Annotated in this window: 53 protein-coding genes and 2 other RNA genes (2 of these 55 cut by a window edge); 23 read left to right on the forward strand and 32 right to left on the reverse strand. The window is 63.0% G+C overall.

Annotation, left to right across the window (positions count from 1 at the left end; translation table 11 throughout):
• Window positions 1-551, reverse strand: the 5' portion of a protein-coding gene (locus NYR97_RS11885; protein ID WP_316693251.1) for an SDR family oxidoreductase. The gene continues 316 nt to the left of window position 1, outside the view; the window shows 551 of its 867 coding nt (coding positions 1-551); the start codon lies at window positions 549-551; the stop codon falls past the left edge of the window.
• A 220-nt stretch (window positions 552-771) separates the two neighbouring features.
• Here NYR97_RS11885 and NYR97_RS11890 point away from each other — a divergent pair, with 220 nt between their 5' ends.
• From NYR97_RS11890 to NYR97_RS11905, 4 genes are all read left to right on the forward strand, one after another.
• Entirely contained in the window at window positions 772-1,413 is a 642-nt protein-coding gene (locus tag NYR97_RS11890) for a DUF6766 family protein (RefSeq protein ID WP_316693253.1), read from the forward strand.
• Window positions 1,414-1,554: 141 nt separating this feature from the next.
• Complete coding sequence (locus NYR97_RS11895; protein ID WP_168957250.1) at window positions 1,555-1,740, forward strand: hypothetical protein; 186 nt, start codon at window positions 1,555-1,557, stop codon at window positions 1,738-1,740.
• Between the two features lie 565 nt (window positions 1,741-2,305).
• On the forward strand, window positions 2,306-3,586 hold the full coding sequence (locus tag NYR97_RS11900) for a sigma-54-dependent transcriptional regulator (RefSeq protein ID WP_046933196.1): 1,281 nt from the start codon (window positions 2,306-2,308) through the stop codon (window positions 3,584-3,586).
• The gene (locus NYR97_RS11905) at window positions 3,586-3,813 is read left to right on the forward strand and encodes a hypothetical protein (protein WP_316693263.1); all 228 of its coding nucleotides are present in this window, start codon (window positions 3,586-3,588) and stop codon (window positions 3,811-3,813) included. Before NYR97_RS11900 ends, NYR97_RS11905 begins: the two co-directional genes overlap by 1 nt.
• Before the next feature lie 32 nt (window positions 3,814-3,845).
• On the opposite strand, the gene NYR97_RS11910 is transcribed toward NYR97_RS11905, so the two are convergent.
• On the reverse strand, window positions 3,846-4,229 hold the full coding sequence (locus NYR97_RS11910; protein WP_168957247.1) for a response regulator: 384 nt from the start codon (window positions 4,227-4,229) through the stop codon (window positions 3,846-3,848).
• A 202-nt stretch (window positions 4,230-4,431) separates the two neighbouring features.
• Here NYR97_RS11910 and NYR97_RS11915 point away from each other — a divergent pair, with 202 nt between their 5' ends.
• Complete coding sequence (locus NYR97_RS11915) at window positions 4,432-7,974, forward strand: CheR family methyltransferase (protein ID WP_316698193.1); 3,543 nt, start codon at window positions 4,432-4,434, stop codon at window positions 7,972-7,974.
• Between the two features lie 275 nt (window positions 7,975-8,249).
• Window positions 8,250-8,822 carry a hypothetical protein gene (locus NYR97_RS11920; protein ID WP_316693267.1) on the forward strand — a complete coding sequence of 191 codons (573 nt, stop codon included), beginning with the start codon at window positions 8,250-8,252 and terminating at the stop codon, window positions 8,820-8,822.
• Between the two features lie 530 nt (window positions 8,823-9,352).
• Here the strand turns inward: NYR97_RS11920 and NYR97_RS11925 are convergent.
• From NYR97_RS11925 to NYR97_RS11940, 4 genes are all read right to left on the reverse strand, one after another.
• Window positions 9,353-10,252, reverse strand: a complete 900-nt coding sequence (locus NYR97_RS11925) for a manganese catalase family protein (RefSeq protein ID WP_316693268.1) — start codon at window positions 10,250-10,252, stop codon at window positions 9,353-9,355.
• A 137-nt stretch (window positions 10,253-10,389) separates the two neighbouring features.
• A complete protein-coding gene (locus tag NYR97_RS11930) occupies window positions 10,390-10,896 on the reverse strand; it encodes a YciE/YciF ferroxidase family protein (RefSeq protein WP_074058568.1) in 507 nt (168 codons plus the stop codon).
• A 357-nt stretch (window positions 10,897-11,253) separates the two neighbouring features.
• Window positions 11,254-11,329, reverse strand: a non-coding RNA gene (locus NYR97_RS11935) — sX9 sRNA.
• A 264-nt stretch (window positions 11,330-11,593) separates the two neighbouring features.
• The gene (locus NYR97_RS11940; protein WP_316693272.1) at window positions 11,594-12,808 is read right to left on the reverse strand and encodes an FAD-dependent oxidoreductase; all 1,215 of its coding nucleotides are present in this window, start codon (window positions 12,806-12,808) and stop codon (window positions 11,594-11,596) included.
• Between the two features lie 316 nt (window positions 12,809-13,124).
• Between NYR97_RS11940 and NYR97_RS11945 the strand changes: the two genes are divergently transcribed.
• The 4 genes from NYR97_RS11945 (at window position 13,125) to NYR97_RS11960 (ending at window position 17,302) form a co-directional block, all read left to right on the forward strand.
• On the forward strand, window positions 13,125-14,420 hold the full coding sequence (locus NYR97_RS11945) for a sensor histidine kinase (RefSeq protein ID WP_316693274.1): 1,296 nt from the start codon (window positions 13,125-13,127) through the stop codon (window positions 14,418-14,420).
• The gene (locus NYR97_RS11950) at window positions 14,417-15,193 is read left to right on the forward strand and encodes a LytR/AlgR family response regulator transcription factor (RefSeq protein ID WP_205392594.1); all 777 of its coding nucleotides are present in this window, start codon (window positions 14,417-14,419) and stop codon (window positions 15,191-15,193) included. The genes NYR97_RS11945 and NYR97_RS11950 overlap by 4 nt, the downstream gene beginning before the upstream one ends.
• A gap of 35 nt (window positions 15,194-15,228) precedes the next feature.
• On the forward strand, window positions 15,229-15,600 hold the full coding sequence (locus tag NYR97_RS11955; protein WP_205392593.1) for a hypothetical protein: 372 nt from the start codon (window positions 15,229-15,231) through the stop codon (window positions 15,598-15,600).
• Between the two features lie 106 nt (window positions 15,601-15,706).
• On the forward strand, window positions 15,707-17,302 hold the full coding sequence (locus tag NYR97_RS11960) for an APC family permease (RefSeq protein ID WP_205392592.1): 1,596 nt from the start codon (window positions 15,707-15,709) through the stop codon (window positions 17,300-17,302).
• 297 nt (window positions 17,303-17,599) lie between these two features.
• Here NYR97_RS11960 and NYR97_RS11965 read toward each other — a convergent pair whose 3' ends face one another.
• Window positions 17,600-18,292, reverse strand: coding sequence for a hypothetical protein (locus NYR97_RS11965; RefSeq protein ID WP_205392591.1), 693 nt, complete (start codon window positions 18,290-18,292; stop codon window positions 17,600-17,602).
• Between the two features lie 312 nt (window positions 18,293-18,604).
• Between NYR97_RS11965 and NYR97_RS11970 the strand changes: the two genes are divergently transcribed.
• Window positions 18,605-19,552 (forward strand): oxygenase MpaB family protein, encoded by a 948-nt coding sequence (locus tag NYR97_RS11970; protein ID WP_316693282.1) that lies wholly within the window; start codon window positions 18,605-18,607, stop codon window positions 19,550-19,552.
• A gap of 188 nt (window positions 19,553-19,740) precedes the next feature.
• Here the strand turns inward: NYR97_RS11970 and NYR97_RS11975 are convergent, their stop codons facing one another.
• The 14 genes from NYR97_RS11975 to NYR97_RS12040 all read right to left on the reverse strand — a co-directional run bounded on the left by NYR97_RS11975 (window position 19,741) and on the right by NYR97_RS12040 (window position 34,772).
• Window positions 19,741-20,658, reverse strand: a complete 918-nt coding sequence (locus tag NYR97_RS11975; RefSeq protein ID WP_205392589.1) for a glycoside hydrolase family protein — start codon at window positions 20,656-20,658, stop codon at window positions 19,741-19,743.
• A 99-nt stretch (window positions 20,659-20,757) separates the two neighbouring features.
• Window positions 20,758-21,894, reverse strand: coding sequence for a dTDP-4-amino-4,6-dideoxygalactose transaminase (gene rffA, locus NYR97_RS11980; protein ID WP_210762293.1), 1,137 nt, complete (start codon window positions 21,892-21,894; stop codon window positions 20,758-20,760).
• A 58-nt stretch (window positions 21,895-21,952) separates the two neighbouring features.
• Window positions 21,953-23,467 (reverse strand): hypothetical protein, encoded by a 1,515-nt coding sequence (locus NYR97_RS11985; protein WP_316693288.1) that lies wholly within the window; start codon window positions 23,465-23,467, stop codon window positions 21,953-21,955.
• Between the two features lie 127 nt (window positions 23,468-23,594).
• On the reverse strand, window positions 23,595-23,969 hold the full coding sequence (locus NYR97_RS11990; protein ID WP_232372162.1) for an EamA family transporter: 375 nt from the start codon (window positions 23,967-23,969) through the stop codon (window positions 23,595-23,597).
• Between the two features lie 70 nt (window positions 23,970-24,039).
• Window positions 24,040-24,708 (reverse strand): acetyltransferase, encoded by a 669-nt coding sequence (locus tag NYR97_RS11995; protein ID WP_205392585.1) that lies wholly within the window; start codon window positions 24,706-24,708, stop codon window positions 24,040-24,042.
• On the reverse strand, window positions 24,705-25,337 hold the full coding sequence (locus tag NYR97_RS12000; RefSeq protein WP_316693293.1) for a class I SAM-dependent methyltransferase: 633 nt from the start codon (window positions 25,335-25,337) through the stop codon (window positions 24,705-24,707). The genes NYR97_RS11995 and NYR97_RS12000 overlap by 4 nt, the downstream gene beginning before the upstream one ends.
• The gene (locus NYR97_RS12005; RefSeq protein WP_316693295.1) at window positions 25,318-26,247 is read right to left on the reverse strand and encodes a glycosyltransferase family 2 protein; all 930 of its coding nucleotides are present in this window, start codon (window positions 26,245-26,247) and stop codon (window positions 25,318-25,320) included. The genes NYR97_RS12000 and NYR97_RS12005 overlap by 20 nt, the downstream gene beginning before the upstream one ends.
• Window positions 26,244-26,939, reverse strand: a complete 696-nt coding sequence (locus NYR97_RS12010; protein ID WP_316693297.1) for a WbqC family protein — start codon at window positions 26,937-26,939, stop codon at window positions 26,244-26,246. Before NYR97_RS12010 ends, NYR97_RS12005 begins: the two co-directional genes overlap by 4 nt.
• Window positions 26,936-28,801, reverse strand: coding sequence for a DUF6077 domain-containing protein (locus NYR97_RS12015; protein ID WP_316693298.1), 1,866 nt, complete (start codon window positions 28,799-28,801; stop codon window positions 26,936-26,938). The genes NYR97_RS12010 and NYR97_RS12015 overlap by 4 nt, the downstream gene beginning before the upstream one ends.
• Window positions 28,802-28,963: 162 nt before the next feature.
• Window positions 28,964-31,033, reverse strand: coding sequence for a M13 family metallopeptidase (locus NYR97_RS12020; RefSeq protein ID WP_316698196.1), 2,070 nt, complete (start codon window positions 31,031-31,033; stop codon window positions 28,964-28,966).
• 147 nt (window positions 31,034-31,180) lie between these two features.
• Window positions 31,181-31,876, reverse strand: coding sequence for a glycosyltransferase (locus NYR97_RS12025; protein WP_316693300.1), 696 nt, complete (start codon window positions 31,874-31,876; stop codon window positions 31,181-31,183).
• Window positions 31,877-31,991: 115 nt separating this feature from the next.
• On the reverse strand, window positions 31,992-32,987 hold the full coding sequence (locus NYR97_RS12030; protein WP_205392581.1) for an aldo/keto reductase: 996 nt from the start codon (window positions 32,985-32,987) through the stop codon (window positions 31,992-31,994).
• Window positions 32,988-33,212: 225 nt separating this feature from the next.
• Window positions 33,213-33,782, reverse strand: coding sequence for a flavodoxin family protein (locus NYR97_RS12035; protein ID WP_316693305.1), 570 nt, complete (start codon window positions 33,780-33,782; stop codon window positions 33,213-33,215).
• A 54-nt stretch (window positions 33,783-33,836) separates the two neighbouring features.
• On the reverse strand, window positions 33,837-34,772 hold the full coding sequence (locus NYR97_RS12040; protein ID WP_210762289.1) for a LysR family transcriptional regulator: 936 nt from the start codon (window positions 34,770-34,772) through the stop codon (window positions 33,837-33,839).
• A gap of 106 nt (window positions 34,773-34,878) precedes the next feature.
• On the opposite strand from NYR97_RS12040, the gene NYR97_RS12045 reads away from it, so the two are divergent.
• The 4 genes from NYR97_RS12045 (at window position 34,879) to NYR97_RS12060 (ending at window position 39,650) form a co-directional block, all read left to right on the forward strand.
• Window positions 34,879-35,289 (forward strand): DoxX family protein, encoded by a 411-nt coding sequence (locus NYR97_RS12045; RefSeq protein ID WP_316693308.1) that lies wholly within the window; start codon window positions 34,879-34,881, stop codon window positions 35,287-35,289.
• 32 nt (window positions 35,290-35,321) lie between these two features.
• Window positions 35,322-36,140: a DODA-type extradiol aromatic ring-opening family dioxygenase gene (locus tag NYR97_RS12050; RefSeq protein WP_316693310.1), complete on the forward strand. Its 819-nt coding sequence runs from the start codon at window positions 35,322-35,324 to the stop codon at window positions 36,138-36,140.
• Window positions 36,141-36,454: 314 nt separating this feature from the next.
• The gene (locus tag NYR97_RS12055; protein ID WP_316693312.1) at window positions 36,455-37,699 is read left to right on the forward strand and encodes a putative DNA modification/repair radical SAM protein; all 1,245 of its coding nucleotides are present in this window, start codon (window positions 36,455-36,457) and stop codon (window positions 37,697-37,699) included.
• 511 nt (window positions 37,700-38,210) lie between these two features.
• On the forward strand, window positions 38,211-39,650 hold the full coding sequence (locus NYR97_RS12060; protein WP_316693314.1) for a UdgX family uracil-DNA binding protein: 1,440 nt from the start codon (window positions 38,211-38,213) through the stop codon (window positions 39,648-39,650).
• Window positions 39,651-39,988: 338 nt separating this feature from the next.
• Here NYR97_RS12060 and NYR97_RS12065 read toward each other — a convergent pair whose 3' ends face one another.
• On the reverse strand, window positions 39,989-40,546 hold the full coding sequence (locus NYR97_RS12065; protein WP_023905297.1) for a fasciclin domain-containing protein: 558 nt from the start codon (window positions 40,544-40,546) through the stop codon (window positions 39,989-39,991).
• A gap of 399 nt (window positions 40,547-40,945) precedes the next feature.
• Here NYR97_RS12065 and NYR97_RS12070 point away from each other — a divergent pair, with 399 nt between their 5' ends.
• From NYR97_RS12070 to NYR97_RS12085, 4 genes are all read left to right on the forward strand, one after another.
• Complete coding sequence (locus NYR97_RS12070; protein WP_316693316.1) at window positions 40,946-41,602, forward strand: hypothetical protein; 657 nt, start codon at window positions 40,946-40,948, stop codon at window positions 41,600-41,602.
• A 314-nt stretch (window positions 41,603-41,916) separates the two neighbouring features.
• On the forward strand, window positions 41,917-43,554 hold the full coding sequence (locus tag NYR97_RS12075; protein ID WP_316698198.1) for a Na+/H+ antiporter: 1,638 nt from the start codon (window positions 41,917-41,919) through the stop codon (window positions 43,552-43,554).
• Window positions 43,555-43,845: 291 nt separating this feature from the next.
• Window positions 43,846-44,790 carry an ABC transporter ATP-binding protein gene (locus tag NYR97_RS12080; RefSeq protein WP_316693318.1) on the forward strand — a complete coding sequence of 315 codons (945 nt, stop codon included), beginning with the start codon at window positions 43,846-43,848 and terminating at the stop codon, window positions 44,788-44,790.
• Window positions 44,787-45,548 carry an ABC transporter permease gene (locus tag NYR97_RS12085; protein WP_316693320.1) on the forward strand — a complete coding sequence of 254 codons (762 nt, stop codon included), beginning with the start codon at window positions 44,787-44,789 and terminating at the stop codon, window positions 45,546-45,548. Before NYR97_RS12080 ends, NYR97_RS12085 begins: the two co-directional genes overlap by 4 nt.
• An 824-nt stretch (window positions 45,549-46,372) precedes the next feature.
• On the opposite strand, the gene NYR97_RS12090 is transcribed toward NYR97_RS12085, so the two are convergent.
• Window positions 46,373-46,639, reverse strand: a complete 267-nt coding sequence (locus NYR97_RS12090; protein ID WP_316693322.1) for a DUF3297 family protein — start codon at window positions 46,637-46,639, stop codon at window positions 46,373-46,375.
• A 164-nt stretch (window positions 46,640-46,803) separates the two neighbouring features.
• Here NYR97_RS12090 and NYR97_RS12095 point away from each other — a divergent pair, with 164 nt between their 5' ends.
• Entirely contained in the window at window positions 46,804-47,355 is a 552-nt protein-coding gene (locus NYR97_RS12095; RefSeq protein ID WP_316693324.1) for a DUF6630 family protein, read from the forward strand.
• A gap of 407 nt (window positions 47,356-47,762) precedes the next feature.
• Here the strand turns inward: NYR97_RS12095 and NYR97_RS12100 are convergent, their stop codons facing one another.
• The 7 genes from NYR97_RS12100 to msrB all read right to left on the reverse strand — a co-directional run bounded on the left by NYR97_RS12100 (window position 47,763) and on the right by msrB (window position 52,198).
• The gene (locus NYR97_RS12100; RefSeq protein WP_205392570.1) at window positions 47,763-48,047 is read right to left on the reverse strand and encodes a DUF4031 domain-containing protein; all 285 of its coding nucleotides are present in this window, start codon (window positions 48,045-48,047) and stop codon (window positions 47,763-47,765) included.
• A gap of 8 nt (window positions 48,048-48,055) precedes the next feature.
• Window positions 48,056-48,640, reverse strand: coding sequence for a hypothetical protein (locus NYR97_RS12105; protein WP_316693327.1), 585 nt, complete (start codon window positions 48,638-48,640; stop codon window positions 48,056-48,058).
• Between the two features lie 408 nt (window positions 48,641-49,048).
• Window positions 49,049-50,266, reverse strand: a complete 1,218-nt coding sequence (motB, locus tag NYR97_RS12110) for a flagellar motor protein MotB (RefSeq protein WP_316693329.1) — start codon at window positions 50,264-50,266, stop codon at window positions 49,049-49,051.
• Between the two features lie 10 nt (window positions 50,267-50,276).
• Window positions 50,277-51,131, reverse strand: a complete 855-nt coding sequence (gene motA / locus NYR97_RS12115; RefSeq protein WP_006452580.1) for a flagellar motor stator protein MotA — start codon at window positions 51,129-51,131, stop codon at window positions 50,277-50,279.
• Window positions 51,132-51,275: 144 nt separating this feature from the next.
• On the reverse strand, window positions 51,276-51,509 hold the full coding sequence (locus NYR97_RS12120) for a hypothetical protein (protein WP_316693335.1): 234 nt from the start codon (window positions 51,507-51,509) through the stop codon (window positions 51,276-51,278).
• A 52-nt stretch (window positions 51,510-51,561) separates the two neighbouring features.
• A non-coding RNA gene (locus NYR97_RS12125) (sX9 sRNA) lies at window positions 51,562-51,633 on the reverse strand.
• Between the two features lie 100 nt (window positions 51,634-51,733).
• On the reverse strand, window positions 51,734-52,198 hold the full coding sequence (gene msrB / locus NYR97_RS12130; RefSeq protein WP_006452579.1) for a peptide-methionine (R)-S-oxide reductase MsrB: 465 nt from the start codon (window positions 52,196-52,198) through the stop codon (window positions 51,734-51,736).
• A 420-nt stretch (window positions 52,199-52,618) separates the two neighbouring features.
• Here msrB and NYR97_RS12135 point away from each other — a divergent pair, with 420 nt between their 5' ends.
• The gene (locus NYR97_RS12135; protein WP_316693337.1) at window positions 52,619-53,050 is read left to right on the forward strand and encodes a hypothetical protein; all 432 of its coding nucleotides are present in this window, start codon (window positions 52,619-52,621) and stop codon (window positions 53,048-53,050) included.
• A gap of 54 nt (window positions 53,051-53,104) precedes the next feature.
• On the opposite strand, the gene NYR97_RS12140 is transcribed toward NYR97_RS12135, so the two are convergent.
• Window positions 53,105-53,584 carry an Lrp/AsnC ligand binding domain-containing protein gene (locus tag NYR97_RS12140; protein WP_115039666.1) on the reverse strand — a complete coding sequence of 160 codons (480 nt, stop codon included), beginning with the start codon at window positions 53,582-53,584 and terminating at the stop codon, window positions 53,105-53,107.
• 149 nt (window positions 53,585-53,733) lie between these two features.
• Here NYR97_RS12140 and NYR97_RS12145 point away from each other — a divergent pair, with 149 nt between their 5' ends.
• Window positions 53,734-55,023 (forward strand): D-amino acid dehydrogenase, encoded by a 1,290-nt coding sequence (locus tag NYR97_RS12145; RefSeq protein WP_316693341.1) that lies wholly within the window; start codon window positions 53,734-53,736, stop codon window positions 55,021-55,023.
• Window positions 55,023-56,123, forward strand: coding sequence for an alanine racemase (alr, locus tag NYR97_RS12150; protein ID WP_316693342.1), 1,101 nt, complete (start codon window positions 55,023-55,025; stop codon window positions 56,121-56,123). Before NYR97_RS12145 ends, alr begins: the two co-directional genes overlap by 1 nt.
• 307 nt (window positions 56,124-56,430) lie before the next feature.
• Here alr and NYR97_RS12155 read toward each other — a convergent pair whose 3' ends face one another.
• Window positions 56,431-56,848 carry the 3' portion of a DUF3016 domain-containing protein gene (locus NYR97_RS12155; RefSeq protein WP_176340310.1) on the reverse strand. Its footprint extends 158 nt past the window's final position, so the window shows 418 of its 576 coding nt (coding positions 159-576); its start codon lies beyond the right edge, outside the window; the stop codon is at window positions 56,431-56,433.

The following is a 56,848-nucleotide window of genomic DNA, read 5'->3' on the forward strand; positions in this document are numbered from 1 at the left end:
GACTGCACCGAGGCGGTATTGATGATGGAGCCACCGTCCTTCATCAACGGCACCGACAGCTGCACCAGATGAAACACCGCATGCACATTGGTGTCGAAGGTCTTGCGCCATTCTTCCAGCGTAATGTCTTCGAAATTCTCGAAATACTTCTGGTAGCCGGCGTTGTTGACCAAAATGTCCAATCCGCCGAAGGCGCTGTTGACCTGTTCGATCAATGCTGCGGCCTGGTGCGGGTCGCTGATATCGCAGCCGACCAGTAGCGCCTTGACGCCGGCCTTTTCGATCAGCGCCCCGATTCTGGCCGCGTCCTCCTGCTCGTCGGGCAGATACGCGATGGCCACGTCGGCGCCTTCGCGTGCATAGGCAATCGCCACGGCAGCGCCAATGCCACTGTCGCCACCGGTGATCAGCGCGCGCTTGCCTGTCAGCTGCCCATGACCGACATAGCTGTCTTCGCCATGGTCCGGGCGTGGATCCATCTTCTCGGTCCGGCCGGGGAAGCCCTGCTGCTGCGGCTTGAACGGCGGGCGTGGGTAATTGGGAACGGGCATGTGGGTCTCCTGACGGTGTGGATCACTACGAAGTGAGTGTCAGTGTGGTCATGCAGACGTAAACGTCCGGGCTAGACGATGTCGCCGGCATGTGTGTTGCGCTTGGCGCGTTCACGTTGTCAGCAAGCACGCCAGCCGACCTCACGGTGGGCAGTGCGCGCAGGCTTCATGCGCTTTTGCCGATCACGCTCGATACTGCGCGCATCGTCTGGAGTTACGCATGTTCTTTCGTCGCAATGGGTTGTCGTTGTGTCTGCTTGCGCTGACGCTGCTCTTCATCGGCTGCCAGATCTATGCCGGCCTGCATGCCTATAACGCGGAGTTGACAGAGCAGGGCCAGCCAACGCTACTGCTGGCCGCGTATCTGCACAGCGCGCATTTCGTCTCGGCCTTGTTCGAGAACTGGGAAAGCGAGTTCCTGCAGATGGGCATGTATGTGCTGCTGACCGTCAAGCTGCGCCAGGTGGGCTCGGCAGAGTCGCGTCCGCTCGATCCTGCTGAAGAAAACGCCGAGATCAAGCCGGGCCAGACGCCGTGGCCGGTGCGTGCCGGTGGGCTGTGGCTGCGCGTGTATGAGCACTCGTTGGCGCTGGCATTTGGCGCGCTGTTCCTGATGAGTTTTGTCCTGCATCTGCTTGGCAGCTGGCGGCTTGCGTTGCTGGAGCGCACACAAAAAGGGTTGCCGCCGATCAGCATCCTCGACCATTTCACCGACGCCGGGTTCTGGTTCGAATCGATGCAGAACTGGCAGAGCGAATTCCTGGCGGTATTTGCGCTGGTGGTGTTGACCATCTGGCTACGGCAGAAGGACTCGCCGCAGTCCAAACCGGTGGCGGCACCGTATTCGCAGACCGGTGGCTGAGCATGTTCGGATCAGGCGTACTTGGCGCGCTCGGCGGGGCCATCTGCGCAATCACTTCACACGGCGACGCAGGTTTGTTCACCAGCTTGCAATGCCCGCCAGCCTAGCGTGCTGGCACGACAATCAGGCAGGAGAACCGCGATGGCTAGCGAACCGAAGAAGCCGTGGGGTCCGGACGATGATCAGAGCAAGCCGTTCACGCCGCAAGAGCAGCGCAACGAGAATGCCGAACGAAAGGTGCACGACATGCCCGACGAAGACCGCGACGTCAACAAGGCGGATCCGGAGCACGACTACGAACGCCCGGATGGGTCGGAAAAACGCTGAGCCCATCCGCGATGCGATACCGATGAAGGCGCCCGCAGTTGCGGGCGCTTCTACTTTCAACAGCCACACAGGACGCGGGGTTGAGCAATCTGTACACACGCTCTCCACGATGAGTGCGTAGGCTGTGGATAGCACATCGAACCCGACCGGCCCCGCTGGAACGGTTCGCCCAACGCCTCGCATGGCGCTGGCCCAGGTCAGCACCAGCTGACGCCTAGATTGCGATGTAACAGCGCAAGCGAGCTGATCCAGTGGCTCATCGATGATGGCATCCGCCTCTGACTGGCGTGGCAGCCGTCGCAAAACCTTGCACTTCGTGGCGTTTTGGCACTTCCGCTGCGGCGACCGAGCCCAACCGTGACGCTTGGCACTGGCGTAACCAGGATTTGCCGTGCGTACTTCGGTCAGAATCGGCACGGCGGGCTCGACATTGGGGAAATAGCTACGCTCATCCCTGATGGTGATGACACCGGTGTGCCACTCGACGTGGTGAGAGACGCTTTTTCGCGTCGTCGTCACAATTCTCAACTGAACATGTATCAGCACTTTGCGGACAGAAGCGCCCATGGACCGTCTTTCCTGCGCCATCATCGACGACGACGTGGAGTTCTGCGATCAGGTGGTGGAGTTAGCCACCGATAGCGGCTTCCGGGCCAAGGGCATGCACACCCTTGGCGAAGCCAGCCGTTGGCTGGACAGCAATTTCCCCGATCTACTGGTCGTGGACGTTGGCCTGCCCGACGGCAGCGGTTTCGATCTCATCGAACGGCTCGATCCGGATCACTCGCCACAGATCGTGGTGGTGTCGGGCGATTACGCCCATGAAACCCAGGGCCGCGCACAGCAGTTCGGGGTCAGCGAGTTCCTGACCAAGCCATTCGCGCCGGAACGCCTGGAGCGTGTGCTCGGCGGTCTGCGTGAAGCGCAGCAGGGCAACCTGGGCATCGTCGGCAACAGCGACAGCATCGTGCTGTTGCGCAAGGACATCGTGCGCGTGGCGCCAACCGACTTGAACGTGCTGGTGACCGGCGAGACCGGTACCGGCAAGGATCTGGTCGCGCGCGCCATCCATCGTGTCTCCGGTCGTCGCGGTCGCTTTGTGCCGGTCAACTGCGGCGCAATCCCGGAAGAGCTGCTGGCAAGCCAGCTGTTCGGTCACGAGCGCGGCAGCTTCACCGGCGCCGATCGTCGGCATGCCGGATTTCTGGAGCAGGCTGCCGACGGCACGCTGTTTCTGGATGAAATCGGCGAAATGCCCAAGCGCCTGCAGGTGTATCTGCTGCGGGCGATCGAATCGCGCAGCTTCATGCGCGTGGGCGGCAACGAAGAGATTCCGCTCGATGCGCGCGTGGTCGCTGCCACCCACCAGCATGTGCAGCGCGAGCAAGCGGTGCTGCGCGAGGATCTGTTCTACCGGCTCAACGAATATCCGATCCCGGTGCCGCCACTGCGCGAACGGCGGGGCGATGCGCGGCTGTTGGGCTTGCGTGTGATCGACGAACTCAATGTCAAATACGGCACGCGCAAGTTGCCGACCAAGTCATTGCTGCGCTATCTGGCATATCACACCTGGCCGGGCAACGTGCGCGAGCTGCGCTCGTTCATCCGTTATCTGTATCTACGCTCCGATGGCGACCTGTTGAGTGCGCCGGATGTGGAGCAGACCGTGCCGCAGGCCGACGAGAACGGATTGTTGATTCCCGCAGGCTGGACCATGCGCCAGGCCGAAGACGCGATGATCGAGGCAGCATTGGCACGCACCCGCTTCAACAAGAAGGCCGCCGCACGCGAGTTGGGCATCAGTGTGCGCACCTTGCACAACCGGCTCAGCGACAAGGACGCGTAGTGGCCGATGCATCCGATGGACAGCGGCGTGAGCTGCTGCACCAATTGCGCAACCGCCTCAACGTAATGGGATTTGCGCTGTATGCGTTGCGCAACGAGGCCTCCAAGCCACTGGAGACCTTGCGCAGCGCACATCAGTCAGCGGTGGAGCTGCTCAATCAGCTCGGCGAAGAAGAGCGCGCCCGGCAGCAGATAAAAGACACCCATGCCGACACTTCCGATCGGTGACGGGTTGTCGGTGAGATCCGATCAGAGGATGATCAATAATGCTCGGCCGGTTGAGCCTGGTCGCTCAGCAACGTGGTGATCGCGCGCGGGTTGTACGGCTTCATGCAGTACGACAGATGCGCAAAGCGCGCCGGCAGCGTGTAGCGGTCATAACCGGAACAGAATGAGAACGGGACCCCGCGCTCCAGCAATGCATCGGCCACCGGAAACACCGGCTGGCCGCGCACATTGACGTCGAGCAACGCACCGTCTATCTCTTCGCCCGAGGTCACCAGCGAAAGCGCGTCGGATACATTGCCCACCGGTCCGACCACGCGGACACCGGCTTCGATCAGCAAGTCGTTGAGCGATTGGGCGAGCAGATAATCGTCCTCGACCACAAGAATGCGGCGGCCGTGCAGCGCTGTGTTGGACATAAGAACTCCGGAACTAAAATGCGGTCTGACGACGCACGCATCGTGCGCGCACCCCGCGTTAATAACGCGCGTAAGCAAGCGCTTCAAAGAGCGATCTCTTCAACGTTCAGGGACATATGGCCGCGCGCGTAGATGTCTACCTTGCTTTACCTCATGATCAACGAGGATGGTTCCGTCCCGCACCGACGATGTGATGTCTGTTATGACCAACAACCCTGCTGCCCAGGAAGACGCGGTGCCCGATGCTCCAGCGCAGGCGCCCTTGTTCGTTCTCGGGATAGGCGCAGCGGGGCTCGATGCTGCCCGCCTGGCCGAATTGCTGGAGACAGTGGCGGGGGCATCCAATCTGGCCATCATGCTGTTGCTGCGCGATCGCCAGCTGCTGGACGAGGACCTGCTGCGCGAACTGCTTGGCGATCAGGCCAGTCTACTGCTGGTGCCCAATGACGGCGACCAACTGCAGCCGGGGCACTTCTATCTGCCGCACAGCGACACGCTGGTGACGTTGGAAGAAAACCGCGTGCGTCTGCGCGCGCTGCTGGAAGGCGAAAGCGATCATGGTGTGATCGACACCTTCTTCGTATCGATGGCGCACGACCAGGACGGCAACGTGATCGGTCTGATCATGGGCCGCTTCGATGGTGACGGCACGCTGGGCACTGCAGCGATCAAGGAATGCGGTGGGCTTGCGCTGGTGGTGGACGATCCTGCGTTGCAGGCGCTGGATCTGCGCAGCGCAAGCAACGCGGCCGCAATCAGCGACGACATTCTGCCGCTGCCAGCTGTGGCCGCGCGTATCGCCGCACACATGCAGCGCCATCACGGACTCGGTCATGCCGCCCCAACTGGCGTGCGCACTGGCAGCGAGAACGATCAACTGAGCCAGGTGGCGGGCATCTTGCGTAACACCACCGGGCACGATTTCCATGGTTACAAACGCGCCACGTTCCTGCGCCGTGTGCAACGGCGCATGCAGGTCGTGCAGGTGGATACGCTGGAACACTATCTGGATGCGCTGCGCAATCGCTTCGACGAACCGCTGCAGCTGTTCAACGATCTGCTGATCGGTGTGACCCAGTTCTTTCGCGACCGCCGCGAGTTCGAGTTCCTGGAGCAGCAGGTGATTCCACGCCTGTTTCAGGGCAAGCACGTGGGCGACAGCCTGCGCGTGTGGGTGCTGGGCTGCTCCACCGGGGAAGAAGCGTATTCGTTGGCGATGCTGCTGCGTGAGCACGCCGAAACGCTGGATTCCCCACCCCGCATCCAGATCTTTGCCAGCGATATCGATGGACGTGCGCTGGCGGCGGCACGGGTGGGGCGGTATAGCTCGAGTATCGTTGGCGAGGTTGCGCCGGCGCGCCTGCGGCGTTGGTTTGTCAAGGAAGGCGATACCTATGTGGTGAGCAAGGAACTGCGTGAGTTGTGCGTGTTTTCCCAGCACAGTATCGTCAAGGACCCGCCATTCTCGCGGCTGGACCTGGTGTCGTGCCGCAATCTGCTGATCTACCTGGATGCTGAGCTGCAGAACCGGGTGATCCCGATCTTTCATTTCGCGCTACGGCCGGGTGGGTACCTGTTCCTGGGGAATGCCGAAAACGTCTCGCGCCACGCAAAGTTGTTCGTGCCGGTGGAACGCAGTTTCCGCGTCTTTCAGCGTATCGATGCCGAGAACAACGTGCATGCCACCTTTCCCAACATGCCGCTTGCCGCAGCGGGCAGGGTGCCTGCACCGCCGCAGCGGCAGCGCACCTCTAGCGATGCCTTGGTGCGTGCCGGCGAGCGCATCGCCGATCGGTACGCGCCGGCATATGCGGTGCTGGACGAGCATTTCGATGTGCTGCATTTCTCCGCGCAGGCCGGGCGTTTCATTCGTCCCGGCAGTGGTGCGCCCAGCCTCAACCTGCTCAACCTGATCCATCGCGATCTGCGCCTGGATCTACGCAGTGCGCTGAGCCGCGCCGAATCGGACCAGTCGCCTGTGCATGTCAACGGCATCCAGGTGCATGAGGACAACTCGACCTGGGCGGTGGATCTGTTCGTGGAGCCGACCTCTTCCTCGGAGGTGCCGCGCGGGTATGTGGTGCTGTTTCAGGAAGTGGAAGCGCGCGAACCGGTGGAGCTGCCCACGCCACGCGACACTGCCTCCACCGATGCGCAGATGCAGGTGCTGGAAAACGAGTTGCGCATCACCCGTGAGCGGCTGCAGTCGATGATTGAGGAGCTGGAGAGCACCAACGAAGAACTCAAGTCCTCCAACGAGGAATACCAGTCGCTCAACGAAGAGATGCAGAGCGCCAACGAGGAACTGGAAACTTCCAAGGAAGAGCTGCAGTCGGTCAACGAAGAAGTCACCACGGTCAACGGTGAGCTGGCCCACCGCGTACAGGAACTTGCGCAGACCAACAGCGATCTGAAGAACCTGCTGGAAAGCACCCAGATCGCCACGGTGTTTTTGGATAACGAATTGCGCGTCACCAACTTCACTCCTGCAGTCACCGATATCCTGCCGTTGGTGGAAAGCGATATCCATCGGCCGATCAGCAATATCAAGCTGCACGTAGACTACGACGAACTGCAGGAAGACGTGCACCGGGTCATCCGCACGCTGGCGGTGTTCGATCGTGAGGTGGAAAACCCCACCACCCACGCACGCTACATGGTGCGTGTGCTGCCGTATCGCACCGTGCACAACTTCATCGGTGGCGCGGTGCTCACGTTCATGGACGTGACCCCGCTGACACTGGCCGAGCAGGCCTTGCGCAGCAGCGAGCAACGCCTGCGCACTCTGATGGAAGGAATTCCGCAGTTGGTGTGGCGCTCGCTCGATGGGGGGCACTGGACCTGGTCCAGCCCGCAGTGGTCGCGCTATACCGGGCAAAGCGATGCCGACGGCCTGGAACTGGGCTGGCTGCAGGCAGTGCATCCGGACGAACGCGCGCTGACAATGGTTGCCTGGCACGACAGCCGGCACACCGGTGAACTGGATGTGGAGCATCGCCTGTACAACGCTGCCGAGCAGAGTTATCGCTGGTTTCATACCCGTGGCTCGCCGGTGCGCGACGAGCGCGGCCAGGTCGTGGAATGGCTGGGCACGTCCACCGAATCAGACAATTTACGTCGCCTGCAGGAAGAGCAGCGCGTGCTGGTGAGCGAGTTGCAGCACCGCACCCGCAACCTGATCACGGTGGTGCAATCGGTAGCCAGGCAGACCGTGCAGACCAGCCAGAGCATGCCGGAGTTCATCGGCAAGTTCGACGACCGGTTATCGGCCCTGTCGCGCGTGCAAGGCCTGTTGTCGCAGTCGGATGCGATGCCGACCACCATCGGTACGCTGCTGCACATGGAACTGGATGCGCTCGGTGCCGAGCCGGATCAGCGGCGCATCCTGGTCGAAGGCCCGGATGTGGCGTTGCGCAAATCCACCGTGCAGACACTGGCGCTGGCATTGCACGAATTGGCCACCAACGCACTCAAGCATGGCGCGCTTGCGGTGGAGACCGGCACCTTGTCGATCCGCTGGGATGTGGTGTCCGGCGAGAACACCCCCGCGCGGCTGGTGCTGCATTGGGTCGAGGAAGGCGCAGTTAAAAAATTGCGTCACGACCGCGATGAGGCAAGTGGGTTCGGCCGTCGCCTGATCGAAAAAGCCTTGCCTTACAGCCACGGCGCGCAGACGCGTTACGAGCTCAGCGATACGCGACTGGAATGCGAAATCCAGCTGCCGCTCAATTCGATGCACGGGTGAGATGCATCGCACACGGTCTAAGAGCGGCTAACAAAACGTAGCGAGCTCCGTCGCGTTGCACTGCAACTGCATGCAGACCTGCATGCAAACGTACCCGTCACGGAAAAAATTGCGCACCAGTGCACATCTTGCGACCTGTTAGATCGTCGCTAAAAAGAGTGTGCAGTTGAATTCAACGAGATCCTTGCAGCACCGGTGTCCACGTCAGTCATAAACTTGGCGCGCATTGTGCGTATCGACCCCCGAGTCCTTGAGACGTACACAGTGGAGTAGTCATGATTACGCGCATTCTTCAGTTGTCCGCCCGCGTGGCGAGCAACGCATGGGTCGAGGCCGGCGTGGGCGCCGATGCGGACATTCTGATCGCCGATCGGGGCGGCAAACGCGAAGAGCGTGCCACCTTTGGTCGACGCGCTCCCGGACAGCAGCGCTCGATCCACATGCAGGAGCCGAGCTGGTTGGGTGGCGTGGACCTGGCGATCTGGGAAACCCAGCGCTGTGCGATTCCGCTATGCGGATTCGTCTGCACGGCCTCTGCAGATGGCAGCACTGCCGCCACCTGGTTGAGTCAGGACAATGGCGAGGTGTACGCAGCGGGCCTGCGCAACGTGATGGATATCGGCGGCCGCCTGCAAATGGGGTTCTCCTTGCTGGTGGCCTCGTCGGCCAGCATGCCTACGCATCGTCCGCTCTGCATCGATGGCGATGTCAAACAATGGCTGCAGGTCGGCGGCAAAGTAGCCATGCTGCATCTCACGCCTTGGCAGCTGGGTCGCTATACGACTGCAGCCGGCGTACGGCCTGACTGGACCAGCGAGGAACACTTGGCGCAGATCGCGCGCGTTTAAGTGGGGGAATGTCAGGCAGCAAACATAAAGGGGCCCCTGGGGGCCCCTCGTCGTTCTGGTCGCGCGATGTTGTTTCAGCTACGGAAGGCGGCATGGTCATACGTCATGCATTTCGCATGCATCGCGCGCGGCTAGGGCATCAAGCCTTCGACCGGTTCGGCTTGGAACATCCGACTCAGGCTGAAGCTCCGGTCTTGGTGGCCTTGAGAGGTGATTGAACGGTGTGGATGCGTCGGGGGCAGAGCGGTTGATCTGCGGGTTTGCTGCAGGGCCCTTGCCCGCCCACCATCGCGGGACACGCCGCAAGTACGTCCCTGTAGGCTCTTACGCGGCATCCATGCCGCGTAAGGTCCCGCGACGGTGGGCAGGCAAGGACCAGTCGAGATGGTCGGTGTGCATGTTTTCGAGCAGCCTACGCACTGTCTGGCGTGGTGCAGCTTATGTCGTCATTGCTTGATTTGTCGTCGCACTAAAAAGCCCGGGTCGCGAACGACCCGGGCCAATGCTGGGTGCGCTGGCACCCAGCAGGTTCAGCGCTGGATGTCGCCGGTGGTGGAGCCGGCACCCGGACCTGCGCCCAGATCTGCACCGGTCACGCGGTCGAGCTCCGGATTGGAGAGCAGGCGCAACGACATCGCGTCCAATGCGTCGGTCTGGGTCGCGTCCAACCCAACCGTAGCCGAGCCGTCACCGCCATCGACTGCAGTCTGCAGTTCGCGGTCTGCAACCACGTCCCATTGCTCGCCGGCATTCCACGGACCCACCATGTCGCCTTCGCCCTGCGACATGTTGTAGTAGGTGTCGGTGAAGCGCGGGTCGCCCGGCAGCTTGCCCGGGGGGAAGTTCGGCTCGATCGAGTACAGCGCTTTCTCGAACGACTTCTGATGCGCCACCTCGCGTGTCATCAAAAAGCGCAGCGCATCCACGATGCCCGGATCGTCGGTGACGGTGATCAGACGCTCGTACACCAGCTTGGCGCGTGCTTCGGCGGCGATGTTGGAACGCAGGTCGGAGGTCGGGCAACCGATCGAGTCCACATACGCCGACGTCCACGGCACACCGCTGGAATTGACCAGCGCCGGGCCACCACCGTACAAGATCTGCTGGGTGTGACTGGTGCTGTTCTGGGTCATGGAGCGCATCTCCATGGCCTCTTCCATGCCTTCGGACAACACCGCCTTCGGTCCCTTGTTGAGCATGGCGATGATCGAGCCGATGATCTCCAGGTGGCTTAGTTCTTCGGTGGCGATATCGAACAGCAAATCCTTGCGGCCCGGATCGTCTTCGCCCAATGCCTGGGTGAAGTACTGCATCGCAGCGGCGAGTTCGCCCTGCGGTCCGCCAAATTGCTCGAGCATCAACGTGGCCAGATCCGGATTCGGTTCGGCAACGCGGACGGTGTACATCAACCGCTTGTTATGCATAAACATGGGTCGTGCTCCATGGCTAGCACCCGGGATGACTGCCACTGGGCAAGTGGGCATGAAAACGCGGGGCTCTGGCTTTCGGGGGTGATGCCCGCAGACGCGGGCAGACGCAGCGCGGCAGTGCCGCACTGCGCGATGCATCAGGCCGCTTTACTGGTCTTGGATGCTTTTTGGTTGCCACCTTGCTCGGCAAGCAAGGTCAGCTTTTCATCGGTGGCTTTTTCTTCTTCCAGGGTTGCAAGCAACAACGTGATCGCATCGGAGTAACCGAGCTGCTTGGCGATGGCCGCGATGGTGCCGTACGAGGCGATCTCGTAATGCTCCACTTTCTGTGCGCCACCGATCAGTGCCGCATCGCGCACCGGGCCGGCTTCGATCTCTTCGATCACCTCACGGCCTTCTTCGACCAGGCCTTCCATCGCCGCACACTTGATGCGCTTGAGTTTGATGCCGAGCAGTTCGACGATCTGGTCGATTCGCTCGATCTGGCCCTGGGTTTCTTCCAGATGCACCTTGAATGCCTCGACCAGCTTGGGCTCGGTCGCCGCACGTGCCAGGCGCGGCAGCGATTTTGTCAGCTGTTTTTCTGCGCTGTAGATGTCCGACAGTTCGTGGATGAAAAGCTCTTCAATTGTCTTGATTGCCATGGGCGGCTCCTTCGAGTGGATAGGTGGGTGAACAGTGCGGTGCATCGTGTGCGTGTCATGCCTTCAACTGCCTGCGAGACAGCGGCTCCGTCACGTCGGCATCGCATGCACGGACGTGACGTACGCCAGTGCTGCAAGGTCGCGGTGACCGGATTTCAAGCTGTCTCGCATGGGTCGCTAAGCTAGTCACCGACGTGTTAGCGGGATCGGTGGATGCGGTGATCCTGATGCGATGGCGGCCTGTGCCGTGGCCCGTGCAGGGAGGCTGCAAAAACAGCGCCGTGCAGACACCGCGATGCGCTACAACGGTGGACCACCACCGCGCGAGACGTCGGCATGACGCCATTGGACACGAGCGGCTAAAAAAACGTAGCGAGCAGCCGTCAGGCGGGTGCGGACGGCGCGCAGGAACCGGAGTCTACGAGTGCTACATGAGGATTCCGAGCACCGGCCGCGTCCGCCTGACGGCTACGCAGTAGTGTTGTTCGCCGCTCTAAACCGCTACGCCGAGAGCTGCACATCGGCGCGTCGGCCCATACCTTGATCATCGATCCTTAGGGCTTGAAGCTGGTCGAAAAGGGCAAGCGCAACGGTGTGGTATCGCGTTGGGATGAACTGGTCAGCGGCGATGCCGCACTGGCCCGCGCATTGCAGGCTTCACTCAGCGTCGCGTGAGTTCTGGCACTCGCGCAACAGCTCAGGCCGAGGGGAACAGACGCGCCAATTCGCGCACCGCCGCCGCAGAGGCTGCGTGATCCGGCGTGGCATCGGCGTTGTTGAAATCGTTCGCGCCTTGCGCTTGCACCAGCAGCCCATCGCGGCGTGGTACCACATTGAGATTGTGGCCACGCCAGACCAGCCCGTAGGTCACGTCCGGTTGCGGAATCAGGCGCGCGGTCTGCCCACGCACCGGGATGACGCTGTCGTCGCCAAGCAACGCACGCGCACCGTAGCCGGTGGCATTGACCAGGATCTTCTCGCGCAGATCGCCGAACTGGCGCGGGTGCTCGAAGCTGCGCGTGTACAGCTCGCCACCGGCCTGCAGAAAGTCGTCCATCAACAATCGCGCATAGGCGCTGAGGTTAAAGGTCAGCTGGCTATAGCGGCGCACGAACGGCACCGGGAACGGATGGCTGCCGGCAGCGACCGGCTGCGAGCGCGGGCCGAGGTCATGGATCAATTCGCGCTCCAGCGGCGGGTAGTCAGGTTCGTGTGCTTCGGCCGATGGAATCGGCTGGTCGAACGGCACATCCGATAACGCGTAACCATCGCGCCATTCGATCGGCTCGCCCGGCAGGCCGAGCAAGGTCTGGTAGCGGCGAAACGACAGGCGCGCCATCTCTTCCCAACGCGTCTTGAAGTCGGCCGTGGCGTGCTCGCTGGTGCACACGCGCGAGTCCGGCGACCACACGCCCGTTGCGTAGAACGAACGCACATCCGGCAGGCGTTCGCGTGCATAGATGCGCACGCGCAGGCCGGCGCGTTGTGCTACCAGCGCGGTGGTCAGTCCGATCGCGCCGCAGCCGATCACCGCCAGCTCGCGCGCATCGGCATCGGCCGCACGCACCAGCCGCAGCGCGTGTTCGGCCGCACCCCACGACAACGACCATCCGCTGCCGCCATGCCCGTAGTTGTGCACCACCGTCTTGCGACCGATGCGCTCGGCCTCGATCCGCGGCCCCTGCGCACGGAACGGCCGCGTGCAGCCGTTGATGGCAATGATGCGATCGACCGAGGCGTGGATCGGCGCCAGCGGCGGCGATGCGGCGAACTGGTTCGGCAGCGCGCCTGGCGCCGTAGCCGGCAGCGGCGAAGAAGGTGCTGCACTGGCAGGGCCGGTCGCGGCCCAGCTATTGGTGGAAGCGGCCGCAAGCGCAAGGCCGGCGCTCTGCAAAAAATGACGACGGTGCATGCGACTCCAAGTGTGTGGTGGATGGCAAGGCGATAGAAGGCAACGCGGCTTGCGCATGGAAGCAACATGCCCGGTGCGGCATCTGCACACGCCAGGCCTCTTTATGCACGGTAGCCGGCATCTTCAAGACACAGGGCGCAGCGCCGCAGACGCCGAGCATACCGCGCACCTGCACGCCTGCCACTGCCGGGCAGGCCGGGTTTCGTACCGCGATCCAGGCAATTGAGGCGCCGCTGGCGGCCATTCGTCGCTTGGGGCTTTCGGCTGCGCGCTTGCCGGCTATGCTCACCGCGTCCCAACCCAACGAGTCGTCCCCGTGTCTGCCAGCGTCTTTCTGATCGTACGTATCGTGTTCGCCTGGGCTGCGGCGTTGCTGGTGGCCGGGATCATGTGGGCGCAGCTGTTCGGTTCCACCGGCGCGTTCTTCGGGCTGATCTGCGTGGTGCTGCTGACGCTGGCCTTGATGAGTGCGATCACGCATGTGCGACGGGTGCGGCTGATCGCCGGGCGGCTGGATCACGACACCTTGTCGACCCGCCAGCGACGCCAGATCGAAGTGCCGCTGGACGTGCAGGCCAGCTTTGCCGTCGTCGAAGAGGCCGTACGCGCACTGCCGCGCATGCAGGACATCGAATGCGCACCGGGCAGCCTGCTGATCCGCGCCAAGGTGCGCCGTATCGATCCCTATGAAGGACGTCAGCCCTCGCGCTGGAACCTGTTCGCGCGCTTTGCGATCAAGCGCAATCAGGTGCTGGTGACGATCACGCCGGGGCAGGGCACCAGCAGCGTCACCGTGTTGTGCGAGCCTGATGCCGGCGCCTGGGTCGATTTGTTCGCAGTGGACGAGGGCAGCAATTTCGAGAACGCCGAGGCAATCAATCGCGCGGTGGTACGCCGGGTTGGCGAGCAGCGCCGCGACGAGCAGGCCGCAGCCGAGCAATCGGTAATGGAGAAGGAACTGGCCGTGGCACGGCTGAATCTGCTGCATGCCCAGGTCGAGCCGCACTTTCTCTACAACACGCTGGCCAGCGCGCAGGTGCTGGCCCGCACCGACCCGCCGAGCGCCGAGATCATGATCGGGCATCTGATCCACTACCTGCGCAGCTCGTTGCCCAGTGCCGACGGTGCCATCTCCAGCCTGGGCGAAGAACTCGAACGTACCCAGGCCTATCTGGAAATCTTGCGCATCCGCATGGGCACGCGCTTGGCCTTGCAAGTGGAAGTGCCGTACGAGCTGCGCGCGCTGCAGCTGCCCTCGATGATGCTGCAGACGCTGGTGGAAAACGCGATCAAGCACGGGCTGGAACCCAAGCCCGGCGGCGGCACGGTGTGGATCCTGGCGCGTCGCATCGACGACCATGCCACGCTCACCGTGGCCGACGATGGCCAGGGATTCAACACGCACAGCCAGGGCACCGGCATCGGTTTGAAGAACCTGCGCGAGCGGCTGCAGCTGATCTACGCAGGCAAGGCCAGCTTTGCCATCGTGTCCAATTTCCCCAGCGGGGTGGCCGCCACGATCACCTTGCCGCTGCCCGCGCATATCGCAGCGATGAGCATGCCGCCGCCGTTGCCCAACGCGCAGACACACACCACGCAGGTGCAGGCATGAGTGCGTTACGTGCGGTGATCGCCGAAGACGAGGCATTGCTGCGGCAATCGTTGCTGCAGTTGCTGGCGCAGGTGTGCCCGCAACTGCAGATCGTGGGCGAATGCGAGGACGGCGCCAGCGCGCTGGAAACCATCGCCGCGCAACAACCCGATGTGGTGTTTCTGGATATCCGCATGCCCGGGCTCACCGGCATCGAAGTGGCACGTGCGATGCGCGAGAGCAGCCCGCACACCCAGGTGGTGTTCGTCACCGCCTACGATCAGTACGCCATCGATGCGTTCGAACACGGCGCGGTGGATTACCTGCTCAAGCCTATCGGCCGCGAGCGCCTGCAGGCCACCTGGCAGCGCGTGCAACAGCGTGCCGCCGCCGGCCAGCCGGATGGCAGCGTGCTGGAGGCCCTATTGCAGCGCCTGTCCGCGCGCCCGGCTGCGCCCAGCACGCAACCGCCGCTGGCCTGGCTCACCGCCAGCAGCGGCCGCGAGACACGCCTGATCGCGCTGGACGAGGTGGCGTACTTCCAGGCCGATCAGAAATACACCACGGTGATGACCGCCGCCGGCGAAGCGATCCTGCGCACGCCGCTGCGCGAGTTGCTCGACGTGCTGGACCCGCAGGTGTTCAAGCAGATCCACCGTTCCACCATCGTCAACATGAAGGCGGTCGCCTCGGTGGTGCGCGACGACACCGGCAAGGGCCGGCTCGCCCTGCGCGGTCGCAGCGAAACGCTCACCGTCAGTCAGCCGTTCATGACCCTGTTCCGTGGCATGTAGTTCCCCCAATCGCATCGACTGAAAGGATTGCCTCAATGCGCCTGATTGCCTCCCTTGTGTATTGCCTGCTTGCCTTGGCCGGCTGCCACGACCGTAACGGCACCACCTCCATCACCCGCGCCACCAGCAATGGCCAGGACGTGATCTTCAGCAAGACCCTGGCCACCGCCACCGAAACCAACGTGCATTGCCTGGCCAGCAGCAGCGGCCACTGCCATTACCTGGTCTATGAAGAACACTGCGCCGCGCGCACGGCTGGCGCTGCGGCAGCCATACCGGCCTGCGCACGTACCACCCTGGACAGCTTTGCGTTGGCCCCAGGGCAGGTGCGCGCACTGCGTGGCATCCCGCGTGAGGCGCATACCTGCGTGGATGCCAAGGCACCCAGCGCCGATTGCCACGGCTAGGCGGTCGTCGGACACAAGCCTGAATACGCACTGACGACGAGCGGCCGCTTCTGCGATCATTACAGGCTTGTTGCCGGTTCACGGCGTCCTCACAGCCAGGCTCTTCATGTCCGAACAATCGCTACGCCGCGACGTTGGCCCCTTTGCCCTCATGCTCACCGGCCTGGGCTCGATCATCGGCTCCGGCTGGTTGTTTGGCGCCTGGCGCGCCGCCGGCCTGGCCGGCCCCGGCGCGATCTGGGCCTGGATCCTGGGTGCGGCGATCATCACCACCATTGCGCTGTCCTACGCGGAACTGGGCGCGATGTTCCCCGAGTCCGGCGGCATGGTGCGCTACAGCCATTACTCGCACGGCTCGCTGGTGGGCTTCATCGCCGGCTGGGCCAACTGGATCGCGATCGTCTCGGTGATCCCGGTCGAAGCCGAGGCCTCGGTGCAGTACATGGCCTCCTGGCCCTGGGCGTGGGCGCAAGGCCTGTACGTGCAGGCGCCCGGTGGAGCAGGGGAGTTGTCGGTGCCCGGCCTGCTGATCTCGGCGGTGCTGGTGCTGGTGTATTTCTTCCTCAATTTCTGGAGCGTCAAGCTGTTCGCGCGCTCCAACACCTTGATCACCGTGTTCAAACTGGTGGTGCCGGCAGCGACCGGCGTGGCCTTGATTGCCAGTGGCTTCCATAGCGAAAACTTCAGCGTGGGCATCCACGGCGACGAACACGTGATCGACCTGGCGGCGGTGCTCACCGCCGTGGCCACGGCCGGCATCGTCTTCAGCTTCAACGGCTTCCAGAGCCCGGTGAACCTGGCCGGCGAGGCGCGCAACCCGGGCCGCAGCATTCCGTTCGCGGTGCTGGGCTCGATCGCGCTGGCCACGGTGGTGTACGTGATCCTGCAGGTGGCCTACATCGGCGCGGTACCGCCGGAGTTGCTGGCCAAGGCCGGCTGGCACGGCATCGACTTCCGCTCGCCGTTCGCCGAGCTGGCCATCATCGTCAACCTGCACTGGCTGGCGATGCTGCTGTACATCGATGCGTTCGTCAGCCCCAGCGGCACCGGCATCACCTACACCGCCACCACCGCGCGCATGGTCTACGGCATGGAAAAGAACGGCACCATGCCGGCGGTGCTGGGCAAGCTGCACCCGGTGTGGGGTGTGCCGCGCATGGCGATGTTCTTCAACCTGGCGGTGTCGTTCGTGTTCCTGTTCTTCTTCCGCGGTTGGGGCACGCTGGCGGCGGTGATCTCGGTGGCGACCATCATTTCCTACCTCACCGGCCCGATCAGCGCGATGGCGCTGCGCCGTCACGCGCCCGAGCTGCACCGCCCGCTGCGTATCGCCGCCTTGCCGGTGCTGGCCGGTGTGGCCTTCGTGATGGCCACCGAGCTGCTGTACTGGGCGCGTTGGCCGCTGACCGGCGAGATCATCCTGCTGATGGTCGTGGCGTTGCCGGTGTACTGCTACTACCAGGCCAAGCAGGGCTGGCCGGATCTGGGCCGCAACCTCAAGGGCGCCGCCTGGATGATCTGCTACCTGCCGATGATCGCGCTGCTGTCCTGGGCCGGCAGCAGCGACTTCGGCGGTCACGGCTATCTGAGCTACGGCACCGATCTGGCGGTGGTGGCGGCGGTGGGCGTGGTGTTCTACATCTGGGGCGTGCGCAGCGGTTGGCGCACGCCGTCGGTCGAGCGAGCGGTTGCGGAAGCGTAACAACGGCATCAGACGCTGCGCTTACCCTCGGTAGGCGCAGCCGTTGCTTGCCAAGGCTTGCATCGCGCGCGCGCTGCAGTTGTTCCGCGACGTTTGCACCGGTTTGGCAACCCGCGCTACGTGGTGTTGGTCGCTGCAGGTGTCGACCAGCTTTTGAAAAAGAGGCCATCCACATGGAAACGGCCGGTGCAGCTGCACCGGCCGTTTTTGTTTTGCTTCATGGCGCAGGCCATTGTCGTGCGGTGACTCAATGGCTGGAAAGACTGCTTACGCCACGCGAGTCGTTTCTGCAGGTTTCTATGCGTTGGCCACCAGCCGCGGCGCACCGTCGAAACGGTCCAGATCGCGCAGCAATTCGGTGTAGCGGCGCAGCCGGCCCATCTCGCGCATGTTGACGATGTCCTCGTGGCGCAGCTCGCGCCTGGAGGTCACGTCCTGCTTGTAGCGCAACACTTCCGGGTAGCTGCGGGTCATGTCCAGCGCATCGGCGACGCACTCGACCGAATCGGCGTCCGGTGTCAGCCGCGCGCGGCTATTGAAGGCGCGCAACCAGCGTTCGAAACCGGCGCTGTGATCGAACAGATCGGCGATGTACCACATGACGAACAGGATCGACGCCCACGAAGTGAAGATGATCACCACCCGGCTGAAGGTCAGGTGGTAGTCGTTCTGCCACAACTGGTGCGTGATCACCCCCAGCAGCACCAGCGAGATGGCCTGCCAGCCGATGATCGAGGCGATCACCCACTGTTTCTTCGCCACAGTGAGCAGGGCGAGCTCCTCGTCGAGCTGCTGGTCGGTCTTCTCGCGCCACTTGGCGACCTGCTCGTCGAAGGGGAGGCGATGGAGTGCGTTGTCCTGCAATAGCAGGCCCAAACCCTGGAACAAAGCGATCATGACAAGCTCCCGACGGATGGCTGGTACGAACGACTTGCTGCACTGGCGGTTGCCAGATGCGCTGGAGCGACCGACCCAACACCACAGGACCATGCGGCGTTTTGTCAGACGGCCTTAGTTCTAGCACTTTCGCCGTGCATGGCAATGCCCGATGCGAACCAATCGCCCTGCATTCCTGCGCACTCGCCCACAAATCGCAGTATTCAGGCGGTTTGCTGCGTTCTGATCCACAGGGCGGCCACGCTGCGGCGCGTTTCTTGCTGCACTGCACACCTGCGCGCGCGTGGAGACGCGTGCTGCAGCAGCCGGCCAGCCCGCACGGACCAGCCCGCCGCAGTGCCGCCGTGAGCGTGAAGGCAGCGCAACCACGACATGGCGTTGCAGACGGCTGCGTATCATCGCCGCATGTCTGCCGTCCTGCGTACCCTCACCGCCCCTGCCGCCGAACAGATCCGCCGCTGGGTGCTGGGCGCGTTCCCGCGCGGCCAGAGCAGCATCGAATACGACCAGCCGCTGGGCGACCCCGGCATCTTCGGGCCCGACAGCGTCACCTGGCGCGTGCATTCGGAGTTCCCCGGCATGCTGTCCGGCGGGCTGTGCGCGTTGATGCTGCAACTGCTGCACCCGCGCGCGCTGGCCGGGGTCTACGACCATTCCAACTTCCGCGCCGACCTGATCGGGCGGCTGCGCAGAACCACCAATTTCGTTGCCGGCACCACCTACGCACCGCGTGCGGAAGCCGCGCAGTTGATCGCCCGCGTGCGCAAGATTCATGCGCATATCCGCGGCCATACCGCCGACGGCGTGGCGTACGAGGCCAACGATCCACAACTGCTGACCTGGGTGCATGTCACCGAGGCCTACGGCTTTTTGCAGGGCTGCCGGCGCTATTGCCGCGACGTGCCGGTTGCCATCGCCGACCGCTATTACGACGAGGCGCGACGTGTGGCCGAGGCGCTGGGCGCCACCGACGTGCCAGCCAGCCAGGCGCAGGTGGATGCGTATTTTGCCGGCATGCGAGGGCAGCTGCGCATGGACGCACGCTCGCGCGAGGTACTCGACATTCTCACCAGTATCCAGCTGCCGGTGCCTGCGGCAGGTTTATCGCGCGGGGTGTTTCTCGGTGCCGGCACTGCCTTGCTGCCGGGCTGGGCCAGCGACATGCTTGGCCGCACCACGATGCAACGCACGCAGGCGCGTGCCTCGGCGCGTCTGTTGCGCAGCCTGTCGCCGCTGTTTCGCACTGCGTTACGCCACGACGGGTTGTCTGCGCGTGCGTGTCGGCGGATGCAGTTGCCGCCGGCAATGTTGTTGCAGTGGCCTGTCGACACCGAACTCATGCAAGAAAAATGAGCCGTCAAGCGTCGCTAACAGTCGGCGGGCGGCCCTTGCATGGACACGAACCACGCAGAGGAGCTGTAGTTTCTACCCGGAGCACTGGCGTCATGACACTGGTCACACCTACGTGGATGCATTGGTCCCAAATCCGCTGGGTGATGCAAGTTGCATGATGTGTATCTCCTCGTTGCGATAACAGAACGCTAATCGCGTGCGAGGAGCGCAAGCCCAAATCCGCTGCGGCCGTAATCATTCCCGTTATAAAGCATATAGCGCTGGCCATCGTGGTCGAAAACGAAAGGGTACTCGATCATCTCCGAGTCCCAGCCGCTCTCCGAGGGCGAAATGCCCGCGCGTGCGTCAAGCCGTTGCCAGTGCACTCCATCAGCGGATTCCGCATAGCCGATCCGGTACGCCTGTCCACGGTACGAGTACCACATGCGCCAACGATCGGTATCTCGTATGACAGATGGACGAGAGATGGCATATTCCTGCGTATCAATGAAATCGATGGCAACTTTGCCGTCGCGGTTCCAGTGGATCCCGTCTTTCGATTCGGCGTACTTGATGTGGTAACGATGCACCGGCTTTCCATCACGCAGCTCCCATCCGGTGCAGGACAGATACCACATTCGCCAGAGATCCGTATCTGGAATCACACAGCAGCTTGCGCAGAAATGCGGCTCGTCTGCCGAACGATCGACAATCGGACCTGGGCGGTAGCGAGTAAAGTGTTTTTCGTCGGCTTGAGACATCGCCAAACCGATCGCATTGCGGAACGGCACAGTCACGCCCAGGTTCCAGCCGATGTAATACAGGAAGCGACGCTCTCCCTGTTCAGCCAGCCATGTCGCCATGGCACCGCTGTCGTCGAATTCTCCCAATTGCCCGGGAAGCAGAACCGGCTCCGAGGCGATTTCGAGCACCTCCTGCGGCCGACGGATGTCGACCACTATCCAGCTGGTTACACTACGATTGTGTTGATCACGGCTACTGAAATAGATGCGATAGAGATCGGCTTCGATGCGTTCTGCAATCGGTACCGCAGCATGCGTAACGAGCCAAGGGCGCTGCCCTTGTGCGTTGAAGACCAAGCCTAGTTTTTTCCAACGTTCTGGCATGAAGCGAACTTCTCTGGCTGGGGCGTCTTGTGATATTGCATTGACGATCAACGGTGTCGCGGAACCGGCGCAGGACGCAAGATGCGCCGGGAATGCGGCTTAGGCCAGCGCGCGCTGCAAGGCCTCGATGACGCGATCCTGTTGTGTCTCGCTGAGGCCTGTCCATAACGGAAGCCTCAGCAGACGTTCCGCCTGGCGCTCCGTCACCGGCAGATCGCCTGCCGCGTGCCCATGGCGTCGACCTGCTGGAGATGTGTGCAGCGGGACATAGTGAAACACACAACCAATACCCTGTGCCTTGAGCGTTTCCAGAATCCGCTGACGTTCGCTTTCATCATCCAGAAGCACGTAATACATATGTGCATTATGCTGGCAGTCGTCCGGCACTATCGGGCGCCTTAATGCGCCGGTCTGCTCGAGTGGTTGCAGGGCTTGATGATAGCGCTGCCACGTTTCCAACCTTCCCTTCGTAATGCGTTCTGCTTCTTCCAATTGTGCCCAAAGAAATGCTGCCGTGAGTTCACCCGGGAGAAACGAGGATCCCACCTCCTGCCAGGTATATTTATCGACCTCGCCACGGAAGAAACGGCTACGGTCTGTACCTTTCTCGCGAATGACCTCGGCTCGCTGCGCAAGCACCGCATCACGCACTAGTAGTGCTCCCCCTTCGCCGCAGATCACGTTCTTGGTCTCATGAAAGCTGTATGCGCCTATATGGCCAAGTGCACCTAAGGGGTGTCCTTTGTAGCTCGCCATGACGCCTTGCGCAGCATCCTCAACGACGTGCAGCCCATGTCGTTCGGCAATGTCGAGGATGCGATCCATCGCACATGCGACGCCCGCGTAATGGACCGGTACGATGGCGCGCGTACGCGAGGTGATCGCTTGTTCCACCAGCGTCTCGTCCAGATTCAAGGTGTCTTCGCGAATGTCCACAAACACCGCCACACCGCCTCGTAGCGCGAACGCATTGGCGGTTGAGACAAACGTGTAAGACGGCATGATGATTTCGTCGCCCGGCTGGATATCCAGCAGCAAGGCAGCGATCTCCAGTGCGGCGGTGCAGGAGTGCGTCAAAAGCGCACGGTATCCGGTGCGCGCTTCCAGCCATCCATGGCAGCGCCGGGTGAAAGGACCATCTCCGGCAAGCCGACCATTGAAGTGCGATTCTGCGATGTAGTACAGCTCCTTCCCCGTCATGTGCGGCCAGTTGAAAGGAATGGTGTCGGTCGTCATGCGGCGAATCCGTAGGTTGAAGACATGGGTTGTGATCGGGATGAGCGATGTACTCGGCTCACTGTTGGACGCAGCGTCGCCTGGTTACGTGGAGATTGGCTGATTGCCAGTTCTGCAAGATCATCGGTGTCCCATGCAAGCGTTCACGGCAATAGACATCCAATAAATCGAACAGCTGGTCGTTGCCGAACAAGGTGAGTCCGTCCGGTTGTTTGAATCGGGCTACCAAACCACGTCCTGCACGCGTCTGGCTGGCAGCGACAGAATTGGGAACAAGCGTGAAGGCGCCCAGCGAATAAAGCCTGTAATGATGATTTCCGGCAGTCCGGCCCAGCACCGGATAGGCCGCTTCTAGCGGGAAAGTGCTTCCCCAGCTGGCAACCGACCCATGCGGTAGCGCACGCAGGTTCTGACGCATCAGCATGTCTTGCACGCGCGTTGCTTGTGAGGCGGTCACTGCATTGACGGCGGCGAATCCGGCCGCCGTAAGAAGCAATGCAGTGATGATGTGGGAGCTTCTGCGCGAGGTCGACTGGGCCAGCAGCGGAGCGATCAACAACAGCGAGAGCACTGGCACATAGACGCGGATGACGCCGGGGCGGCCAACAAACCCTAGAGCGAACATCGCGCCGATGCTGACTAGCCAGGCAAGCCCGACGCGCATGTTTGGCCTGAGTAACGCCAATGCCACTGCCGGAATAAGGAGCGGCAACAATACCGGGTGCAGCAGAGTCTGCACGCCTTTCCAGCCAGATTGCAGGCCGCTCTCGCGGACCAGGACAAACCCGGCGTCGGCAAGCATGGCCGTCAGCGCGTCGGGATTTGCCAGTGCCGGATCGACAAAGAACCATCGCGAGATCAGGGTGAGGTCATTGCTCGAATAACCATACCGGGCAAGTAGCTCCGGCCGCTGTAGTAACGACTGCGCCGCGCCAAAATCTGTATATGGGGCGCGGCTCAAATTGAGCTCACGAAAAGCCTGCCAATCGGCTGCTTGATACGCATGCCAATCCAGCCACCCAGCGATCAGCATCAACAATGCAAGCGTACCCAACGCAACCCAGTGGGCGTCGATTCGTGTCAGGCCTCCGCTCCAGCGCAACGATCTTGGGCGAAGGCGCGAAGATTGCGGGATGAGCCAACCCAGTAGCGGAGACGCAACCGCCAATACCAACATCAGCTCCTGGCTACGAATCAGATAGCTGAAAAACAACAGCACCACGCCACACCAGAGCGCAAGGGGGCTGCGTTGACGCGCATGGACGGCCAGACAAACCAATCCCGCGACGGCAAGCAGGCCTGCATTGACGGTAAACTGCGGAAACAATACTGGCCGCACCAACAACAGCATTACTGCAGCCGTTGCGGTCAGCCAATGACTGCCAAGACGCGTGAGTCCGTGCAAAATGACTGCGCCGACCAATACCAGAACGCCCAGGGTAGCGATCGAATAACCATCGACGCCCGCGACGCTAGGTAGCGCGCGCACCAGGTAGCCCCAGATCACATTGGAGAAGACGATATTCGGACTGCCACTTGCTGCGATGCCGTAACCGTGCGCAAGCATGGACATGCCCACGTCATCGTTAGTTTCCCAGCGCGGCGGCCAGCATAGGCATAGCAAAAAGACCAGGAGGCCGCTAAATGCAAGCGCGCTCGCTTGCCTCAAACGCGTCTGCAAGCGCTTTGCGAGCGATGAATCAGCCACGTGCAGCGACCACAGTGCCTGCCACGATCAGGCCGACACCTATGAGTCGTTGCCAGGTCAACGGCTCGGATAGGAGCCAGCCGCTCAGCAATACCACGATGACAAAGTTCATGCTCATAAAGGGATATGCATGGCTGAGCTCGAAGCGGGTCATTGCCGCCATCCACGCAAGCGATGCCAGAAACGCAGCGGCGAAGCCGGAAAAGATCGCCGGATCGAACAGCAGCATCACCAGAAACTTGAGCTTCGCCAGCGCTTCGGGCGGCAGTGCGCCCAATTTGCCGATGCGCCACTTCAAGATGAGTTGCCCATACACTGTGAAGACAATGGTGGCAACGATATAAAGATAATCCAGCGGGCGAGCCATCAATGGTTGCTCCGCTGATGTATCGTTGACCACAGTCCGTTTAGGCCCGTACTCCTTTGGCTTTGCTGACTCATATCTTCTTGAGTCGGCTGCTGGGGACAGGGGAGCGCTCTGTTGCGCTGCCAATATAGAGGCCTTCAGCAGCAGCATCGCCCAAAAGCAGCACACCTGCACCAACGACTGTCCTGCTACCAATATGGATGTGATCACGCAGTGTTGCGTTGACTCCGATGAAGCATTGTTCGTCGATCGTCACGCCGCCGGAAACGACTACATGCGAGGCAAGGAAGCAGTGATCTCGGATGATGGAATGGTGACCAATATGGTTGCCGCTCCACAAGGTGACATTGTTGCCGATTTGCACGAACGGTTGGATGGTGTTGTCTTCAAGAATAAAGCAATTCTCGCCTATCATGCCGTCGTTCAGTAGCGTGGCACGGGTACTGATGTAGCTTGCCAGTCGATATCCCGCCTGCTTTGCCGAAAGATACTTTTCTTTGCGGATGGAATTCAGTTTCGAATAGCTTAGCGCCACAAAGACCATGTGGTTCTCGGGAGGATAGTGCTCTGCCAACCGTTCGAAGGCGATGACTGGAAGATCGCAGAATGAATCCCCCTGCACATACGCGGCATCTACAGTGAAAGCCACAACTTCATAGTCGGAGTCGCGGCTAAAATAGTAATGGGCCAGTTGCGCAATGTCGCCCGAGCCAAATATTACTAAAGATTGCTTGCTCATTGTTGCTTCCTTACGATGATCGTAAATTCGTAAAGTCCATAGTCATGCAGTAGCGCTACATCGCGCGAATAGCGTCGCTTGCATAGATCGAAGTAATGGCATGGATCTGCATAGTAAAGATTTGGACGCATGCGATCTCGGTCGGAATAACTGGTGAGGCAATTGAACGAAAAGCCAAGGCGGCTGGTGCGATCCATTACGTCTAACGTATTCTCAACATGCGCTTGCCAGCGCTCTTCAGACTGATCGAGTCGAACGTTGAAGATGCCGCTTGCGACACCATAGTCGCCGATACGGTCCGGTTCGCCGGCCACGACGAAACGCGCTTGCGGATCACCTTGATAGCGCTTCTGCGCCGCATCGACCATGCTTGCAGAGACGTCGAAGCCGGCATAGTCAATGCGGCCTTGGTCACGTAAAAATCCATACAGTGCACCATAGCCGCAGCCGAGGTCGTTCAACGAATATTCTTCAGCCCCCTCGCCGATCTTGCACAATTGCGCGAATCTCAGCGATTGGCTTGCTTCACTATTCCAATCGACACCCTTGGCGGTCTCTCCATGTTGAGCAAGTTTTTCACTGTAATACCCTGCAACTTCGGCAAGAAGTTCAGCTTTTTCGCTTTGCATGTATCTGCCTCACGATCGTATAGGGACGCTGCTTGGTTTCGGAGAAAATCTTTGAGAGGTAAATGCCGATGATGCCTATGAAAGAGATGATCATGCCCCCCAGCAACCAGATTGAGGCCATTACCGATGTCCAGCCACTAAGTGGGCGTGCCAGGAACGCCCAGTGAATAAACAGATAGCCGATGTAGGCGACAGAAACGCAGCAAATCGCTACGCCGGTGTAAAAAATGCTCACCAAAGGTACATTACTGAAAGATGTTACTGAGTTTATCAGCAGCGACAGCTTCCGGCGCAAAGTGTATGTGGTTTCGCTGGTGCTGTGCTTCTTCACAACACAGGCGCGCTGGTCGAATCCGGTAATATGCCAGAGCCCGGCCATAAAAACCTCGCGTTCACGGTGTTCCACAAGTGCAGTCACATAGCGCTTTTGCATCAGCCTTGCAGTTACCACATTTTCCGGGAGCATCATGCCTGTCAGAAGTTTGAATGCCCGGTAGAACCACTCGCCACTCCATTTCTCGAATATGCCGCCCTTGCGCCTTTGCTGAGCGCCATACACGACATCGCAGTCATCGTGCTGCATCTTTTCAAAAAACTGCTGCAGCCATTCCGGCTCCTCCTCGAGATCGCTGTCGAGTAGGAAAACAAGTTCGCCACTGGCATGCGCAAGCCCGGTCATCATCGCCTTATGGTGACCAAAATTGCGGGATAGGTCGATGACTGCAAGCATCGGGTCCGTTTCCGCAATCGCTATGGCAAGCTCAAGGCTCGCGTCAGGGGAGCCATCGTTGACCAGCAGGATTTCGTAATCGTCGCCAGCCAAACGTCGCGCCGCTGCAGTTGCGCGGGAGTGAAATTCTTTCAAATAAGGCGCCGACTGGTATAGCGTCGCAACGATAGACAGCTTCATGGGCGTGCGTATCTCATGTAATTGTGCGCGTTCGGACCACAGTTGAAGAGTAAATCGAGCACGCTGACGCCATGAGTGAACTCCCCCCATAGCTGTGGGTATGGCGGGTACCCCGCATAATCGAACCAAGTCAATGCGATGCCAAATTCACGAAAGACGGTTTCATCGATGTAATTCTTGGCCGCTGGTCCAGAAATATACTCGGTGGCCCCTGCCTGTGCGCAAAGGTCGGCCAATCTTTCGGTTTTTCCCTCCACCATCAGGCGGTCAGTTGAGCTGCTGATCTGGGTGGCGATATTCAGCTGGCGGCAGATTGCTTCGATGAAACATCGATTCATCTGCGATAGGTGGGTGTAAGAGGAAAAATAGAGCGGTTCCAGCCAGGTCGCAACCTGGTCAAAATAAGGCGCGCGACGGTAATTCTGGGAAAGCGCTCGCCAATGTAGCGTAGCCCATTCGTTACCATCGAGCTCGGTTTCTGCAATTGTCTGGTGATACTTGCCCTTGGACAGGACCGGAACCGTTAGCCACTGAACGCCTTGCGGTGTTTTTATCTGATTTCTGTTGCGCCAATCCCGTCTGGTGTATTGCATGTCGTCGTAGAGGATGAATTCGTCTACTGCGCCAATGAGGTCGAAATAACCCTTCCAGGGGACGTAGTTCGATTGCAGTATTGCGACTTTTTTGGTCATCGCGCATTGCCCCGCATGCGGCTGAACAAGCGATAGCCGCCAGAGATGCCGCACCGATCCACATAACCAGCTTCGGTCAATTGGGTGGATATCGTCTTGAAGTTGATGGCGCTCTCCTTGGTGAGGATATGTTCTGGTGCAAGGGATGAGCTGATCAAAGTCCGGAATGCAAATGACGCCATCGTCGATTCATCGTCCAGATACAGGTAGGCGCTTGCTGCCTTCCGCTGCTCCAATGAGATCTGGCTGGTAGTGCTTTCTAACATCAGGCCAAGATAATCGTCGCGCATCACGTACTGTGGAAACCTCGCAGATAACAGCAGCATGTTGCTTGCGATTTGGGTCGGCGCGAGCATTGTGCCTGCATGCCCACATCGGATTGCCTGTTCCGAGCTCGCGCGGTCAGCTTCGCCGATCTTGTAGCCTGGTGCTGACAGTGTTGTGCCGTTCTCGGGCCTGAGCACTGAGGTGGGCCCCCAGACCGCAAAGAATCCAGTGATCGACACTAGTAGTAGTGTCAATGCGACACCGAAGCGGCCAGCGTTGGCCACTAGACCCAAGGCCAGTACAGGCATCAAAGGGAACGGCAGCAGATAGAATAGGCGCCAGTAGATATTTTCCGTGGTGAGATGTTGAATGACGACATCGGAAATCCAAGGATTGAGCAACATGGCGCCTAGCGCCAGTACCCAGGCAGCAAAAAATCGACGATACGGTGAGAATCCAAGCATCACCAGCAAGGACACTGTAAATAGCCAGGGTGTAAGTGGATAGTCTGGATTGACAATCAAGCCAAGCTGGTCAGCGAATGACGTTGGGAACCCCGCGTTGATCTGGCTGCCTGCAGAAATGTTGTCCACGGCATAGAGGCGAAAGCTAAGCGCCATGAAAACTACTGGAATCAGCGTAGTTCCATAGCGTAGTCCCAGCACCAGATCCTTGGCCTTGGGTAACCGCGTGGAAAGCTGCATGTGATTCGCGAAAGCGATGGTCAATGCCAGAAATGGAAGAAAGATCATCGCCGTCGGTGTTGCTGCAGCCATGGCCATGCCGATCGCGGCCAGTATCAACCATTGTGACCAGCTGGGCTGTCTCAGATAGCGAAGAGAAAAATAGATCCAGCTAGGTGCACCTACGGACAGGAACATATATTTGCCGTGGAAGGCGCGCGCAATGCTCAGATTCCCGTAACTACGGTGTGTTTCCCCCAGCAGCAAAATCAATAGCAGATAGAAAAGGCTGCATATCAGCACTGTGCCTGGACGGTTTTCGAAGTGGCCGAGCAATACGAGCGCAGCGGAATACATCAGAAAGCCGACGATGCCAGGGAACAACACATGGTAAAGGTCCAGATACGGACGCCCGATCAAGTGCGCAAGCGCAGCCTGTGATAATTCGTAGTAAGGAAAGACGCCTGAGACTGGCCGTTGCTCCACTGCAGCCAACCAAGTCACCTGTGAATTGATCGGTGCATCCGGATGTTCCAGATAGAACAAGGATTTTGGGACATAAATCGAGTCGTCGACATCAGGGCGATTGATGGACATGGCCATCACTCCCGACAGCATCGCCAAGGTCAACGCCGCGGCAAGGTGCCAGCGCTGCGCATTGTTCCGCAAGCGCTTGACCTGACGACAGATCTGGACCGTCATTGCCGTGATCGTAAGTGCTGCAGTCAACCCTACTCCGAAGCATGCAGTTGAGAAGGTCATGGCCATTCCATGGCAGACCATCAACACTAGTGTGGACAATGCTAGAAAGGCCGCGAAGCCCGCCAGGCAGGTGGCGAAAAGCGTATGGCCGGCAATCCCCCCGGCAACGTCATCTCTCTCGAAGTGCGCGTCTATCACGTCTGCTTTCAATACCGATATCAGGAGTCGGCCCCCGTCTTCCCGCTTAATGCGTACTTCCAGCAAGTCGCCCGTCAGGTACGCTCGGCCGAATCAAGACGCCCCCGTCCGCCCAGTTTACTGCGCAAGCCATGTTCAGGGGGTATGGATTGAAGCTTGACCTCGCCGCCCCTGTTACCAGATCCTAACCCGCTGCTCAGGCGCCAGATACAACTGCTCGCCCTGTTTCACATCGAACGCCGGATACCAGGCATCGAGATTGCGCATGGTCTGTGCGCGGAAGCGTCCAGGCGCGTGCACGTCGGTGAGCACCGCGTTGCGTAGCGCTGCATCGCGGTACTTGCTGCGCCAGGCCTGCGCAAAGCCCAGGAAGAAGCGCTGATCCGGGCTGAAGCCATCGATGGTTTGCGGCTGCTTGCCCTGCAACGACAGTTGATACGCATCGTATGCAGTGGCCAGACCGGCAACATCGGCGATGTTCTCGCCCAGCGTCAGTTTGCCGTTGACCGCCAGGTCGTCGAATGGCCGGTAGGCGCCGAATTGCGCGGCAAGCGCATCGCTGGCGGTCGCGAATTTTTTCAGATCCTGCGGCGTCCACCAGTTGTGCAGCTCGCCATGCTCGTCGAACAGCGCGCCCATGTTGTCGAAGCTGTGGCTGATCTCATGGCCGATCACCGCGCCAATCGCGCCGTAGTTCACCGCATCGTCGGCGGCCGGGTCGAAGAACGGCGGCTGCAGGAGCGCAGCCGGAAACAGCAGGCGGTTTTCCAGCGGCACATTCAGTGCGTTGACTTCCTGCGGCAGCATGTACCACTCGCGGTGATCCACGGCCTTGCCCAGCTTGGCCAGGTTGCGGCGGTACTCGAACAGTTTGGCGCGCTCTGCGTTGCCCAATGCATCGTCGCGGCGCACATCCAGGCCGCTGTAGTCGCGCCAGGTATCCGGATATCCCACCGCCACCGTCAACCCGGCGATCTTGGCCTTGGCATGCTGCTTGGTCTCCGGGCTCATCCACGCCAACGCATCGATGCGCTGGCCGAAGGCGGTGACGATGTGCCTGACCATCTCTTCGGTGCGCGCCTTGGTCTGCGCGCTCACGTATTTCTGTACGTAGCGCTTGCCGACCGCCTCACCCAACGCCGCATTGGTCGCATCGATGGCGCGCTTCCAGCGCTGGCGTTGTTGCGGGGTGCCCTCCAGCGTGGTGCCGTAGAACGCGAAGCGTGCATCGGCGAAGGCCTTGGACAGATACGGCGAGGCGCGATCCAGCTCACGAAAACTCAGATAGTCCTTCCAGGTCTGCAGCGGCTGCGACTGCACCAGCGCCGACAACCCGGCCACCGCCTGCGGCTGCCAGACGATGAAGTCCTGCTGCGATTTCAAGCCCGCTGCCTCGAAGAACAGCGTCCAGTCCAGACCCGGTGCGTGACGTGCGAAATCGGCCTGTTTCCAGGCATTGGCGCCGGCCGGCACGTTGTTGGTCTGTTCGGCGGTGGCATGCACATGCGCCATCGCGGTTTCCAGCGCCAGGATGCGCTCTGCGCGGGCCGGTGCATCGCTGATGCCGGCCAGATGCAACAGCTTGACGATGTACGCGCGGTAGGCGTCGCGCAGTTGCGGCATGCGCCCGCCATCCAGATAGAAACTGCGGTCGGGCATGCCCAGGCCGCCCTGCACCAGATACGGCACATAACGGCCGGGGTGATGCAGGTCCTGGGTGATCCACAGGCCGAACAGCCGGTCGGTGTAGAAATTGGTGGAATTGAGCAGGTCCACATCGGCGCGCAATTGGCCGCCCAACGTGCGTGCCAGCGCCTGCTTGTCGTCCAGTTGCGCGATCGCATCCAGTGCCGGTTGCACCGGGCGCACGCCCTTGGCCTCGATGCCGGCTTCGTCCATGTAGGCCGCGTAGTAATCGCCGATCTGCTTGTCTTCGCCAGTGACGCGGTCGTTGGCGGCCGCGCCTTCGATGATGTCGCGGCTGTGCCGCTCGGTCTCGATGGCAATGCCGACGAAGCTGTTGTAACTGGAGCGGTCGTCGGGGATCTGCGTGGTCTTGACCCAGTTGCCGCTGGCATACCCGAAGAAGTCGTCGCCCGGCGCCACGCCGCGATCCATGCCCGCCACATCGAAGCCGAAGTCGCCCAACTTCGGCGTGCTGGGTGCCGGCTTGGTGGTGGCAGAGGACGTGGGCGTGCTGCCATCGCGGTGACACGCGACAGTGGTCAGCAGCGCCGCAGACAGCGCAGCGATCAGGACAGGGCGGTGCAAAGGGGCCATGCGGCACAGCTCGAAACCAGAACAGACGGCGCAGTGTAAGTGGCTGCCAGCGCCACGTCCCGGCTTGCGGACGACGACGGACATATGCCCGCATGGGTGGACACGCCCGGTTCAGCGCCGGCGCTGGTACCAGAAGCCGAGCGCGTCGCGGGTCTGCAGCATGCGCAGCCCGCGCCACAGGAAACGCAGCAGCAAGCCCAGGTGTTCGCGCTTGGAAAAGCTGCGCAGCTTGCGGTCGGAGGTATGCACGGTCTGGCAAAGGATCACGAATCGCCCGCAGCGTGCCAGCGCGCGGCTCAACGCCACATCCTCACCGGCGTAGTAACGCGTATCGAAGCCACCTGCGCTGACGAACGCCGCGCGCGTGCAGAACAGAAAGCAGCCGGGCGCGATGCCGCTGACACGAAACAACCAGCCGAAGATCGCCTGTGCGGTGCGCTCGGACCACACGCGCCTGCCCTGCAGATGCACCTGCGCGCCACCGCCCACGGCACCTGCCTCCAGCGCCGCCAATGCCGCGCCCACCACCTGCGGGTTGATCAGGGTGTCGGCATCCAGAAACAACAACTGCTCGCCGCATGCCAACTGCGCGCCGGCATTGCGGGTGGCGGCGATATGGCGCAGTTGCACCTCCAGCACCTGTGCAGCATGCGCACGCGCGATGGCGGCGGTGTCGTCCTCGCAGGCATCGGCCACCACGATGACCTCGTAGTCCAGCTGCATGGTCTGCGCGCAGCCATGCAGGCACTGCAGCGTGTCGCCGATCAGCGCGGCTTCGTCGTGGGCGGGGATTACGAAAGACAGCATCTGGCGCGCGGCTCAGGTGAGGGTGCGCCAAGTGTGCGAGCCACGCCGATGCAATGGCGTGAGCGCCTGCGGCCGCCACAGCGGATGCGGCCGCAGGCAGGACGCGGAGGCCGGCTCAGCGGTTGACGGTGGCCATCATCGCTTCCGGGTAGCGCGTGCCGGCCGCGGCCTGTGCCGGGAAAATCGCATCGATGCGTGCCAGCTCGTCCGGCATCAGCGCCACATCGAGCGCGCCGATGTTTTCTTCCAGATAGGCCAGACGCTTGGTACCCGGGATCGGCACCAAATCCTGGCCTTGCGCCAGTACCCAGGCCAGCGCCAGCTGCCCCGGCGTAATGCCCTTGTCGGCAGCGATCGCCTTGACCTGTTCGACCAGCTGCAGGTTGCGAGTGAAGTTGTCGCCCTGGAAACGTGGCGAGTGGCGTCGGTAATCGTCGGCGTCGAAATCGTCCGGCGAGGAGAACGCGCCGGTGAGAAAACCGCGCCCCAGCGGCGAATACGGCACGAACCCGATCCCCAACTCACGCACCGCAGCGAACACGCCGTTGTCTTCCGGCTCGCGCGACCACAGCGAGTATTCGGTCTGTACGGCCGTGATCGGATGCACTGCATGCGCGCGCACAATGGTGTCTGCGGCCGCTTCGGAGAGCCCGAGGAAACGCACCTTGCCCTGCTCGACCAGACGCGCCATCGCACCGACGGTGTCTTCGATCGGCACGTTGGGATCCACGCGGTGTTGGTAATACAGGTCGATATGCTCCACCCCCAGGCGGCGCAGGCTGGCTTCGCAGGCCGACTGCACGTACGCCGGGCTGCCATCGATACCGCGCACCGACGGGTCGTTGGCATCGAGCTTGATGCCGAACTTGGTGGCCAGGAACACTTCATGCCGGCGCGATGCGATCGCCTTGCCGACCAGGATCTCGTTGGTGTGCGGGCCATACATGTCGGCGGTGTCGAGCAGGCTGATGCCGTGATCGAGCGCGCGATGGATCACCTTGATCGAGCCGGCCTCGTCGCTGCGATTGCCGTAGAACGCGCTCATGCCCATGCAGCCGAGGCCGAGTGCAGAGACGGTGGGGCCGGAACGGCCAAGCGTGCGGGTTTGCATGGTGGGGGAACTCCGTGCGGTCAAAAGGGCGGGGCCAAGCATGGCGCGGGTGGCGTTAGGGCGATGTGGCTCGACCGGTGAGGCGTTGCGGTTGCGGTCGTTGCAGGCCGCTGCGGCATGGCACCCGCACCGATTGCGCCACTACGCAAAAAGCCCGCGCATCCCGGCAGACCGAAGCCTGCCGCCATGCACGGGTCCTTTACGCGGACGCAACTGCCTGCCGCGTCAGCCCTTGAGCTTGCCGGCGAATTCGGCAATGCGCTTGCCGAGCAGCTTGGCGGTTTCCAGATCGCCGCTGCGCGGCGCTTCTTCCGGCGAGGCATCGGAGGGCGAGATCGCCAGCGCGCCGGCCCAACCGGCGGTCCAGTTGATGTCCTGCGGGCCGTGTGCCTTGGTGTTGGCCGGCATCAAGCCGGTGCCGATCCAGACCTGGCCGTGCTGCTGCGACAACGTCCAGAAGTACTGGATGGTGGCGTACTTGTCGCCGTTGACCGAGGCCGAGTTGGTGAAGCCGGCCGCGATCTTGTCCTTCCACGCCTGCGCAAACCACGGTTTGGAACTGGCGTCGGCAAACTTCTTGAACTGCCACGCCGGCCCGCCCATGTAGGTGGGGCTGCCGTAGATGATGGCATCGGCCGCACCGATCGCCTCCCAGGCGTCGTCGGGCAGGTTGCCGTCCTGGTCGATGCGATACAGCGTGGCCTCGCCGACGCTGGCGGCGCCGGCATGCACGGCTTCGGCCAGTTTGACGGTGTGGCCGTAGCCGCTGAAATACACGATGGCGATCTTGCTCATGGGCAATCCTTGAACCGAGGGGATCGGGATTGTGCGCACACGTGGGCCGACAGGTTAATGACCACTGCCGGGACGAACTGTTGCCGGGGCCGCCAGACCAGGTGCGCACTCGCCCATCGTCTCGACCAGGTAGTCGATGAAGCTGCGCACCTTCGGCGCCAGATGGCTGCGGCTGGTATAGACCGCGAAGATGCCGATGTCGGCCAGCGCGTACTCGGGAAGAATGCGCACCAGGCGCCCGGCGGCGAGGTGGTCGTCGGCCAGAAAATCCGGCTGCATCGCAATGCCCTGGCCGGCCACCGCCGCCGCGCTCAACACATGCCCGTTGTTGGCACGCAGCCCGCCGTGGATGCGCACAGTGGTATCGCCATCGGGGCCATGGAAGCGCACCTCATCGCCATTGGGTGAGTAGTGATAGAGCAGGCATTCGTGGCCGGCCAGGTCGGACGGATGCCTGGGCGTGCCCGCGCGTGCCAGGTAGGCCGGCGCCGCACACGTGAGCAGCCGCACCTTGCCCAGTTGGCGGGCGATCAGCGTCGGCGCCGGCTGGCGGGTGATGCGGATGGCCACATCGAAGCCTTCTTCCACCATATCGACCAGGCGGTCGGACAGCGACAGGTCGAGCTCCACCTGCGGGTAGCGCGCGCGAAAGCCTGGCAGCAACGCGGCCAGCCGCTCGATCCCGTAGCTCACCGGCGCGTTGACGCGCAGCACCCCGGCCGGCTCCAGCGCCTGGGCGCCCACGGTCGCCTCCAGGTCGTCCAGATCGGCCAGCAGCTGCAGGCAGCGCTGGTAATACGCGGTGCCGGCGCTGGTCAGGCTGACCCGCCGGGTGGTGCGGTTGAGCAGGCGGGTGCCCAGCCGCTGCTCAAGCGCGGCGACCTGGCGGGTGACGCTGGCGGTGGAACGGTCCAGCGCATCGGCCGCAGCGCTGAAGCCGCTGCGTTCGGCCACTGCAGTGAACACGCGCATTGCGTCGAGGGTATCCATGGTGGATCCGATTATTGCTTTGATCGCAATAAATTATCCGAATCAAAAATATTTATCAGAAATTTGTAAGTAATAGACTGTGCAGGTCCTCACCGGAGTCTGTCGAATGTCCACTTCTCTTGCATCCCCGCGTACCGCTGCTTACGGCACGGCCTTGTTGCGCATCAGCCTGGGCGCGCTGTTCCTGGTACATGGCCTGACCAAGCTGCTGGTGTTCACCCCGGCCGGCACGGCGGCCTCTTTCCAGTCGCTCGGCCTGCCTGGCGCGCTGGGCTACCTCACCATCGCGCTGGAACTCGGCCTGGGCCTGTCCTTGCTGTTGGGCATCTACGCGCGCTGGGTGGCGCTGTTGGGCGTGCCGCTGCTGCTGGGCACCATCGTCAGCGTGCATGGCGCCAATGGCTTCGGCTTCTCCAATCCGGGCGGCGGCTGGGAATACCCGGCGCTGTGGGCGGTGTTGTTGATCGTGCAATCGCTGCTCGGCGATGGCGCCCTGGCGTTGAAGCCGGCGCGCTGAGGCGGTTTGTTTTTCTTTACGAGGAGTCGTCCATGACCCGCTTGCCTTCCCTGTACATCTCGCATGGATCGCCGATGACTGCGCTGCAGCCGGGGCAGGTCGGCGAGCGCCTGGCCGAGCTTGCGCAGACCTTGCCGCGGCCACGCGCGATTGTGGTTGTGTCCGCGCATTGGCTGGGCCGTCGCCCGCTGGTCAGTGGCGCGGCGCGGCCGGCCACCATCCACGACTTCGGCGGATTTCCTGCGCCGCTGTACGAGCTGGAGTATCCCGCGCCCGGCGAGCCGGTACTGGCGCAGCAGATCCTGCGCCGGCTGGAGCAAGCCGGCCTGCATCCGCACCTGGACCCGCAGCGCGGCTTCGATCATGGCGTGTGGGTGCCGCTGCGCCTGCTGTATCCGGCCGCCGAGATTCCGGTGGTGTCGGTATCGATCCAGCCCGAGCTCGGCCCGGCTCACCAATTCGCGGTGGGCCGCGCGCTGGCACCGTTGCGCGATGAAGGTGTGCTGGTGATCGGCTCGGGCAGCATCACCCACAACCTGCACGACGCGCGCCAGGGCTACAGCGCCGAGCGCGAGGCGCCGTACGTGCGGCCCTTCATCGAATGGACCGAACGTAAGCTGGTCGACAACGACGTCGCCGCGCTATTGGACTATCGCCGCCAGGCACCGCAGGCCGTGCGCGCGCATCCCACCGACGAGCATCTGCTGCCGCTGTATGTGGCGATGGGCGCGGCCGGCGGCGACCGGCTCGGCGCGCAGCGCATCGATGCCGGTATCGATGCCGGCCTTCTGGCCATGGATATCTACCGTTTCGACGGGGATCGCGCGCTGGCGGACCCTGTTGCCGCATGAGTCCACCATGCTTGCCGCACGCCGGCATTGTGGCCGACACGTGAGGTGCCGGCAGCATGCCGATACCTTTGCCATAAGGCATGTGCAGGTGACACGCTGGCACCATAGGCATCACGCATGGCTCAGACGGCGCGCCGCCCCGCAGCAATGACGTATGGCGGCGGACTGGGCACCACCGCCATCACGTATCGCGACGGTAGCCAGCCAGCCGCACAACGCCAAGGCATGACGCCCGCACCACAGCGCTCTGAAGCATTCACGATGCGTGCGGGGCAGTCTCACAGGCTGAGACGCCATCGCTGCATGCTGCTTGGGTGAAAATCCTCGACAAGCTCGCCGTCCTCGCCGACGCCGCCAAATACGACGCCTCCTGCGCCTCCAGCGGCGCGAATAAGCGCAATTCGCTCGGCACCGGCGGGATCGGCAGCACCGAGGGCATGGGGATCTGCCACTCGTACACGCCCGACGGCCGCTGCGTGTCGCTGTTGAAGATCCTGCTCACCAACTTCTGCGTGTTCGACTGCGCGTACTGCGTCAATCGGGTGTCCAGCAACGTGCGCCGCGCGCGCTTCACGCCGGAAGAAGTGGTCACGCTGACGCTGGATTTCTACAAGCGCAATTACATCGAAGGCCTGTTCCTGTCCAGCGGCATCATCCGCAACTCCGACTACACCATGGAGCAGCTGGTGGAAGTGGCGCGGCAGCTGCGCGAGGTGCATCACTTCGCCGGTTACATCCATCTCAAGACCATCCCCGATGCGACGCCGGAATTGCTGGCGGCGGCCGGTCGCTACGCCGATCGCCTGAGCATCAACGTGGAGTTGCCGACCGAGCAGGGCCTGACCTTGCTGGCGCCGGAAAAAAGCGTCGGTGGCATTCGCGCGGCGATGGGCGAACTGCGTTGGCGCATCGAAGAGAATCAGCTCGAGCGCAAGGCCGAAAAAGTGCGCCGCTCCAAGCCGCCGCGCTTCGCACCGGCCGGGCAGAGCACGCAGATGATCGTCGGCGCCGACGATGCCAACGACCGCAGCATTCTGGACACCAGCCACAATCTCTACGGCAACTACCGGATGCGCCGGGTGTATTACTCGGCGTTCAGTCCGATTCCGGATGCCTCCTCCAAGTTGCCGCTGCAGGCACCGCCGTTGCAGCGCGAGCATCGGCTGTATCAGGCCGACTGGTTGCTGCGCTTCTACGACTTCAGCGTGGAAGAAATCGCGCCGGCGCAATCCAGCGGTATGCTCGATCTGGACGTGGACCCGAAGCTGGCGTGGGCGCTGCGCAATCCGGAGCGCTTTCCGGTGGATTTGAACGCGGCGCCGCGCGAGATGCTGCTACGGGTACCGGGCCTGGGCACGCGCAATGTGGAGCGCTTGCTGTTGTCGCGCAGGCATGCGCGCTTGCGGGTGGGAGATCTGGCGCGGTTGCGTGTGCCGATGAAGAAGCTGCTGCCGTTTGTGAGTGTGCTGGATCATCATCCGCGCCAGCGCTTGGATGATCCGGTGCGGTTACGCGCGCAGTTGGCGCCGGCACCGCGACAGGCAAGTTTGTTCGATTGACGCCTGTCCCTTCTCCCGTCGGGAGAAGGTGCCCGAAGGGCGGATGAGGGTACGGCCGCACGCAGCAGTGGAAAGTCCTTTTGCTTCTACGAATCCCCAATTCCTACCACCGAATCCCTGCTCCAAGAGCCTCCACGCCTGTCGGCGCGAGTCACTTTTGTCTCGGCAAAAGTAACCAAAACCGCTGTCGCCTGACGCGATCCGGTGCGATACAGCCGCACCGGTGCCCTGTGCTCCTTGCCATGCGCGGCACGGCGCCCAAACTCGCTGCGCTCAGACAGGGCGCCTCTTCGGCCACGCATGGCTGCGGTGCGCGGCTCGCTCTAAGGCGACTTGGTGCAGCAAAATCAACGGTGACAAGCGACAAGCGACAAGCGACAAGCGACAAGCGACAAGCAGTATCGGTAGCAGCAAAAGCCGCAAAAGCCCGCGAAAAAATCGCAACAACGCAACGAGAGTGCCGCCAGTAGAGCGGTGGCGAGATCGGAAATCTTGAGGTCAGGTGTAAGCGATGTTCAGCGCTGAAGTTGAGCCAGGTTGGAGTCTTGATGCATGGCGTGCGCTGGCGCGGGCGGGATGGTGTGCGCAGGTGGAGCCTGACTCCATTGCGTGGAATGGCGGGGCACAGGGTGGCTTGTTGATGGGGCAGGGGCTGCTGGACCTGCCGGCGGTGGTTGCCGCGCCGCGAGTCTCGGCAGAGTTTTTGCAGATGGCGGGCTCGGTGCTGTGTCATCGCGACCCGCAGCGCTATGCGGTGTTGTATCGGTTGTTGTGGCGGGTGGCGTCCGGCGAGCGGGCGTTGCTGGAGCGGGCGACCGATGTCGATGTGCACCGGGTGGCGCAGTGGCAGAAGGCGGTGCAACGCGATACGCACAAGATGAAGGCGTTCGTGCGCTTTCGGCGCTTGCCCGGCGAAGAAGAAGACTTTGTGGCGTGGTTCGAGCCCGAACACTGGATCGTGGATCGGGTGGCGCCGTTTTTCGCGCGCCGTTTCGCCGGAATGCGCTGGGCGATTCTGACTCCGTATCGCAGTGTGCGGTGGGACGGCGAGGCATTGACGTTCGGCGAGGGTGCGGTGCGTACGCAGGTGCCGGCCGACGATGCACAGGAGACGCTGTGGCGCACCTATTACGCGCATATTTTCAATCCGGCGCGGCTCAATCCCACCATGATGCGGCAGGAGATGCCGCAGAAATACTGGAAGAATCTGCCCGAGGCGAGCTTGTTGCCGGAGCTGATCCGCGAGGCGGGTGTGCGCGTGCGCGAGATGGCCGAGCGTGCGCCCGAACCGGTGCGGCGGCGAGTGCCGGTGGCGCCAGCGCCAGTCCCGGAAGTGGCCACGCAAAGCCTGGCGCAGTTGCGCGTGGCCGCGCGCGATTGCCGGCGTTGCGCGTTGTGGCAACCGGCAACGCAGACGGTGTTCGGCGAAGGGCCGAACGATGCATCGATGATGGTGATCGGCGAGCAGCCCGGCGATGAAGAGGATCTGAGCGGGCGTCCGTTCGTCGGGCCGGCCGGGCGCCTGTTCAACATGGCGCTGGGCGAGATCGGCATCGATCGCGCCACGGTCTACGTGACCAATGCGGTCAAGCATTTCCGCTTCGAGCAACGCGGCAAACGGCGTCTGCATCGCAACCCGGAACGGGCGCATGTGCAGGCCTGCAGTGGCTGGTTGCATGCCGAGCGCGCCCAACTGCGTCCGGCGCAGATCGTGTGTCTGGGCGCAACCGCCGCACAAGCAGTGTTGGGCAGCAGCTTTCGCTTGATGCGCGAACGCGGCCAATGGCAGCGCCTGGACGATGGCACGCCGGTGCTGACTACCGTGCATCCGTCATGGGTGTTGCGCCAGCCATCGACGGCCGCACGCGAGGAAGGCTATCGCGGGTTTGTGGAAGATCTGCGCCAGCTGCTGGACGTACCGATGTCGGCGGGCAGCTCGGCTGCGCCATAAAAAAATACGCGTGCAATGGCACGCGTACGGTGTCGGAGAACCAGGACACCAAGTGGAGCCACTGAGCAACCAGTGACTCCATCACCGCCGCTTCGCGGTTGGGTGGCGAGACCTGAAACGTGGTTCCAGGTACACGCGGATCGGCCTACAAAAAGCGTTTGTCCACGTCGACGTATGCGTGGATGCACCGAGATGCATCGATGCCGCGCGCGTTCAAAATGTCTCGATAGCGCCAGCGCACGTGACGTTTGCGCCCCATCGGCGGAATCCCCCCTGCATTCCGCCGATGGACTACCTGTGCATGCAATGACAACGACGTGCCATGCAGCCGGATGCAATTACGGCATCAACACCTTGTCGACCACGTGGATCACGCCATTGCTCTGCACTACATCGGCGATGGTGACGTTGGCGGTGTTGCCCTTGACGTCGGTGATGGTGACTTTCTTGCCGTTGAGCTTTGCGGTCAGCGGCTCGCCCTGCACGGTGGTCAGCGTGGCGCTGCCGCCGCCGGCCTTGATCTTGGCGATCAGCGAAGCGGCGTCAACCTTGCCCGGCACCACGTGATAGGTCAGCACCTTGGTCAAGGTGGGCTTGGATTCGGGCTTCAACAGGGTGTCGACAGTGCCGGCCGGCAATGCGGCAAATGCGGCGTTGGTCGGGGCAAACACGGTGAACGGGCCCGGGCCCTTCAACGTCTCGACCAGGCCGGCGGCCTTGACGGCGGCGACCAGGGTGGTGTGATCCTTGGAGTTGACCGCGTTGTCGACGATGTCCTTGGTCACCAGCATCGGCGCACCGCCCACCATCGGGTTGGACGCCGCGTAGGCGGGAGCCATCGCGCTGGTCAGGGCAATGGCGGTGGCAATGGCAAGCGACTGGAATGAGGTCTTCATGAGGCATCGATCCTTTGGGTAGGCGATCACCTGGATGGCAATCGTATAGCTGGATACGCGGCCGGATGCGGCGCGGATGCATCACGCGTTTTTTACATGGAGATGCTGTGCTGCAACGCCATCGCACATCCGTGCTGGCGAACTGCGGATCAGGTGGCCTGCGGTTGAGTCTGTCCGATCCGCGTTGGCCACGCATGCAGACTGACGTTTTAAACACTCTATGGCGAACCTGCGATGCAAGGGCCGCGCGATCAGGTCGTTACCAGGCCCATCGGGTCGTAGCCGTCGCACGACCACCCTAATGCTGCACGAATGTTCGCGATTGGCAGAAGCGGCGTCGGGCAGTGCAATTACCATTCATGCCCTTGCGTGATGATCAGTGCTCAGAGGCTGTAGAACATGAAATCCAAAAAGAGTGAATTCAATCGATTGGTACTTCCGGCATGGTTGGCGGCAGGCGCGCTGGTGTTGTCGGGCACTGCACAGGCGGCAGCCGTAACGCCAACGCATGCGCCGTCAGCGACCGCTGCTGTCCCTGCGAGTGATATCTATCGGCCAGGTCAGAAATGGATCGTGCCGGGCGAGTGGGAATTCACGGTGGATTCCGCACGCGTGGCCAAGGTAAAAATTCCCAATTACGGCGGTGGCTCCTGGGTTCCTACGCAGGTGATCCTGCTGACCTATAGCTATAAAAATATCGGATTCGACGACAGCGCCAACTACAAGGGTGGCGGCCCGTCGACGCTGGCGTTTTCGAAAGCGCATATCGACGTATTCGATGCCAACGATGCGGACAACGGCGGCGCAGGCAATTACCCCGTGCGCATCAAGCTCGTCGGAGACGCTGACGGTCAGAAGCCCGGGCAGGAGATGGTCGGCGCGCAGTGGCCGTACGCCTTCAAGAAGAAGGTCAAGGCGGTCAAGGTGACGGTGGGTCACTACGATTCCAAGCTGAAACTGCATGAAGCGACCTTCCTGGTGCCGGTCGAGGGCACCGGGCCATCGAAGCCGCACGCGAAGAAGCCGCACCCGAACAAGCACGTTCACCACAGTTGATCCTGTCCAGCCAATCTGCATAGGCATGCAGCCGGCATGCGTGACGTGGCGAGCGATCACGTTGCCGGCTGCTTTCATCCTCGCCTCGGCCTGTCCATCCGCCAGCGTATCCCACCGTGTCTGATCCACAGACACCCGCCGCAGAGCTGCAGAACAACACCCTCGTGGCGGTCACCGTGCAGGACCGCGCCCAGGCCCAGGCGGCGCAGTGGTTTCATCGCCGCGTGCAAACCGGTATGTTCCGGTTGGCGCGGTGTTGTGCGTCGCAATATGCGATGCCGCACGCGCGGACCGTTCTTCTTCCCGGGTTTTTCATGCATTCGATCGATGTCGTCCTCGCCATGTTGCTGGCGGTCGCGGCCAGCGGTTATCTGATCCGCATCCTGCCGTTCTCGTTGCCCTTGCCGTTGGTCCAGATCGCGCTTGGCGCGGTGGTCTCGGGTGTGTTCGATGCCGGGCATGAACTGGAACCGGAGTTGTTCTTCCTGTTGTTCCTGCCGCCGCTGTTGTTCCTGGATGGCTGGCGCATTCCCAAACAAGGCCTGTTCCGCGACAAGGCGGCCATCCTGGAACTGGCGCTGGGCCTGGTGGTATTCACCGTGGTCGGCGCGGGCCTGCTGATCCATTGGTTGATCCCGGCGATGCCGCTGGCGGTGGCCTTCGCGCTGGCGGCGATCATCTCGCCGACCGATCCGGTGGCGGTGTCCTCGATCGCCTCCAAGGTGTCGATCCCCAAGCGGCTGATGCACATCCTGGAAGGCGAGTCGCTGCTCAACGATGCCTCCGGGCTGGTGTGCTTCCAGTTCGCGGTGGCCGCGGTGCTGACCGGCAGCTTCTCGATCGCCACCGCCTCGCTGACCTTCCTGTGGGTGGCCTTGGCCGGGTTGGCGCTGGGCGTGGCCACCACCTTCGGCCTGAGCCGCATCCAGGCCTGGATCTGGCGCCACTTTGGCGAGGAGCCGGGTTCGGCGATCCTGGTCAATCTGCTGACCCCGTTCGCGGCCTATCTGCTGGCCGAGGCCTTCCATGCCTCCGGCATCCTGGCCGCAGTGGCGGCTGGCGTCACCATGAGCTACGTGGAAATGGCCGGCAACGCGCCGGGCAACATGCGGCTGCAGCGCTCGGCGGTGTGGGACACGGTGCAGTTCACCTTCAACGGCATCATCTTCGTGCTGCTGGGCGAGCAGTTGCCGGGCATCCTGGACGGGGCGGTGCGCAGCGTGCAGGAAGCCGGGCACCTCAATCCGTGGTGGCTGGCGGTGTACGTGGCCACCATCAGCGCCAGCCTGATGGCGTTGCGCTTCGTATGGGTGTTCCTGTCGCTGCGCTGGAACATCTTCAAGGCGCAGTGGCGCGGCGAACAGCATGTCAGCCCGCCGTGGCGCATCGTGGTGGCGGTCTCGCTGGCCGGCGTGCGCGGTGCGATCACCCTGGCCGGCGTGCTCACGCTGCCGTTGATGCTGGAAGACGGCTCGCCGTTTCCGGCCCGCCAGCTGGCGATTTTCCTGGCGGCCTCGGTGATCCTGGTGTCGTTGCTGGTCGCCAGCGTGGCGTTGCCGCCGCTGTTGCGCGGACTGGAGCTGCCCGAAGAAGAAGACGAGCAGCTCAAGGAAGATCTGGCGGTGAAGGCCGCCTCGCAGGCCGCGCTGGAAGCGGTGGAAAAACTGCGCCAGCGGCTGGTAGATGGCAGCAAGCATGCCGAGCGCTACAACGCGGCGGCCAATCAGGTCAGCCAGCGCTATCAACGCAAGCTCGGCGCGGTGGACATGGCCGAGACCGACCCGGAAGAGGCCGGTGCCTACGAACAGGCGCTGCGCCAGTTCCGTCATGCCGCATTGGTGGCCGAGCGCAACGAATTGTTCAAGCTCGCGCGCCGCCGCGAGATTTCCGACGACCTGTCGCGCCGGCTGGTGCGCAATCTGGATCTGATCGAGTCGCGCAAGCGCGCTTGAGCGCGCGGGAATCGGGAATCGGGATTGGGGAATCGCAAGAGCCACAGCGGTTGTGCCGCCTGGGTTGGGTAGGAGCGCGCTTGCGCGCGATGGGGCTTTCCCGCAAACGCCCCATCGCGCGCAAGCGCGCTCCTACATGAGATGCGCCAACACACGGACGCAGCGTGCGTGCGCAGCTGAGTTCGCTGACGCTCCTCGTCGCACGTCGGGAGACACCATCCCATCCACACTGCTCCCATCTTCATGGCGCACGGCCTACCCTGTGCGGCTGATCGTTCCAGTGCAGAACACATGACTCCAATCGTTTCCATCCAGGGATTGAGCAAGACCTATGCTGGCGGTTTTCAGGCGCTCAAGCACGTGGATCTTGAAATCCAGCGCGGCGAGATCTTCGCGCTGCTCGGTCCCAACGGCGCCGGCAAGACCACGCTGATCAGCATCATCTGCGGGCTGATCAATCCGAGCACCGGCACCGTGCTGGCCGATGGCCACGATATCGTACGCGACTACCGCGCCGCGCGTGCCAGCATCGGCCTGGTGCCGCAGGAACTGGCCACCGATGCGTTCGAAAGCGTGTGGGCCACCGTGCGTTTCAGTCGCGGGCTGTTCGGCAAGCCGGCCAATCCGCACTACCTGGAAACGGTGTTGCGCGAGCTCTCGTTGTGGGACAAGCGCAACAACAAGATTTCCACGCTGTCCGGCGGCATGAAGCGGCGCGTGCTGATCGCCAAGGCGCTGGCGCACGAGCCGCGCATTCTCTTTTTGGACGAACCCACCGCTGGTGTGGACGTGGAACTGCGCCACGACATGTGGCAGATGGTACGGCGGCTGCGCGAGCAGGGCACCACGGTGATCCTGACCACCCATTACATCGAAGAAGCCGAAGACATGGCCGACCGGGTCGGGGTGATCAATCGCGGCGAGCTGGTGCTGGTGGAAGACAAGCACACGCTGATGCGCAAGCTCGGCAAGAAGCAGCTCACGCTCAGCCTGCAGGCGCCGCTGCAGGCCATCCCGGTCGCGCTGAGCGATCTGCCATTGGAACTGTCGGCCGACGGCAACAGCCTGATCTACACCTTCGACACCCAGGCCGAGCAGACCGGCATCGGCGGGCTGCTGCGCCGGCTCAACGAGCAGGGCATCGATTTCAAGGACCTGCATTCCAGCGAGAGTTCGCTGGAGGAGATCTTCGTCAACCTGGTGCACGGTGCACGCCAGCAGGAGGTGCGCACATGAACCGGTATGCGATCGCTGCGATCTACCGCTTCGAAATGGCGCGCGCGTTCCGCACGCTCACCCAGTCGATCGCCTCGCCGGTGTTGTCGACGTCGTTATATTTTGTGGTGTTCGGCGCGGCGATCGGCTCGCGCATGGGCGATATCGACGGCATCAGCTACGGCGCCTTCATCATTCCCGGGCTGGTGATGCTGTCCTTGCTCAACGAGAGCATTTCCAACGCCTCGTTCGGCATCTACATGCCGCGCTGGGCCGGCACCATCTACGAGGTGTTGTCCGCGCCGGTGGCGTGGTGGGAGATCGTGATCGGCTATGTGGGCGCGGCGGCGACCAAGTCGGTGCTGCTGGGCTTGCTGATCCTGCTCACCGCGCGGCTGTTCGTGCCTTACCAGATTGCCCATCCGCTGTGGATGCTGGGCTTTCTGGTACTCACCGCGCTGACCTTCAGCCTGTTCGGTTTCATCATCGGCATCTGGGCCGACGGCTTCGAAAAACTGCAGGTGATCCCGCTGATGGTGGTCACGCCGCTGACCTTCCTGGGCGGCAGTTTCTACTCGATCAACATGCTGCCGCCGCTGTGGCAGAAGGTCACCTTGTTCAATCCGGTGGTCTATCTGATCAGCGGCTTCCGCTGGAGTTTCTACGGCAAGGCCGACGTGCACATCGCGGTGAGCACCGGTATGACCTTCCTGTTCCTGATCGTGTGCCTGGGCGTGGTCGCGGCGATCTTCCGCAGTGGTTATCGGCTCAAGGCGTAAGTGGTGAGTGCAGTGGTGGTGTCGGCCGCATCCTTGTGGATGCCGTCGGAGGTCCAGGTCAAACGCGTCGGAAGTCCAGATCAAACGCTGAGTGGGTCGAGGGCGCGGTGCCCTCACCGCTCGCGGGACACGCCGCAAGTACGTCCATGTAGGCTCGGTGGCGGCATCCATGCCGCCACACGGTCCCGCAAGCGGTGAGGACACCGCACCAGACAGTTTGCTGGTTGCTTGAAAAACATGCACACCGACTATCTCGACTGGTCCTTGCCCGCCCACCGTCGCGGGACCTTACGCGGCATGGATGCCGCGTAAGAGCCTACATGGACGTACTTGCGGCGTGTCCCGCGATGGTGGGCGGGCAAGGGCCCTGCAGCCAAGTCGCAGATTCAGCTGCTAATGCGGCAGTCATCGCTGCGACACGAACGTACTTGCAGCGTGTCCCGCGATGGTGGGCGGGCAAGGGCCCTGCAGCCAAGTTGCAGATTCAGCTGCTAATGCGGCAGTCATCGCTGCTACACGAACGTACTTGCAGCGTGTCCCGCGATGGTGGGCGGGCAAGGACCCTGCAGCCAAGTCGCAGATCAGCTGCTGATGCGGCAGTCATCGCTGCTACACCGAACGTACTTGCAGCGCGTCTCGCGATGGTGGGCGGGCAAGGACCCTGCAGCCAAGTCGCAGATCAGCTGCTAATGCGGCAGTCATCGCTGCGACACGAACGTACTTGCAGCGTGTCCCGCGATGGTGGGCGGGCAAGGGCCCTGCAGCCAAGTCGCAGCTCAGCAGCTCTGCAAGCGAACAACGTGAAGTAGTTTGGTCAGCCGCTCTTACTCGGCATCAGGCTTGGCATCGCTCTTGGTGTCCAGGAAGTAGGCCACCACCTCACCCTTGATCTTCATCGTCATCGGGTTGCCGCGACGGTCGCGCGCCTTGCCGACCTGCACCTTGATCCAGCCTTCGCTGACCGAATACTCCTCCACGTTGTCGCGTTCGACACCGTTGAAACGCACGCCGATGCCGCGGTTGAGTGCATCGGCATCGTGGAACGGGCTGCGCGCATCGATGGCCAGATGATCGGGAGGGGTATCGCTCATGGGAAAGGCGTCATGGCGGCCGGGATGGCCGTCTTCGGCCGCACAGGATACGGTCCTGCGCCGCGAAGACCAGCCCTTTCCGATGAATCCGCACGCGCCGGTCGGTTTGCTTGCGCGGCGCCAGGCCTCACACTTCACGCCTGCAAACCTTGAACGAGACCGCCATGCCCGACAACAGTGCCGATTACGAAGACGACGAAGGCCTGCAGCCCGAAAGCGACGAAGACGATGTCGACGATCATCCGGGGCGGGTCTGGAATCTGCTGCTGCTGATCAATCCCGGCGACGAAGACACTGCGCTTGCCCAGTTCGATGCCTGGCGCGAGGCGCAGGCCGACCTGGACGAAGACGAAGGCGACGATGCCTGGCTGTGGGCGTTGAAGGACGCGATCGACTGGCGCTCGGGCTTTTTCGTCGACTGGAAGGACACCGACTCGTTCATTGCCGCCATCGACGAACTCAGCGCGCGCTGGAACCTGCGCATCGCCTGGGGCGGCGACCTGGACGACGAAGAGTTCGCCAACGGCCTGAGCGTGCCCGATCTGATGGCGGTGGCCTTCGATCGCCTGCGCGAACACGGCTATTCGCTGTGGAACTGGAACACCGGCGGCGACGCCTACGCCGGCTGGATCGCCCTCAGCCGCGACGACGAAGCGATGATGGCACTGACCTCGCTGCTGGACGTGGAAGTGCGGTTGGGTAACGAGGCGTTCTGAGGGCTGGAAATCGGGATTCGGGATTGGAGAGCCGCAAAAGTGGTCTTTGGGTGTGTGGGGGCAGGTCGGGCCGAGGTTGTGCGCGCTGTCGCGGCAGGAGGCGAGGCGCGGCGTGGCCGGTAGGGTCTGGCGAGCAGGCATTGTCCACGGCCGACCGACTGCCATGTAGGAGCGCGCTGGCGCGCGATCGGGCGTTACCGGGAAAGCCTGTCGCGCGCAAGCGCGCTCCTACGCAGGCATGCCGTCTGAAAATGCAAAAAGGCCTCCAGGCCTGAACACCTGCCACGTAGGAGCGTGCCTGCGCGCGGCAGGCATCCCCGGGATAGCGTCAGGCGGGCCAACGCAAGCACGCCGCCGATCAGGCTGCAGCCACCGCCGTTACCAATCCCCAATCCCCAATCCCCGCCTCAAGGCGCCTGGCCGCGTGCCTGCGCACGTGCATTGGCGATCAGCGCCTTGAGCAGTACGCGATCGGTATGACGGGAGATGGCGATGGCACCGAGCGCGATCGCCTCGATGCGTAACGGTGCCGGCACGTCGTAGTGCGCGCCGCTGAGTTTGTTCTGGAAGGCGCGGCGGGGAATGCCCAGCCGCGCCGCCATCGCATGCAGCTCGTCCAGCGTATCGCCGAGCAGGTGCGCCCAGCGCTGCTCGCGCCACAGATGCACCGCATCGTCGATGTAGACGGCCATCGGCCGGGTCAGGCCTTCTTGGATTTTTTCGGCTTCTTGCCGGCCGTCTCGCCGTTGGCGTCGTCGGTTGCGGCATCGCTGGCGTCTGCGTCTGCCGCGCTGTCGTCGTCGCTGGCAGCGTCGTCGCCAGCCGCATCTTCCGCAACGGCGTCGGTGCCGGCGTCGGCCGCCGCGTCTTCTGCAGCGTCATCGCCGTCTTCATCTGCATCGGCGTTCTGGAATTCGGCCACCAGCGTGGTCAGATATTCCTCGGCGGTCTTGCCGTCTTCGGCGGCCAGGTCGTCGATCATCTGCTGCAGCTGGGTCGAATACTCCAGCGAGATGGTCTTGCCTTCGGCTTCCTGCACGTTGGCCAGGTGCTTGAGCATGGCCAGCATCGGGACCGGGTTGTCGGCGCTGCCCATGGTCTGGCCGCCGATCGACAGCATCCACTCGCTGCCACCCTGCAGACCGATCGCAGCGACCACGCGACCATCGGCATCCTGCAGCACGGCGTGGTTGGTGACCTGGGGCGCCTGGCCCAGACGGACGATCGGACGCTTGGGAAGCTGTTTCTTGCGCTTGTCGCGCTTGGCCTTTGAATTGCGGGACACGGTGTTCTCGACGCTGGGAATGGCCGGCCATTCTAGGCGCTTGTGCGTGACCCGGCTCGCTCGACGCCGCCGGGCCCGTCAATGGCGGCCTTCCGGGCCGATGCATCGATCGATCCCGTCACGTGATGAAGGCAGCCAATGCCGGGGTCTGGGACAGCCTGAGGCCGCTGACACAGCGGGTGCGCTCACCGTCAGGCGGCGTAGAGGCTTGTCAGAATCGGTATGTAAGACGACGAGCCGCCCGCGGCCACCTCACAACTGCTGGGGGATGTTTCCAGCCGATCTCAGCACCGCTGGGGCGCCTGCCTTGCAGCGGTGCGCGGCGCGGATCCTGGTCAGCAGCGGCATGCAAGACAGCGTGCCGTCTTCAGCTACCTGACACCTGCTGCCAGGTGTCACGCAACGCGGTCAACGCTGCTCGGGCGCAGTGCTGACCGCAGTGCGCGGCGCCGCAGCCACAGCGGCCTCGGCAGCCTTGGCCAGCGCGGCAGCCGAGGCGACCTGGGTGCGTGTGGAGATGCGCGGTGCAGCCGGCGTTTTTTCGACAGTGGCCGTGGTCGCTGCCGCAGCCGGCTTGTTGGTTGCGGTCGACGCAGCTGCCGCCGCACCCGCACCTGCCAGTGCGCCCACAGCCGGTCCTGTAGCCGGCACCGCAGCCGGCGTGCCCACAGAAGCCGTCCCGGTCGCCGCCGCCGCACTCAGATCCGGCACATGCGTGTCGGCATCGTGGGTGGATTTACCCAGCGCCACGCCCTGGCCGGCGCCGGCCAACGCGGTCTGCTCGGCGTCCTGGGTCATCACCACGATGCTGATGCGGCGGTTGATCGGGTTCTGCGGGTTGGTCTTGTCGAACAGCACCGAGGAGGACAAGCCCACCACACGGGTGACCTTGGCATCGGCCATGCCGCCGCCCACCAGCGCACGGCGCGCGGCATTGGCGCGGTCGGCACTGAGTTCCCAGTTGGTGTAACCGGCATCGCTGCTGTAGGCGGTGGTGTCGGTGTGGCCGGTGATGCTGATGTGGTTGGGCACCTGATTGATGAAGCTGGACAGCTCGCGCAGGATGTCCACGGTGTACGGCTTGAGCTGATCGCGGCCGATGTCGAACATCGGGCGGTTCTGCTTGTCCACGATCTGGATGCGCAGGCCATCGGGCGTGAGGTCGAGCAGCAGCTGGTCCTTGAACGGCTCCAGCGCCTGGCTCTTGTCGATGGCTTCCTTCAGGTCCTGCATCAGCGCTTCCAGGCGCTTCTTGTCCTTGGCGCGGCTGTCTTCGCTGGTGTCGGCAGCGTTGTCGCGCTTGCGGCCCATCTCGTCCTTCTGCCCCTTGGCCATGTCGGCGGTGCCGCCGAGCTTGATCATCGAGGTGCTGGCGCCACCGGGCCCGTTCATGCCCGGCGAGGGTGCCGGCGACTTGCCCGACAACGGGCTGGGATTGCGGAAGTATTCCGAGATCGCCGCGCGCTGTTCCTTGGTGGTGGCGGCCATCAGCCACAGCACCAGGAAGAACGCCATCATCGCGGTCACGAAATCGGCAAACGCCACCTTCCAGGCGCCGCCATGATGGCCGCCGCCCTGCACCTTCTTGACCCGTCGGATGACGACGGTGGATTTGCCCTCGGCCATGACCGCGGTCCTACTTGATCGTCTTCAGGTGCGTTTCGAAATCCGCAAAGCTCGGACGCACGTTGGAGGGCAGCGTCTTGCGCGCGAATTCCAGCGCAATCTTCGGGTTGTAGCCGCGCAGGCAGGCCAGCAGCGCGGTCTTGACCGCTTCGTAGATGCGCCCGTCCTGATCGGCACGCGCTTCCATCGCCGCCGACAACGGCGCCACGAAGCCATACGCCAGCAGGATGCCGAGGAAGGTACCCACCAGGGCGGCACCGACGTGGTGGCCGATCTCCTCGATCGGGCCACCGATCGAGCCCATGGTGATCACGATGCCGAGCACGGCGGCCACGATGCCGAAGCCCGGCAGGCCGTCGGAGACCTTGCTCAAGGCATGCGAGGGCGCCATCGCCTCGTGGTGGTGCTTTTCCAGTTCCAACTCGAGCAGCGGCTCCAGCTCGTGCGGCTCGATGTTGCTGCCGATCATCAGGCGCAGGCAGTCGGTGATGAAGTCCAGCAGGTGATGGTCGGCCACCACCTTGGGATAGTTGCCGAAGATGGTGCTGTCCTGCGGTTTTTCGACGTGATCTTCCAGGGCCATGAAGCCGTCGCGGCGGGCCTTGTTCAACAGTTCGTAGACCAGGCTCAGGGTGTCCTTGTAGTCCTCGGACTTGTACTGCGGGCCCTTGAACACGCCCAGCACGCTGCTGAAGGTTTCCTTGACGATCTTGCCCGGCGTGCTGACCAGGAACGCGCCCAGCGCCGCGCCGCCGATGATCAACAGCTCGTACGGCTGCCACAACGCGCCCAGCTTTCCGTGCGACAGCACATAGCCGCCCAGGACACTGACGATGACGACGATGAAGCCGATGATGATGAGCATGGCGCAGCCAAAAGCAAACAGGGTTGCTGTTGTTTCGGCGCGCGCGGCGGATTCTTGAAGTGCACGGCGTGAAGGTGTGCGCTGTAACTGAACGATCGGGTGGTGCGATGACGGCTTCACGTATGGCGATCAGCGGCATCGCGCTTACTGCGGCAAGGCGTTCACCGCAGTGGGGCTTGTGATGAAAAGGTCTGCCTGGGTTGAGCTTGCGATCTGCATCGATTGCTGTGCGCGTCGAGACAGCGCATTGCAGCAAGCGGCCTCTGCATTGGCGGTGGCACCAGCATCGGCGGACTTGATGCGCAGGTTGCGCTCGGCAGCAAATTTCAGCGTCTGCACCACGTCCCGGATGACCCGCCGCCGAGCGTCGAGCGTCATTGTCGTGGCAGTTTCTAGCACTACAGCGAGCAATGGTGTGGGCAGTAAGAGCGGATAACAGAACGTAGCGAGCGGCCGTCAGGTGGGTGCGGACGGCGCACAGGAACCGAAATGAACCGTGCATGCCGATTCCGAGCGCCGGCTGCGCCCGCCTGACGATTGCGCTGTAGTTCTGTGAGTCGCTCTGAGTGGGTCGCAACTGCTTTCTGGGCGGCCTGGCCAGGTCAGGCCGGTTGCGCCTCGGCACCGTCGCGTTGCAGCGGGTTCGGCAGTGCCTGGCCATCTTCGGTGAAGCCCAGCGAGACCGAGTTGAGGCAATGCCGTTCGCCGGTCGGCGGCGGGCCGTCGGGGAACACGTGGCCGAGGTGGCTGTCGCAGCGCGCGCAGACGATCTCGGTGCGGATCATGCCGTAGCTGATGTCGCGGATCTCGCGCACATGGGCGGCGTCGTAGGGGGCGAAGAAGCTCGGCCAGCCGGTGCCGGATTCGAACTTGGCGCTGGAGCGAAACAGCGGCAATCCGCACAGGCGGCAGGTGTAGACGCCCTCCAGCTTGTTGTCCAGGAACACCCCGCAGAACGGCGCTTCGGTGCCGTGCTGCAGCAGCACGCGCTGCTCCTCGTCGCTGAGTCCGGCGATCAGGGCATCGCGTTGGGCGGGGGAGGGCGGTGTCAGATCGAACTGGCTCATGAAGGCTCTCGCATGCGCGCGCTGGCAGGGTGCCGCGTCTGCAACCGTGATGTGGGCGTTGGCGGCGTGGTTCAAGCTTGCGGAGACGAAGCCCCTCTCCCGCCGGGGCGCCACGGCACAGCTTGCGCGCCACTGGCGCGCGTGCCTTGGTGCGCCTGCGCCGCTGGCGCAGGCCGGGGCGCGGAGCGGGGGTTGGGGTGAGGGTACGGGGCGAAGCCACATCGGGTAGGTGAGAATGCGAGGCTTCGCTCGCACCCTCATCCGGCGCTGCGCGCCACCTTCTGCCGATGGGAGAAGGGACTTCTTCGCGCTGCACTCATTTCGCGAACGCGTTCATCCCACAGCCGATCCCGTGCATTGCTGCAGCGCACCGGCGCCCCCACCCAGGCAATACTCCCCGAAACAATCACGGTGACCGTCATGGCGATCCATTCTTCAACGCGCGGCCTGCTGCTGTGCGGCCTGCTGGCGATTGCCGGCGCGGCGCTGGCGCAATCGGCCACTACCACGCGCTCGTCCAACACCTTGCAGCCGATCACCACGCCGACGCCCGCGCAGCCCACGCTGACGGCGCCGCGCGCAGCGCAACCAGCGCCAGGCACCAGTCCGGTGCCCTCGCAGCTTGGCCAGCGCCCGGTCGCGCCCAGCATTCCCACCCGTGGCCCGGCACAGACGCCGGTGGCCCCGGCCGGTAGCCAGGTGCTGCCGGCCAGCGCGCCGATGGTCTACGACCGCAATGGCCGCTTGCTGCAAGGCATGCAGCCGGCCGGCGCCAACCGGGTGCTGGACACCAAGACCGGGCGCTATTACGACGCGGTTCCGGCCGGCGACGGCGTGCGCGTGGTGCGCTGAGATCCGGCATCGGCGTTGTGACCCACCACGAATCCCCAATCCCCAATCCCCGCCTCAATCCGCAATCGGCAACGCCAACGTCTCCTTGACCTCTTCCATCACGATGTAGCTCTTGGACTCGCGGACATGCGGCAAGGTCAACAAGGTGCTGCCGAGCAGTTTGCGATAGGACGCCATCTCGCTGATGCGCGCCTTGAGCAGATAATCGAAATCGCCCGAGACCAGATGGCATTCCAGCACGTTGGGAAGCTTGAGCGCGGCGCGGCGGAACTCCTCGAAGATGTCGCCGGATTTGTAGGCCAGGCTGATCTCCACGAACACCAACAGGCTGGCCTTGAGCAGGTGCGGGTCCAGCCGCGCGTAGTAGCCGGTGATGGCGCCATCGCGCTCCAGCCGGCGCACGCGCTCGGTGCAGGGCGTGGTCGACAAGCCCACCCGTTCGCCCAGGTCGGTAAAGGAAATCCGCCCTTCCTGCTGGAGGATGCGCAGAATTTTGCGGTCGATCTTGTCCAGCTCGCGCACACGGGTGGCCATGAGGTCTGTCTCCCTACAGATTTGGCGGGAAATTTCACTGCAAAGGTGCGCAGATTCCAGAAATGGAACTGCCTGGCTCGCAATATACTGCGTCTAACTGTCTCCCTCGGCGCTTGGTTGTGGGGGAATACCCTTTCCAGGAGAACGACATGCGGGTGTTCATTCTCGGTAGCGGCGTCATCGGCACCACCACCGCCTGGTATCTGGCGCAGTCCGGCTGCGAGGTCACCGTGGTGGACCGCCAGCCAGCCTCGGCGCTGGAAACCAGCTACGGCAACGCGGGCCAGCTGTCGTTCGGCTACACCTCGCCCTGGGCCGCCCCCGGCGTGCCGGGCAAGGCGATGAAGTGGTTGTTCGCCCAGCACGCGCCGTTGTCGATCCGGCCCACCCGCGATCTGCGTCAGCTGGCCTGGCTGACCCAGATGCTGCGCAACTGCACCGCCGAGCGCTATGCGGTGAACAAGGCGCGCATGGTGCGCATGTCCGACTACAGCCGCGATTGCCTCAATGCATTGCGCGCCAGCACCGGGCTGGAATTCGAAGGCCGCCAGCTCGGCACCACCCAGTTGTTCCGCACCCAGCAACAGCTGGACGCCGCCGCGCAGGACATCGAAGTGCTGGCCCAGTACGGCGTGCCGTACGAACTGCTGACCCCGGCGCAGATCGCCCAGTTCGAACCCGGGCTGGCCGGCGGCGGTGCGCAGATGGCCGGTGCACTGCGCCTGCCCGAAGACCAGACCGGCGACTGTCGGCTGTTCACCCAGCGCCTGGCTGCGCTGGCCGCGCAATCCGGTGTGCAATTCCGCTACGGGCAGCAGATCGAGCATCTGCAGCACGACGGCCGCACCGTCACCGGCGTGCAGATCGATGGCCGTCTCGAAACCGCCGACCGCTACGTGCTGGCGCTGGGCAGCTATTCGGCCGACCTGCTGCTCTCGCTCGGCATGCATCTGCCCGTGTATCCGCTCAAGGGCTATTCGCTGACCATCCCGATTGTCGACGCGCAGCGCGCGCCGACCTCCACGGTGCTGGACGAGAGCTACAAGATCGCCATCACCCGCTTCGACGAGCGCATCCGCGTCGGCGGCATGGCCGAGGTGGCCGGGTTCGATCTGTCGTTGAATCCGCGCCGCCGCGCCACCCTGGAAATGGTGGTCAACGACCTGTTCCCGGGCGGCGGCGATCTGGCCAGGGCCGAGTTCTGGACCGGCCTGCGCCCGGCCACGCCCGATGGCACCCCGGTGGTCGGTGCCACGCCGTATTCCAACCTGTTCCTCAACACCGGCCACGGCACCCTGGGCTGGACCATGGCCTGCGGCTCTGGCCGCTATCTGGCCGACCTGATGCAGGGCCGCAGCCCCGACATCGATACCGAAGGCCTGGATGTGTTCCGTTACCTCTCGCCACGCAGCGCCCGCACGCAGCAGGAGGCCGCGTAGTGCGTCCTGCGCAAGCGTTGATCGATCTGGATGCATTGCGTCACAACTACCGCCTGGCCAAGCGCCTGGGCGGCAGCAAGGCCCTGGCGGTGGTCAAGGCCGATGCTTACGGGCACGGCGCAGTGCGCTGCGCGCAGGCATTGGAGCCGGAAGCCGACGGCTTTGCGGTGGCCTGTATCGAAGAGGCCCTGGAGCTGCGTCAGGCCGGCATCCGTGCGCCGATTTTGCTGCTGGAAGGTTTTTTCGAACACGACGAACTGCGCCTGATCGCCGAGCATGATCTGTGGACGGTGGCAGCCACCACGCAGCAGGTGCGCGCGCTGGCCGACTTCCAGAGCCCGCGCCCGTTACGGGTGTGGTTGAAGCTGGACAGCGGCATGCATCGGCTCGGCCTGTCGCCGGAAGATTTTCGCGCCGCGTGGTTGCGCTTGCGCGGGCTGCCGCAGATTGCCTCGCTGGTGCTGATGACCCACCTGGCGCGCGCCGACGAGCTGGACTGCAGCCGCACCGACGAACAGGCGGTGGCCTTCGCGCTCACCGCCGGCGGCATGCGCGCGGAAACCAGTCTGCGCAATTCGCCCGGCCTGCTCGGCTGGCCGGCGCTGCGCAACGATTGGTCGCGCCCCGGGCTGATGCTGTATGGCGCAAATCCGTTCCCGCAGGAGACCGAGAGCGCTGCGCAACTGCGCCCGGTGATGACGCTGCGCTCGCGCATCATCAGCGTGCGCGAGCTGCCGGCCGGCGAGCCGGTGGGCTACGGCGCCCGCTTCGTTGCGCAGCGGCCCACGCGCGTGGGCGTGGTGGCGACGGGGTATGCCGACGGCTATCCGCAGTTCGCGCCCAACGGCACGCCGGTGCTGGTGAATGGGCAGGTCTGCCCGTTGATCGGTCGCGTCTCGATGGACATGCTCACTGTGGATCTCACCGAGCATCCGCAGGCGGAGATTGGCGCGACGGTGCAGCTGTGGGGCGACGCACCGCGCGTCGCCCCGTTGGCCACGCAGTGCAATGTCAGCGCGTATCAGCTGCTGTGTGGACTCAAGCGCGTGCCGCGGACGTATGTGGGTGAGGTGGCAGTGGGCGAGGAAGTCACGCGGTGAGGTGTGTCCCTTCTCCCATCGGGAGAAGGTGCCCCGAAGGGGCGGATGAGGGTACGAGCGAAGCCACATGCACTTGGAACCACACGTAAGCTTTGCCCCGTACCCTCACCCAATCCCCCGGCTCCGCGCCCCGGCCCGCGCTAGCAGCGCGGGCGCTCAAAGGCACGCGCGCCAGTGGCGCGCAAGCAGTGCCTTTCTGCCCCGACGGGAGAGGCTTTAGCGCGCCGACAAACAAAAACGGCGCGTTGCCACGCGCCGTTGTCATTCAAGGCCGAATTGCTTTTCCGGCGCCGTCAGCACCAACCAATCACACCCCGGCCGTACTTCGATCGCTGCGGAACTGCTTGCGCACCCAGTCGTCGATCATGGCTTTTTCGAAGCGCAACGGGTCGCTGTCGGTCAGGCGTGGGCCGCTCATCAGAAATGCCGAATCCACCAGCTTGCGCTCGCCCTGATCGATCACCTCGCCATTGGCGCCGGTGAGCGTGTAGCTGAAGCTCAGGCGCGGCGGGTAGATGTCCTTGACGATGCGTACGTCCTGCATGCGCGGGCCGTGCCAGGGCTCGTACTGGCCGGCGCGGCGGATGTCGGTGATGGTCACGCTCAGGTGCTGGCCGTCGGGAAGCCGGCGGGCGGCACTTTGCTGGAAATGGGTCGCCAGTTGGGTCACCCAATCGCCGCGCTGCGCCTCCCAGCGGTTGCCGCTGAAGCGCATCTCGGCAAAC

Source organism: Xanthomonas hydrangeae (assembly GCF_032697525.1).
GTDB lineage: Bacteria > Pseudomonadota > Gammaproteobacteria > Xanthomonadales > Xanthomonadaceae > Xanthomonas > Xanthomonas hydrangeae.

Bases quoted from the DNA above. Each gene is read 5' to 3' on its own strand.
- NYR97_RS12060 (WP_316693314.1), top strand. From the start codon at position 38,211: ATGTTCAGCGCTGAAGTTGAGCCAGGTTGGAGTCTTGATGCATGGCGT.
- NYR97_RS12100 (WP_205392570.1), bottom strand. From the start codon at position 48,047: ATGGCCGTCTACATCGACGATGCGGTGCATCTGTGGCGCGAGCAGCGC.
- NYR97_RS12120 (WP_316693335.1), bottom strand. From the start codon at position 51,509: ATGACGCTCGACGCTCGGCGGCGGGTCATCCGGGACGTGGTGCAGACG.
- NYR97_RS11990 (WP_232372162.1), bottom strand. From the start codon at position 23,969: ATGGCTCGCCCGCTGGATTATCTTTATATCGTTGCCACCATTGTCTTC.
- NYR97_RS12070 (WP_316693316.1), top strand. From the start codon at position 40,946: ATGAAATCCAAAAAGAGTGAATTCAATCGATTGGTACTTCCGGCATGG.
- NYR97_RS11895 (WP_168957250.1), top strand. From the start codon at position 1,555: ATGGCTAGCGAACCGAAGAAGCCGTGGGGTCCGGACGATGATCAGAGC.
- NYR97_RS11965 (WP_205392591.1), bottom strand. From the start codon at position 18,292: ATGGTCCTGTGGTGTTGGGTCGGTCGCTCCAGCGCATCTGGCAACCGC.
- NYR97_RS12095 (WP_316693324.1), top strand. From the start codon at position 46,804: ATGCCCGACAACAGTGCCGATTACGAAGACGACGAAGGCCTGCAGCCC.
- NYR97_RS11955 (WP_205392593.1), top strand. From the start codon at position 15,229: ATGCGCCTGATTGCCTCCCTTGTGTATTGCCTGCTTGCCTTGGCCGGC.
- msrB (WP_006452579.1), bottom strand. From the start codon at position 52,198: ATGAGCCAGTTCGATCTGACACCGCCCTCCCCCGCCCAACGCGATGCC.
- rffA (WP_210762293.1), bottom strand. From the start codon at position 21,894: ATGACGACCGACACCATTCCTTTCAACTGGCCGCACATGACGGGGAAG.
- NYR97_RS11960 (WP_205392592.1), top strand. From the start codon at position 15,707: ATGTCCGAACAATCGCTACGCCGCGACGTTGGCCCCTTTGCCCTCATG.
- NYR97_RS11930 (WP_074058568.1), bottom strand. From the start codon at position 10,896: ATGGCAATCAAGACAATTGAAGAGCTTTTCATCCACGAACTGTCGGAC.
- NYR97_RS12080 (WP_316693318.1), top strand. From the start codon at position 43,846: ATGACTCCAATCGTTTCCATCCAGGGATTGAGCAAGACCTATGCTGGC.
- NYR97_RS11910 (WP_168957247.1), bottom strand. From the start codon at position 4,229: ATGTCCAACACAGCGCTGCACGGCCGCCGCATTCTTGTGGTCGAGGAC.
- NYR97_RS11975 (WP_205392589.1), bottom strand. From the start codon at position 20,658: ATGCCAGAACGTTGGAAAAAACTAGGCTTGGTCTTCAACGCACAAGGG.
- NYR97_RS12145 (WP_316693341.1), top strand. From the start codon at position 53,734: ATGCGGGTGTTCATTCTCGGTAGCGGCGTCATCGGCACCACCACCGCC.
- NYR97_RS12050 (WP_316693310.1), top strand. From the start codon at position 35,322: ATGACCCGCTTGCCTTCCCTGTACATCTCGCATGGATCGCCGATGACT.
- NYR97_RS12040 (WP_210762289.1), bottom strand. From the start codon at position 34,772: ATGGATACCCTCGACGCAATGCGCGTGTTCACTGCAGTGGCCGAACGC.
- NYR97_RS11900 (WP_046933196.1), top strand. From the start codon at position 2,306: ATGGACCGTCTTTCCTGCGCCATCATCGACGACGACGTGGAGTTCTGC.
- NYR97_RS12045 (WP_316693308.1), top strand. From the start codon at position 34,879: ATGTCCACTTCTCTTGCATCCCCGCGTACCGCTGCTTACGGCACGGCC.
- NYR97_RS11995 (WP_205392585.1), bottom strand. From the start codon at position 24,708: ATGAGCAAGCAATCTTTAGTAATATTTGGCTCGGGCGACATTGCGCAA.
- NYR97_RS12005 (WP_316693295.1), bottom strand. From the start codon at position 26,247: ATGAAGCTGTCTATCGTTGCGACGCTATACCAGTCGGCGCCTTATTTG.
- NYR97_RS12075 (WP_316698198.1), top strand. From the start codon at position 41,917: ATGCATTCGATCGATGTCGTCCTCGCCATGTTGCTGGCGGTCGCGGCC.
- NYR97_RS12010 (WP_316693297.1), bottom strand. From the start codon at position 26,939: ATGACCAAAAAAGTCGCAATACTGCAATCGAACTACGTCCCCTGGAAG.
- NYR97_RS12030 (WP_205392581.1), bottom strand. From the start codon at position 32,987: ATGCAAACCCGCACGCTTGGCCGTTCCGGCCCCACCGTCTCTGCACTC.
- NYR97_RS11985 (WP_316693288.1), bottom strand. From the start codon at position 23,467: ATGTCCATGCTTGCGCACGGTTACGGCATCGCAGCAAGTGGCAGTCCG.
- NYR97_RS11970 (WP_316693282.1), top strand. From the start codon at position 18,605: ATGTCTGCCGTCCTGCGTACCCTCACCGCCCCTGCCGCCGAACAGATC.
- NYR97_RS11920 (WP_316693267.1), top strand. From the start codon at position 8,250: ATGATTACGCGCATTCTTCAGTTGTCCGCCCGCGTGGCGAGCAACGCA.
- NYR97_RS12135 (WP_316693337.1), top strand. From the start codon at position 52,619: ATGGCGATCCATTCTTCAACGCGCGGCCTGCTGCTGTGCGGCCTGCTG.
- NYR97_RS11915 (WP_316698193.1), top strand. From the start codon at position 4,432: ATGACCAACAACCCTGCTGCCCAGGAAGACGCGGTGCCCGATGCTCCA.
- motA (WP_006452580.1), bottom strand. From the start codon at position 51,131: ATGCTCATCATCATCGGCTTCATCGTCGTCATCGTCAGTGTCCTGGGC.
- NYR97_RS11940 (WP_316693272.1), bottom strand. From the start codon at position 12,808: ATGCACCGTCGTCATTTTTTGCAGAGCGCCGGCCTTGCGCTTGCGGCC.
- NYR97_RS12000 (WP_316693293.1), bottom strand. From the start codon at position 25,337: ATGCAAAGCGAAAAAGCTGAACTTCTTGCCGAAGTTGCAGGGTATTAC.
- motB (WP_316693329.1), bottom strand. From the start codon at position 50,266: ATGGCCGAGGGCAAATCCACCGTCGTCATCCGACGGGTCAAGAAGGTG.
- NYR97_RS11925 (WP_316693268.1), bottom strand. From the start codon at position 10,252: ATGTTTATGCATAACAAGCGGTTGATGTACACCGTCCGCGTTGCCGAA.
- NYR97_RS12065 (WP_023905297.1), bottom strand. From the start codon at position 40,546: ATGAAGACCTCATTCCAGTCGCTTGCCATTGCCACCGCCATTGCCCTG.
- NYR97_RS11890 (WP_316693253.1), top strand. From the start codon at position 772: ATGTTCTTTCGTCGCAATGGGTTGTCGTTGTGTCTGCTTGCGCTGACG.
- NYR97_RS12090 (WP_316693322.1), bottom strand. From the start codon at position 46,639: ATGAGCGATACCCCTCCCGATCATCTGGCCATCGATGCGCGCAGCCCG.
- NYR97_RS12085 (WP_316693320.1), top strand. From the start codon at position 44,787: ATGAACCGGTATGCGATCGCTGCGATCTACCGCTTCGAAATGGCGCGC.
- NYR97_RS12035 (WP_316693305.1), bottom strand. From the start codon at position 33,782: ATGAGCAAGATCGCCATCGTGTATTTCAGCGGCTACGGCCACACCGTC.
- NYR97_RS12140 (WP_115039666.1), bottom strand. From the start codon at position 53,584: ATGGCCACCCGTGTGCGCGAGCTGGACAAGATCGACCGCAAAATTCTG.
- NYR97_RS12025 (WP_316693300.1), bottom strand. From the start codon at position 31,876: ATGCTGTCTTTCGTAATCCCCGCCCACGACGAAGCCGCGCTGATCGGC.
- NYR97_RS11950 (WP_205392594.1), top strand. From the start codon at position 14,417: ATGAGTGCGTTACGTGCGGTGATCGCCGAAGACGAGGCATTGCTGCGG.